Annotated in this window: 55 protein-coding genes (2 of these 55 cut by a window edge); 28 read left to right on the top strand and 27 right to left on the bottom strand. The window is 70.0% G+C overall.

Features of this window, described 5'->3' with window-relative positions; translation table 11 throughout:
* Positions 1–489, bottom strand: the 5' portion of a protein-coding gene (locus tag CCN37_RS04130; protein ID WP_371503590.1) for an NUDIX domain-containing protein. Its footprint begins 42 nt before the window's first position; 489 of the gene's 531 nt are visible here — the first part of the coding sequence; its start codon is at positions 487–489; its stop codon lies off the left edge, out of view.
* Positions 467–1873 carry an amino acid permease gene (locus tag CCN37_RS04125; RefSeq protein WP_086819327.1) on the bottom strand — a complete coding sequence of 469 codons (1407 nt, stop codon included), beginning with the start codon at positions 1871–1873 and terminating at the stop codon, positions 467–469. The genes CCN37_RS04130 and CCN37_RS04125 overlap by 23 nt, the downstream gene beginning before the upstream one ends.
* Before the next feature lie 133 nt (positions 1874–2006).
* Here CCN37_RS04125 and nucS point away from each other — a divergent pair, with 133 nt between their 5' ends.
* The 3 genes from nucS (at position 2007) to CCN37_RS04110 (ending at position 4848) form a co-directional block, all read left to right on the top strand.
* The gene (gene nucS / locus CCN37_RS04120) at positions 2007–2666 is read left to right on the top strand and encodes an endonuclease NucS (RefSeq protein WP_086819275.1); all 660 of its coding nucleotides are present in this window, start codon (positions 2007–2009) and stop codon (positions 2664–2666) included.
* A 208-nt stretch (positions 2667–2874) separates the two neighbouring features.
* Positions 2875–4560, top strand: coding sequence for a sodium:solute symporter family protein (locus tag CCN37_RS04115; RefSeq protein WP_086819274.1), 1686 nt, complete (start codon positions 2875–2877; stop codon positions 4558–4560).
* A 15-nt stretch (positions 4561–4575) separates the two neighbouring features.
* Entirely contained in the window at positions 4576–4848 is a 273-nt protein-coding gene (locus CCN37_RS04110; protein WP_086819273.1) for a hypothetical protein, read from the top strand.
* Here CCN37_RS04110 and CCN37_RS39620 read toward each other — a convergent pair.
* Positions 4845–4988 (bottom strand): hypothetical protein, encoded by a 144-nt coding sequence (locus tag CCN37_RS39620; RefSeq protein ID WP_168200508.1) that lies wholly within the window; start codon positions 4986–4988, stop codon positions 4845–4847. The genes CCN37_RS04110 and CCN37_RS39620 overlap by 4 nt on opposite strands.
* A 168-nt stretch (positions 4989–5156) precedes the next feature.
* On the opposite strand from CCN37_RS39620, the gene CCN37_RS04105 reads away from it, so the two are divergent.
* Positions 5157–6152 (top strand): DUF3558 family protein, encoded by a 996-nt coding sequence (locus CCN37_RS04105; protein WP_143261419.1) that lies wholly within the window; start codon positions 5157–5159, stop codon positions 6150–6152.
* A 99-nt stretch (positions 6153–6251) separates the two neighbouring features.
* Positions 6252–7742 (top strand): aldehyde dehydrogenase family protein, encoded by a 1491-nt coding sequence (locus CCN37_RS04100; RefSeq protein WP_086819271.1) that lies wholly within the window; start codon positions 6252–6254, stop codon positions 7740–7742.
* Between the two features lie 108 nt (positions 7743–7850).
* Here CCN37_RS04100 and CCN37_RS04095 read toward each other — a convergent pair whose 3' ends face one another.
* Together CCN37_RS04095 and CCN37_RS04090 are read right to left on the bottom strand one after the other, a co-directional pair.
* Positions 7851–8759 carry a hypothetical protein gene (locus tag CCN37_RS04095; protein ID WP_246842805.1) on the bottom strand — a complete coding sequence of 303 codons (909 nt, stop codon included), beginning with the start codon at positions 8757–8759 and terminating at the stop codon, positions 7851–7853.
* Positions 8760–8924: 165 nt separating this feature from the next.
* Entirely contained in the window at positions 8925–9935 is a 1011-nt protein-coding gene (locus tag CCN37_RS04090) for an ABC transporter substrate-binding protein (protein ID WP_086819269.1), read from the bottom strand.
* 167 nt (positions 9936–10102) lie between these two features.
* On the opposite strand from CCN37_RS04090, the gene dhaK reads away from it, so the two are divergent.
* The 8 genes from dhaK to CCN37_RS04050 all read left to right on the top strand — a co-directional run bounded on the left by dhaK (position 10103) and on the right by CCN37_RS04050 (position 17709).
* Positions 10103–11095, top strand: a complete 993-nt coding sequence (dhaK, locus tag CCN37_RS04085; protein WP_086819268.1) for a dihydroxyacetone kinase subunit DhaK — start codon at positions 10103–10105, stop codon at positions 11093–11095.
* Entirely contained in the window at positions 11096–11722 is a 627-nt protein-coding gene (dhaL, locus tag CCN37_RS04080) for a dihydroxyacetone kinase subunit DhaL (RefSeq protein ID WP_086819267.1), read from the top strand. It begins immediately after the preceding gene.
* 10 nt (positions 11723–11732) lie between these two features.
* A complete protein-coding gene (gene dhaM / locus CCN37_RS04075; RefSeq protein ID WP_086819266.1) occupies positions 11733–12434 on the top strand; it encodes a dihydroxyacetone kinase phosphoryl donor subunit DhaM in 702 nt (233 codons plus the stop codon).
* 46 nt (positions 12435–12480) lie between these two features.
* Positions 12481–13410 (top strand): hypothetical protein, encoded by a 930-nt coding sequence (locus CCN37_RS04070; RefSeq protein WP_086819265.1) that lies wholly within the window; start codon positions 12481–12483, stop codon positions 13408–13410.
* A gap of 17 nt (positions 13411–13427) precedes the next feature.
* Entirely contained in the window at positions 13428–14513 is a 1086-nt protein-coding gene (locus CCN37_RS04065; RefSeq protein WP_086819264.1) for a DUF3558 family protein, read from the top strand.
* A gap of 132 nt (positions 14514–14645) precedes the next feature.
* Positions 14646–16421, top strand: coding sequence for a 3-hydroxyacyl-CoA dehydrogenase family protein (locus tag CCN37_RS04060; protein WP_256388013.1), 1776 nt, complete (start codon positions 14646–14648; stop codon positions 16419–16421).
* Between the two features lie 40 nt (positions 16422–16461).
* A complete protein-coding gene (locus CCN37_RS04055) occupies positions 16462–16938 on the top strand; it encodes a pyridoxamine 5'-phosphate oxidase family protein (RefSeq protein WP_086819263.1) in 477 nt (158 codons plus the stop codon).
* Positions 16939–16947: 9 nt separating this feature from the next.
* Positions 16948–17709, top strand: a complete 762-nt coding sequence (locus tag CCN37_RS04050) for a hypothetical protein (protein WP_086819262.1) — start codon at positions 16948–16950, stop codon at positions 17707–17709.
* Positions 17710–17717: 8 nt separating this feature from the next.
* On the opposite strand, the gene CCN37_RS04045 is transcribed toward CCN37_RS04050, so the two are convergent.
* From CCN37_RS04045 to CCN37_RS04035, 3 genes are read right to left on the bottom strand one after another with little or no spacing between them, the layout of a single operon-like run.
* Positions 17718–17948 carry a zinc ribbon domain-containing protein gene (locus CCN37_RS04045; protein ID WP_086819261.1) on the bottom strand — a complete coding sequence of 77 codons (231 nt, stop codon included), beginning with the start codon at positions 17946–17948 and terminating at the stop codon, positions 17718–17720.
* Positions 17920–18744: an aminoglycoside N(3)-acetyltransferase gene (locus CCN37_RS04040; protein WP_143261417.1), complete on the bottom strand. Its 825-nt coding sequence runs from the start codon at positions 18742–18744 to the stop codon at positions 17920–17922. Before CCN37_RS04040 ends, CCN37_RS04045 begins: the two co-directional genes overlap by 29 nt.
* Positions 18745–18758: 14 nt before the next feature.
* Entirely contained in the window at positions 18759–19658 is a 900-nt protein-coding gene (locus CCN37_RS04035) for a phosphotransferase (protein WP_086819260.1), read from the bottom strand.
* Between the two features lie 60 nt (positions 19659–19718).
* On the opposite strand from CCN37_RS04035, the gene CCN37_RS04030 reads away from it, so the two are divergent.
* Both CCN37_RS04030 and CCN37_RS04025 read left to right on the top strand, forming a co-directional pair.
* Complete coding sequence (locus CCN37_RS04030) at positions 19719–20225, top strand: helix-turn-helix transcriptional regulator (protein WP_086819259.1); 507 nt, start codon at positions 19719–19721, stop codon at positions 20223–20225.
* Between the two features lie 81 nt (positions 20226–20306).
* The gene (locus CCN37_RS04025) at positions 20307–20864 is read left to right on the top strand and encodes a nucleotidyl transferase AbiEii/AbiGii toxin family protein (RefSeq protein ID WP_086819258.1); all 558 of its coding nucleotides are present in this window, start codon (positions 20307–20309) and stop codon (positions 20862–20864) included.
* Positions 20865–20886: 22 nt separating this feature from the next.
* Here CCN37_RS04025 and CCN37_RS04020 read toward each other — a convergent pair whose 3' ends face one another.
* The 7 genes from CCN37_RS04020 to CCN37_RS03990 all read right to left on the bottom strand — a co-directional run bounded on the left by CCN37_RS04020 (position 20887) and on the right by CCN37_RS03990 (position 28026).
* The gene (locus CCN37_RS04020) at positions 20887–22317 is read right to left on the bottom strand and encodes an aminopeptidase P family protein (protein ID WP_086819257.1); all 1431 of its coding nucleotides are present in this window, start codon (positions 22315–22317) and stop codon (positions 20887–20889) included.
* A gap of 58 nt (positions 22318–22375) precedes the next feature.
* Positions 22376–23368 (bottom strand): proline racemase family protein, encoded by a 993-nt coding sequence (locus tag CCN37_RS04015; protein ID WP_086819256.1) that lies wholly within the window; start codon positions 23366–23368, stop codon positions 22376–22378.
* On the bottom strand, positions 23365–24261 hold the full coding sequence (locus tag CCN37_RS04010; RefSeq protein WP_086819255.1) for a dihydrodipicolinate synthase family protein: 897 nt from the start codon (positions 24259–24261) through the stop codon (positions 23365–23367). The genes CCN37_RS04015 and CCN37_RS04010 overlap by 4 nt, the downstream gene beginning before the upstream one ends.
* On the bottom strand, positions 24242–25561 hold the full coding sequence (locus CCN37_RS04005) for an FAD/NAD(P)-binding oxidoreductase (RefSeq protein ID WP_246842807.1): 1320 nt from the start codon (positions 25559–25561) through the stop codon (positions 24242–24244). Before CCN37_RS04005 ends, CCN37_RS04010 begins: the two co-directional genes overlap by 20 nt.
* A gap of 71 nt (positions 25562–25632) precedes the next feature.
* Complete coding sequence (locus tag CCN37_RS04000; protein WP_246842804.1) at positions 25633–26790, bottom strand: FAD-binding oxidoreductase; 1158 nt, start codon at positions 26788–26790, stop codon at positions 25633–25635.
* A 64-nt stretch (positions 26791–26854) separates the two neighbouring features.
* On the bottom strand, positions 26855–27439 hold the full coding sequence (locus CCN37_RS03995; RefSeq protein WP_086819252.1) for a helix-turn-helix domain-containing protein: 585 nt from the start codon (positions 27437–27439) through the stop codon (positions 26855–26857).
* A gap of 65 nt (positions 27440–27504) precedes the next feature.
* Positions 27505–28026: a hypothetical protein gene (locus CCN37_RS03990; RefSeq protein ID WP_086819251.1), complete on the bottom strand. Its 522-nt coding sequence runs from the start codon at positions 28024–28026 to the stop codon at positions 27505–27507.
* Positions 28027–28135: 109 nt separating this feature from the next.
* Between CCN37_RS03990 and CCN37_RS03985 the strand changes: the two genes are divergently transcribed.
* A complete protein-coding gene (locus CCN37_RS03985) occupies positions 28136–28429 on the top strand; it encodes a hypothetical protein (protein ID WP_086819250.1) in 294 nt (97 codons plus the stop codon).
* A 50-nt stretch (positions 28430–28479) separates the two neighbouring features.
* Positions 28480–29223 (top strand): alpha/beta hydrolase, encoded by a 744-nt coding sequence (locus CCN37_RS03980; protein WP_086819324.1) that lies wholly within the window; start codon positions 28480–28482, stop codon positions 29221–29223.
* Here the strand turns inward: CCN37_RS03980 and CCN37_RS03975 are convergent.
* Both CCN37_RS03975 and CCN37_RS03970 read right to left on the bottom strand, forming a co-directional pair.
* Complete coding sequence (locus CCN37_RS03975) at positions 29202–29705, bottom strand: GNAT family N-acetyltransferase (RefSeq protein ID WP_086819249.1); 504 nt, start codon at positions 29703–29705, stop codon at positions 29202–29204. The two genes, CCN37_RS03980 and CCN37_RS03975, sit on opposite strands and share 22 nt — an antisense overlap.
* A complete protein-coding gene (locus CCN37_RS03970; protein ID WP_246842803.1) occupies positions 29702–30235 on the bottom strand; it encodes an AAA family ATPase in 534 nt (177 codons plus the stop codon). The genes CCN37_RS03975 and CCN37_RS03970 overlap by 4 nt, the downstream gene beginning before the upstream one ends.
* 19 nt (positions 30236–30254) lie before the next feature.
* Here CCN37_RS03970 and CCN37_RS03965 point away from each other — a divergent pair, with 19 nt between their 5' ends.
* Complete coding sequence (locus CCN37_RS03965) at positions 30255–31013, top strand: alpha/beta fold hydrolase (RefSeq protein ID WP_086819247.1); 759 nt, start codon at positions 30255–30257, stop codon at positions 31011–31013.
* A gap of 49 nt (positions 31014–31062) precedes the next feature.
* Here CCN37_RS03965 and CCN37_RS42260 read toward each other — a convergent pair whose 3' ends face one another.
* Together CCN37_RS42260 and ccrA are read right to left on the bottom strand one after the other, a co-directional pair.
* Positions 31063–32829, bottom strand: coding sequence for a hypothetical protein (locus tag CCN37_RS42260; protein WP_086819246.1), 1767 nt, complete (start codon positions 32827–32829; stop codon positions 31063–31065).
* A 111-nt stretch (positions 32830–32940) separates the two neighbouring features.
* Entirely contained in the window at positions 32941–34272 is a 1332-nt protein-coding gene (ccrA, locus tag CCN37_RS03955) for a crotonyl-CoA carboxylase/reductase (RefSeq protein WP_086819245.1), read from the bottom strand.
* A gap of 316 nt (positions 34273–34588) precedes the next feature.
* Between ccrA and CCN37_RS03950 the strand changes: the two genes are divergently transcribed.
* Positions 34589–36943, top strand: coding sequence for a penicillin acylase family protein (locus tag CCN37_RS03950; protein WP_086819244.1), 2355 nt, complete (start codon positions 34589–34591; stop codon positions 36941–36943).
* Between the two features lie 45 nt (positions 36944–36988).
* Here CCN37_RS03950 and mce read toward each other — a convergent pair whose 3' ends face one another.
* Entirely contained in the window at positions 36989–37435 is a 447-nt protein-coding gene (gene mce / locus CCN37_RS03945; RefSeq protein WP_086819243.1) for a methylmalonyl-CoA epimerase, read from the bottom strand.
* A 122-nt stretch (positions 37436–37557) separates the two neighbouring features.
* Here mce and CCN37_RS03940 point away from each other — a divergent pair, with 122 nt between their 5' ends.
* The 3 genes from CCN37_RS03940 to CCN37_RS03930 all read left to right on the top strand — a co-directional run bounded on the left by CCN37_RS03940 (position 37558) and on the right by CCN37_RS03930 (position 41070).
* Complete coding sequence (locus CCN37_RS03940) at positions 37558–38745, top strand: acetyl-CoA C-acetyltransferase (RefSeq protein ID WP_086819242.1); 1188 nt, start codon at positions 37558–37560, stop codon at positions 38743–38745.
* Entirely contained in the window at positions 38746–39705 is a 960-nt protein-coding gene (gene meaB / locus CCN37_RS03935; protein ID WP_086819241.1) for a methylmalonyl Co-A mutase-associated GTPase MeaB, read from the top strand.
* A 93-nt stretch (positions 39706–39798) separates the two neighbouring features.
* Positions 39799–41070 carry a DNRLRE domain-containing protein gene (locus tag CCN37_RS03930; protein WP_086819240.1) on the top strand — a complete coding sequence of 424 codons (1272 nt, stop codon included), beginning with the start codon at positions 39799–39801 and terminating at the stop codon, positions 41068–41070.
* Here CCN37_RS03930 and CCN37_RS03925 read toward each other — a convergent pair.
* From CCN37_RS03925 to CCN37_RS03900, 6 genes are all read right to left on the bottom strand, one after another.
* A complete protein-coding gene (locus CCN37_RS03925; protein WP_143261416.1) occupies positions 41067–41846 on the bottom strand; it encodes a hypothetical protein in 780 nt (259 codons plus the stop codon). The two genes, CCN37_RS03930 and CCN37_RS03925, sit on opposite strands and share 4 nt — an antisense overlap.
* 350 nt (positions 41847–42196) lie before the next feature.
* Positions 42197–43192 carry an ABC transporter substrate-binding protein gene (locus tag CCN37_RS03920; protein WP_086819238.1) on the bottom strand — a complete coding sequence of 332 codons (996 nt, stop codon included), beginning with the start codon at positions 43190–43192 and terminating at the stop codon, positions 42197–42199.
* Between the two features lie 53 nt (positions 43193–43245).
* The gene (locus CCN37_RS03915) at positions 43246–44283 is read right to left on the bottom strand and encodes an ABC transporter permease (RefSeq protein ID WP_086819237.1); all 1038 of its coding nucleotides are present in this window, start codon (positions 44281–44283) and stop codon (positions 43246–43248) included.
* A 37-nt stretch (positions 44284–44320) separates the two neighbouring features.
* Positions 44321–45079 carry an ATP-binding cassette domain-containing protein gene (locus CCN37_RS03910; protein ID WP_086819236.1) on the bottom strand — a complete coding sequence of 253 codons (759 nt, stop codon included), beginning with the start codon at positions 45077–45079 and terminating at the stop codon, positions 44321–44323.
* Positions 45080–45081: 2 nt separating this feature from the next.
* Positions 45082–46110 (bottom strand): class I mannose-6-phosphate isomerase, encoded by a 1029-nt coding sequence (locus CCN37_RS03905; protein WP_086819235.1) that lies wholly within the window; start codon positions 46108–46110, stop codon positions 45082–45084.
* The gene (locus tag CCN37_RS03900; protein WP_086819323.1) at positions 46107–47090 is read right to left on the bottom strand and encodes a LacI family DNA-binding transcriptional regulator; all 984 of its coding nucleotides are present in this window, start codon (positions 47088–47090) and stop codon (positions 46107–46109) included. Before CCN37_RS03900 ends, CCN37_RS03905 begins: the two co-directional genes overlap by 4 nt.
* A 425-nt stretch (positions 47091–47515) precedes the next feature.
* On the opposite strand from CCN37_RS03900, the gene CCN37_RS03895 reads away from it, so the two are divergent.
* The 4 genes from CCN37_RS03895 to CCN37_RS03880 all read left to right on the top strand — a co-directional run bounded on the left by CCN37_RS03895 (position 47516) and on the right by CCN37_RS03880 (position 55225).
* On the top strand, positions 47516–50740 hold the full coding sequence (locus tag CCN37_RS03895) for a GH92 family glycosyl hydrolase (protein WP_168200509.1): 3225 nt from the start codon (positions 47516–47518) through the stop codon (positions 50738–50740).
* Between the two features lie 492 nt (positions 50741–51232).
* Positions 51233–51958 (top strand): helix-turn-helix domain-containing protein, encoded by a 726-nt coding sequence (locus tag CCN37_RS03890; protein ID WP_086819233.1) that lies wholly within the window; start codon positions 51233–51235, stop codon positions 51956–51958.
* Positions 51959–52278: 320 nt separating this feature from the next.
* Entirely contained in the window at positions 52279–54723 is a 2445-nt protein-coding gene (locus CCN37_RS03885) for a GH92 family glycosyl hydrolase (RefSeq protein WP_086819232.1), read from the top strand.
* 190 nt (positions 54724–54913) lie between these two features.
* Entirely contained in the window at positions 54914–55225 is a 312-nt protein-coding gene (locus CCN37_RS03880; protein ID WP_086819231.1) for a DUF3817 domain-containing protein, read from the top strand.
* Here CCN37_RS03880 and CCN37_RS03875 read toward each other — a convergent pair.
* Positions 55222–55725, bottom strand: a complete 504-nt coding sequence (locus tag CCN37_RS03875) for a MarR family winged helix-turn-helix transcriptional regulator (protein ID WP_086819230.1) — start codon at positions 55723–55725, stop codon at positions 55222–55224. The two genes, CCN37_RS03880 and CCN37_RS03875, sit on opposite strands and share 4 nt — an antisense overlap.
* Before the next feature lie 66 nt (positions 55726–55791).
* On the opposite strand from CCN37_RS03875, the gene CCN37_RS03870 reads away from it, so the two are divergent.
* Together CCN37_RS03870 and CCN37_RS03865 are read left to right on the top strand one after the other, a co-directional pair.
* Positions 55792–56094: an MTH1187 family thiamine-binding protein gene (locus CCN37_RS03870; RefSeq protein ID WP_086819229.1), complete on the top strand. Its 303-nt coding sequence runs from the start codon at positions 55792–55794 to the stop codon at positions 56092–56094.
* A 46-nt stretch (positions 56095–56140) separates the two neighbouring features.
* On the top strand, positions 56141–56871 hold the 5' portion of the coding sequence (locus CCN37_RS03865; protein WP_246842802.1) for a hypothetical protein. Its footprint extends 154 nt past the window's final position; only the first 731 of its 885 coding nucleotides appear in the window; its start codon is at positions 56141–56143; the stop codon falls past the right edge of the window.

The raw sequence follows: 56871 nt of genomic DNA, 5'->3' as shown, positions 1-56871 counted from the left end.
CGACTGCGCGTCGGTGATCTCGCCCTTGGCGATCATCGCCTCGAACTCGGTGCGGGTGAACCACGCCGTGCGCATGTCCTGCTCCTCGTGCTCGCGCTCCGGCTCGCCCTGCTCCAGCTCGGTGGCCAGGAAGACACGGCCGCGCTGGCTGGACATGCCCGGCGCCACGTCGAGCAGGCCGAGTTCGGTCATCCGCCCCGCGCGCAGGCCCGTCTCCTCGCGCAGTTCGCGCGCGGCCAGCTCCATCGGCTCGCTGTCCGCGCGCTCCGGAGCGGTGCCCTGCGGGAACTCCCACCGGCGCAGGTTGAGCGCGTAGCGGTACTGCTCGACCAGGTGCAGCCGATCCCCGTCCAGCGGCACGATCAGCGCGTACTGCGGCTTGTCCACCACGCCGTAGATCCCGCGCGAGCCGTCCGCGCGTCGGATGCCGTCCTCGCGCACGGTCATCCACGCGTTGGCGTACACCTCACGACTGTCCAGCTTCTCCACGGTCTCCATGCTGCCAGCCGTTCAGCCGCGACTTGCGCACGCCGTACAGGAAGTACACGCCGAGCCCGACGACCGTCCAGATCGCGAACGCCAGCCAGGTCTGCGGCTTGAGCCCCACCACGAGCAGCACGCACAGGCCGAGCCCGATGATCGGCGTGACCGGCATGAACGGCGCGCGGAAGCTGCGCGGCAGATCGGGCTTGGTCCGCCGCAGCACCAGAACGCCGATGTTGACCAGCGAGAACGCGACCAGGGTTCCGATGCTCGTCGCCTCGGCGAGCTGGCCGAGCGGCACGAACGCGGCCAGCGCCGCCACCAGACCGCCGACCACGAGCGTGTTGGCGGTCGGGACCTTGCGCTTGCCGACCTTGGAGAACATCGCCGGGACCAGGCCGTCGCGCGACATCGACACCAGCACGCGCGTCTGCCCGTAGAGGACGGTCAGCACCACCGAGGCGATCGCGATCACCGCACCGAAGGCCAGCACGACCGAGGGCCAGCCCGCGCCGGTGACCTCGCGCATGACCGCCGAGAGCGACGCCTCCTGGCCGCCGAGCCCGTCAGCGCCGACCGCTCCCACCGCCGTCAGCGCCACCAGCACGTACATCGCGGTCACGATGCCGAGGGAGATCACGATCGCCCTCGGCAGGTCGCGCTGCGGGTTGCGCGCCTCCTCACCCGCCGTGGACGCCGCGTCGAAGCCGATGAAGGAGAAGAACACCGCCGACGCTCCGCCGGTGATGCCCGCGATCCCGGCCGGGGCGAAGGGCGCCATGTTGGCGGAGTTGAACGCCGACACCGTGACCACCACGAAGAAGACCAGCACCAGCAGCTTCAGCGCGGTGGTCACCGTGGTCACCACCGCGCTCTCCCTTGCTCCGCCGATGAGCACGAAAGCGGCCAGCAGCACCACGACCGCGGCCGGGAGATCCATGATCCCGCCCGCCGCGGGGGAGCTGGACAGCGCTTCCGGGATGCGCACACCGATCGTGGAGTGCAGGAACTCGTTGAGGTAGCCGCCCCAGCCGACCGCGACCGCCGCGACGGACACCCCGTACTCCAACAACAAACACCAACCGCACAGCCACGCGACGAACTCGCCCATGGTGGCGTAGGAGTAGGAGTACGCCGAGCCGGAGACCGGGACCGCGCCCGCCAGCTCCGCGTAGGACAGGGCCGAGAACAGCGCCGCGAGCGCGGCCAGTACGAACGAGAGCACCACGGCCGGACCGGCCTGCGGAGCCGCTTCGCCGAGCACCACGAAGATCCCGGTGCCCAGCGTGGCGCCCACCGACAACGCGATCAGCGGGACCAGGCCGAGACTGCGTTTGAGCTGGGTGTTGGCGCCCTCGTCGGTGATCCGTTCGACGGGCTTGGTCCGCATCAGCGACTGCAGCGAGAGCGACACGGGCCGCGACGTTACTCGCCCGTAGCCCCCACCCCCCGACTCCCTCCAAGATCCTGAACCGCCCTCACCCGCGCGCACGCCCGTCGCGGCGGCCCGTAGCCTCTTCGCCGTGCGTCTGGTCATCGCTCGTTGCCAGGTCGACTACGTCGGCCGCCTCACCGCCCACCTGCCCATGGCTCAGCGGCTGCTGCTGATCAAGGCGGACGGCTCCGTCTCGATCCACTCCGACGACCGCGCCTTCAAGCCGCTGAACTGGATGAGCCCGCCGTGCTGGCTCATCGAGGACCCCGGCACCTGGGTGGTGCAGAACAAGGCCGGCGAGAAGCTGGTGATCACCGTCGAGGAGGTGCTGCACGACTCCAAGCACGAGCTGGGCCCCGAGCCCGGCCTGCGCAAGGACGGGGTCGAGGCGCACCTGCAGGAACTGCTCGCCGAGCACGTCACCACCCTGGGCGAGGGCTGGACGCTCGTGCGCCGCGAGTTCCCGACGGCGATCGGCCCGGTCGACCTGATGTGTCGCGACGGCAAGGGCTCCAGCGTCGCCGTGGAGATCAAGCGGCGCGGTGAGATCGATGGCGTCGAGCAGCTGACCCGCTACCTGGAGCTGCTCAACCGCGATCCGCTGCTCGCCCCCGTTCGCGGGATCTTCGCCGCCCAGATCATCAAGCCGCAGGCCCGGGTGCTCGCCGAGGACCGGGGCATCGAGTGCGTCACCCTCGACTACGACGCCCTGCGCGGCATCGAGCCGGACGAGTTCCGCCTCTTCTGAGTCGCTAGCTGAGCTTCGTTCATCTCTTCGGCGGGCTGTGCGCCGCGCCGGGGTCGACTACTGTCCCCGAATTAGTGGTCGGTCGCAACAAATTCGACACGGCGGGCGAAGTTGAGGGTTCATGTGCGTGCCCGCGTGCGGTAGCGTGCGCCCCGTTGCGGTGCTGGTGATTGCTGTTCGAAGGTGTTGACTTGGGAGGTAGGGCGGCGTGATCGAACTCGCCAAGTCGGAGCCACTGCTCAATGCGAGCTGGCTGGACTACACGCTGCTCGGCGTGTACTTCGCGCTGGTGCTCGGCATCGGGTTCATGGCCCGGCGATCGGTGTCCAGCAGTCTGGACTTCCTGCTCTCCGGGCGCTCGCTGCCCGCGTGGGTGACGGGACTGGCCTTCATCTCGGCCAACCTGGGCGCGCTGGAACTGCTCGGCATGACGGCCAACGGGGCGCAGCACGGCATCGCGACCGTGCACTACTACTGGATCGGCGCCATCCCGGCCATGGTCTTCCTCGGCCTGGTGATGATGCCGTTCTACTACGGCTCCAAGGTGCGCAGCGTTCCTGAGTTCCTGCGACGCCGGTTCGGGCCCGGCGCGCACCTGGTGAACGCGCTCAGCTTCGCGGTCGCCCAGGTGCTGATCGCGGGGGTGAACCTGTTCGCGCTGGCGCTGATCATGAACGCGCTGCTCGGCTGGGACATCACGCTCTCCATCGTGATCGCCGCCGTTGTCGTGCTGACCTACACCACCCTGGGTGGCCTGTCCGCAGCGATCTACAACGAGGTGCTCCAGTTCTTCGTGATCGTGGCGGCGCTGCTCCCGCTGACCTTCATCGGCCTGACCAAGGTCGGCGGCTGGCAGGGCCTCGTCGACAAGGTCACCGGGGGGCCCGGTGGCGCCGAGGAGCTCTCCGCGTGGCCCGCCACCGGCCTGACCGGCATCGGTGACGCCACGCTGAGCGTGATCGGCCTGGTGTTCGGCCTCGGCTTCGTGCTCTCCTTCGGCTACTGGACGACGAACTTCGCCGAGGTGCAGCGCGCCATGTCGGCCAAGAGCATGTCCGCGGCCAAGCGCACGCCGATCATCGGCGCTTACCCGAAGGTGCTGATCCCGGCCATCATCGTGATCCCCGGCATGATCGCCGCGGTCGCGGTCCCGGAGATCGCCGCGCTGAAGCAGGGCGCGGGCGCCGAGGGCGTGAAGTACAACGACGCGATCCTGTACCTGATGCGCGACCTGCTGCCCAACGGCTTCCTCGGCATCGCGCTCGCCGGTCTGCTCGCGTCCTTCATGGCCGGTGTCGCGGCCAACGTCAGCTCCTTCAACACGGTCTTCACCTACGACCTGTGGCAGAGCTACGTGCGCAAGGACCGGCCGGACGAGTACTACCTGCGGGTCGGCCGCCTGGCGACCGTCGGCGGCATGATCGTGGCGATCTTCACCGCGTTCATCGCCTCCGGCTACGGCAACATCATGGACTACATCCAGACGCTGTTCTCCTTCTTCAACGCGCCGCTGTTCGCCACGTTCATCCTGGCGATGTTCTGGAAGCGGATGACCCCCGCGGCGGGCTGGATCGGCCTCGTGGCCGGTACGGCGGCGGCGATCACCGTCGACCGGCTGGCGGCGGCCGAGGTGCTGCAGCTGACCGGTCAGGGCCCGGCGTTCATCGGCGCGGGCGCGGCGTTCGTGGTGGACATCCTGGTCAGCGTCGCGGTCTCGCTGGTCACCAAGCCGAAGCCGGACCGGGAGCTGGTGGGGCTGGTCTACAGCCTGACGCCGAAGGAGGACCGCGCGCACTCGGTCACCGGCGAGGACGCTGGTTGGTACCGCTCGCCCGCCGTGCTCGGCGGTGGGGTGCTGGCGCTGACCTTCGTGCTGAGCCTGCTGTTCATCTGAGTCGGAGGAGAAGACATGGCTTCGCAGTCCAAGGCGGGTCTGTTCGACCTCCGCCTGATCATCGCGCTGCTCTTCGGCGTCTACGGGGTGGTGCTGACGATCACCGGCTTCGCCTTCACCACGGCCGAGGAGATCCAGAAGGCCGCCGGGATCAACATCAACCTGTGGGCCGGCCTCGGCATGCTCGTCACGTCGGCGATCTTCGTCGTCTGGGCGCGGACGCGGCCGGTCGTGATGCCCTCGGAGTTCGCCGACGACGCCGATGGCGCCGGCGAACCGGGGCACTAACGACGGTTGGTGCCCCGGGAGGGGTAGACCGGGTTGAACGCCTCGACGGTCCAGTCGTCGATCCAGCGGACCGCGCGGCTGAGACCGGTGCGGACTCGTCCTCGACGGGCCAGCCGGGCGCCCTTGCTGGTGTCTCTCATGTGTTTCACCTCCTGGCGATGTACTGGGTGCTTCCACCCGGTACATCGCCAGGGGCTTCTGGATCGTTTCCGAACCTCTCCGTGACATCGGGCACGCTCTGTATCGAAATGGCGCTGATCATGAGGTTCCCTGCACGCGTGTCCGACGGGGTCGCTACCGTGCACCTCGTGCGCAGCCCAGCCAGAACCGCGTGGACGGCAGTCGCCCTGTCCGGGGCTTTCCTGCTCGCCGGATGCGGGAGCCAGGCCGACCTGGCGAAGGTCAACCACCCGAGGACCGTCGTCCCCGCCAAGGTGGTGCAGAAGCCGCAGCCCAACACGCCGCCGCGGCCGGTCGAACCCGCGTTCGCGCCGGAGCGCCTGCGCGCCGTCGACCCGTGCGCGCTGATGGACACGCAGACGCTGTCCCAGTTCGGCGTCCCGGCCTCCAGCAGGCCGGTCGCGCTCTCCGACTGCGGCAACTACATGAAGGACGGCGCGGGCAAGCGGCTGAGCATCACGCTGCGCCTCGGCCAGAACGTCCTCGTCCCCGACACCGCCAAGACGACCAAGCTGGCCGGGTTGACCACCATCGAGTCCACCTCGACCACCACCTGCTTCGTCAAGTCGGTCGTCCAGGAGGGCTCCGTGGTGCTGGGCATCGTCGCCCAGGTCGACTACGAGGGTGACTCCTGCGACGTGGGCAGGCGGCTCAACGAGTCCGCGATCAACCGCATCCGGACCAACGCGCCGCTGCGCGCCCAGGGCAACAAGGGCTCGCTCACCTCGGTCGACCCGTGCTCGATCTTCTCGACGGTGACCGCGACCGAGGTGCTCGGCGGAACGCCGACGATGACCCCCTACGACCTGTACCGGTGCAACTGGCGGCGGGACAGCTTGTCCTTCGGGTTCGAGTTCTCCGAGAACGCCGACCCCAAGAACAGCAGCACCAACAAGAAGGCCGAGGTCGTGACCATCGAGGGGGTCACCGCCTACCAGCGCAAGGACGAGAGCTTCGGCGCCTCGTGCAAGATCGAGTGGTTGCACAAGGCCACCACCGACGGCAAGGGCGAGGTCGTCACGGTCAGCGTCGACAACAGCAAGAAGGGCACCGACACCGCCGACCTGTGCACCAAGGCCACCACCGTGGCCAAGGCGCTGGTGCCCAAGCTGCCCAAGCCGTAGCGGTCTGTGGGGCCGGTCACACAGGGTCTCCCCTTGGCGCCGAAGTGTTGCGTACTGTTTGGTAACCGAAAGGTTCTCTGAACGGACGGGGAGATCGCGATGAGCCGAGCCGTGTCCCAGCAGGCCGACGAGCAGTGGTTCACCTCCCTGGACCCGCGCACCGCCGAGGTGATCGGCAAGCACCGGGTGCACTCCCCGATCGAGGTCCGCGCCGCCGTCACCCGCGCGCGCACCGCCTCGCTCTGGTGGGGCGGCCTCGACCACGCCGAGCGCAAGCGGCGACTGGACGCGTGGCGCGCGCTCGTTCTGCGCAGGCTCGACGACATCGTGGAGCTGGTCTGCGCCGAGACCGGCAAGCCGCTGGACGACGCGCGCCTGGAACTCGTGCTGGTCGTCGACCACCTGCACTGGGCGGCGCGCAACGCGGAGAAGGTGCTGCGCCGCCGCCGCGTCTCGCCGGGCAAGCTGATGTTCAACCAGGCGGCGACGGTGGAGTACCTGCCGATGGGCGTTGTCGGCGTGATCGGCCCGTGGAACTACCCGGCCTTCACCCCGATGGGGTCGATCGCCTACGCGCTCGCCGCGGGCAACGCCGTGGTCTTCAAGCCCAGCGAGCTGACCCCCGGTGTCGGTGAGTGGCTGGCGTCGACCTTCGCCGAGGTCGTCCCCGAGCACCCCGTGCTGACCGTGGTCACCGGCTTCGGCGCGACCGGCGCCGCGCTCTGCCGCTCCGGCGTGGACAAGGTCGCCTTCACCGGCTCGACCGCCACCGGCAAGCGCGTGATGGCCGCGTGCGCGGAGTCGCTGACCCCCGTGCTGGTGGAGTGCGGCGGCAAGGACCCGCTGATCGTGGACTCCGACGCCGACCTCGAGGCCGCCGCCGAGGCCGCGGTCTGGGGCGCGATGTCCAACGCCGGGCAGACCTGCGTCGGCGTCGAGCGCGTCTACGTCGTCGACTCCGTCGCCGACCGCTTCACCGAGCTGGTCGTGCGCCGCGCCCGCAAGCTCAAGCCCGGCGGCCAGCCCACCGCGCACCTCGGGCCCATCACCATGCCCGAGCAGGTCGGCATCATCCGCTCGCACATCGCCGACGCGCTCGACAAGGGCGGCCGCGCGCTCGTCGGCGGCCTCGACTCCGTGCGCCCGCCGTACGTGGAGCCCGTCGTGCTCGCCGACGTGCCCGAGGACTCCGCCGCGATCACCGAGGAGACCTTCGGGCCCACCCTCACGATCAACCGTGTGTCCACTGTGGACGAAGCCGTCGAGCTCGCCAACGCCACTCGTTATGGCCTCGGCGCGACGGTGTTCTCCCGCTCCCGAGGCCCTGAGCTGGCCCGCCGCCTGCGCTGCGGCATGGTCTCGGTCAACGGCGTCGTCTCCTTCGCCGGTATCGCCTCGCTGCCCTTCGGCGGCGTCGGCGACTCCGGCTTCGGCCGCATCCACGGCGCCGACGGCCTCCGCGAGTTCGCCCGCCCCCAATCCGTCACCCGCCGCCGCTTCTGGGCCCCCTTGCAGCCCAACACCTTCGCCCGCGCCAACGGCACCCTCCGCCGCCTCGTCCGCCTCACCCGCCTCCTCTACCGCCGCTAACCCCCACGCGGGGTTTAGTGCTGAACGGGTCGTTTGGGTACTTGAACGCATTGAACGGGTCGTTCAGTGCGTTGAGCGCACCAAACGACCCGTTCAGGGCGTTGGGGGTCAGCCTGCTCCGGCGGAGCGAGTTGTGGCCGCTTTGTAGGCTTGCCGCAGCTCGGTGACAACTTCCTCCGGCACGGATCGGAGTCGGCTCGGAAGTGTCTGCACCACATGGATTCCGGCCATTGCGTAGCGCGTGTTCCGCCGCAGTGTCCTTGCATAGTCCTGCGGATTGAGGTGGAACTCGTACGAGTCGATCTCCCACGCGAGTGAAGCCTCAGCGCACCACGCGTCAGGCACTCCGATGAGCGCACCACTGGCATCGTGAACGGGCACGTTCCACTGAGCGTTGGGCAGCCCGCTCTGTTCCCAGACCTGCATCGCGTCGATCTCGGCGACGGACCTGGCGCCGAGGCCGATCTCGGCCAGCACGCGGCGCGGAACGGCGGAACCTCGCTGACTCCCTTCCGCGAGTTCGTGTTCGAGGTCGGGCAGGCGGCAACGACTTCGTTGGACGGCTTCCGCCAGCAGAGCGCGCGCGGGATCTGGAGTTCGTAGCCGTCTTGCCGTGTCTAGGACCGCCCGCACCAGAGGCGCGACCGGGAAGCCGCATCTCGTCTGCGGACGTGGTAGACGAATCGTCCTTTCGACAACGACGAATCCGCTGCTGACACGCTTGCGGGACTCGTCAATGAGGAGGTGGACCTTCTCGGTCCTCGATTGTTGGCGGAGTCCGTGCAGCTCGCACGCCGCTTGTCCCGTGACCATGGCGTCGTGGCGCGCGTACAACAGCGCGGCGGCGATCCGCTGCTCGGCGGATGGTCGACCTGGGCTCAACAGGATCACACCGGGGAGCAGCCGCCGCCAAGGACCACCTGCCTGGCAGCGGCCGTAGACCGCTCGCGACGTCATGCCCATCTCGATGAGCGTGGCGGCGCGGATGACACCGCGATTGCTCCGCCGGTAGATCAAGTCGGCATCTGCTGCCCAAGAACCTCGACGCATGAGGTCATCGTCGGCCGAAGACCCGAGCGTTGACGCCAGCAAACCGCATTCTGTGGACAACAGACCGGCTTGTGGACAACTTCCCAACGGCCCGTTTGACGCGTTGAACGCACTGAACGGGTCGTTCAGGGTTCAGCGCGTAAGGAGGGTGGTGAGGTCGGTGAGGACTTCGGCGGCGCCGAGGGAGCCGAGGCCGAGGAACCAGGTCTCGTCGGAGACGGTGCGGACGCGGTTGGCCTTGGCGGCGCCGAGCTGCTTCCAGACGGGGCCGTCGACGATGGTGGACTGCTGCGTCTTGGCGGGGTCGCCGTAGGTGCCGACGAAGATGTAGTCGCCGTCGGCCTTGCCGATCTGCTCGGTGCTGACCTCGACGGCGAGGTCCTCGACCTCCTGGCCGGTGGGGCGGGGCAGGCCGGCGTCGATCAGGATGGTGCCGATGAAGGACTTGGCCGCGTAGAGGCGGATGCGGCCGGGCATGAAGCGGACCATGGAGATGGTGGGGCGCTTGCCGAGCTTCTGCTCCGCGAGCGCGCCGATCTCCTTGGCGCGACGGGTGTGGTCGGCGAGCTGGGCGGTGGCCTCGGCGGTGCGGTCGAGCGCGGCGGCGTTCAGCCGGAAGTTCTCCTTCCAGGTGAAGCCGGGGCGCAGGCTGAACACGGTCGGGGCGATCTCGGCGAGCTTGGGGTAGAGCTGCTCGGCGCGCAGCCGCGAGCCCAGGATGAGGTCGGGGCGCAGCCCCTTGATCGCCTCCAGCTTGAGCGCGTTGATGGTGCCGACGTTGGCCGGATCGCCCGCCTTGGCCGCGAGGTAGCCGGGCATCACGGGGGAGCCCTCGGCGTAGGCGACGCCGACCGGCTTGACGCCGAGCGCGACCACGTTGTCCAGTTCGCCGCCGTCGAGCACGATCACCCGTTCCGGGCGCTTCTGCAGGGTGGTGCTGCCCATGGCGTGCTTGATGGTGCGCGGGAAGACCCCCGGCGCGGCGTCGGTGCCGAACTTGGCGCTCTCCTCGGCCGCCTTGGCGAACTCGGAGCCGCCCTGGGCCACCGCGGGCTGGTCGCCTGCGGGTTTGCCGGTCGCGCAAGCGCCGACGAGGAGGGTGAGCGCCGCGACGGCGGCGATGGCGGAGATCCTGCTGGGCACGACGTACTCCTTCTGCGCGGGGTGACCGCGCCGGTCACACCGGAAGTTAGGGGAGGCTAACCAGAGGTCGTGATCAACACCAGCGGCGCGTGTGCTTTCCCACTGCGCCCGCGGCGGGGTATCAATGCGGGGCGGCTCACATTTCCGGGCGGGCAAGGAGGGCTGCGGTGAAGAAGATCATCAACGATCCGGCGGCGGTGGTCGCCGAAGCGCTGCGCGGGATGGCCGCGGCCCATCCGGACCTGCTCACGATCCGCACCGACCCGGCCGCGATCCTCCGCAAGGACGCCCCGGTCACCGGACGCGTCGCGGTCGTCTCCGGCGGCGGCTCCGGGCACGAGCCGCTGCACGGCGGCTTCGTCGGCCCCGGCATGCTGCACGCCGCCTGCCCAGGGCCGGTGTTCACCTCCCCGACTCCCGACCAGGTGCAGGCCGCGATCGAGGCCGTGCACGGCGGCGCGGGCGTGCTGCTGATCGTGAAGAACTACACCGGCGACGTGCTCAACTTCGAGACCGCGGCCGAGTTCGCCGCCGCCGAGGGCATCGACGTCCGCATGGTGCTGGTCGACGACGACGTCGCGGTGAAGGACTCGCTGTACACGGCGGGCAGGCGCGGCGTCGGCGGCACGGTGCTCGTCGAGAAGATCGTGGGAGCCGCCGCCGAGCGCGGGGCGGACCTGGACACCTGTGAGCGCCTGGCCCAGCGCGTGGTCGCGGGCACCCGCTCGCTGGGCATGGCGCTCACCGCGTGCACCGTGCCGCACGTCGGCGAACCGAGCTTCACCCTCGCTGACGACGAGATGGAGATCGGCATCGGCATCCACGGCGAGCCCGGGCGCGAGCGCCTGCCCGTGGAGCCCGCGGACGGCATCGTGCGCCGGTTGGTCGACGCGATCACCGAGGACCTGGCCTTCAAGCGGGTTCTGCTGTTCACCAACTCGATGGGCGGGACGCCGCAGCTGGAGCTCTACCTGGCGCACGGCATAGCGGAGCGCCTGCTCGCCGAGCGCGGGATCACGGTGGAACGGAGACTGGTCGGGCCCTACGTGACCAGCCTGGAGATGCAGGGGATGAGCCTGACGCTGTGCGGGCTCGACGACGAACTGATCGACTTGTGGGACGCGCCGGTGCACACCGCCGCGCTGCGCTGGGGGTGCTGAATGGGTTGCTCCGTCGAGGACGTCACCGCCGCGGTCCGCGCGGCGGCGGAGAAGGTCATCGCGCACCGCGACGAGCTGGTCGAGCTGGACCGCGTGATCGGCGACGGTGACCACGGCGAGAACCTGCACCGGGGGTTCACCGCCGTGCTGGCCAAGCTCGACGGCGGCGGCTTCGACAGCCCGGCCGCGGTGCTGAAGGTGACCGCGACGACGCTGATCTCCACGGTCGGCGGCGCTGCCGGACCGCTCTACGGCACGGCGTTCCTGCGCTCGGCGACCGCGCTCGGCAATGTGTCCGAAGTGGACGGACGGCAGGTCGTCGCCGCCCTCGAAGCCGCACTCGAAGGTGTGGTGGCAAGAGGAAAGGCCGCGCCCGGCGACAAGACGATGGTCGACGCCCTCACCCCGGCCGTCGCGGCCGCGCGGTCCACTGTGGACGCCGGAGTCGCCGAAGTGCTCATGGCGGCGGCGGACGCGGCGGAGCAGGGGGCGGCGGCGACGGTCCCGCTCGTCGCGCGCAAGGGGCGGGCTTCCTACCTCGGCGAGCGCAGCGCGGGCCACCTCGACCCCGGCGCTCGGTCCACGGCGGTCCTGCTGCGCGCGCTGGCCGAGGCCACCCGACAGTGAGGAGCCGTTGGTGAGAGTCGGCCTGGTCATCGTCTCGCACAGCGCCGCGCTGGCGGCGGGTGTGACGGAGCTGGCCGCCCAGATGGCCCCTGATGTGCGGATCATGCCCGCGGGCGGCACCGAGGACGGGGGACTGGGCACGGACTTCGACCGCGTGTCGGCCGCGTTGGAGCGCGCGGACTCCGGAGCCGGAGTGGTGCTGCTCTACGACCTCGGCAGCGCGCAGATGACCGCTGAGCTGGCCGTCGAGTCGCTGACCACGCCGATCCGCGCCATCGTCGCCGACGCGCCGCTGGTGGAGGGCGCGGTCGCGGCGGCGGTGTGCGCGCAGGGCGGGGCGGACCTCGACGCGGTCGGCTCGGCGGCGGCCATGGCGCACGCTTTCGTGCAGGGCGAGGCCTTCGACGAGGTGGACCTCGACCGGCACGTCTACGGCGGTGGCGACGGCCTGCTGGAGCGGACCTTCGTGCTGCGCAACGAACTCGGCATGCACGCGAGGCCAGCGGCGCTGACCGCCCGCGCCGTCGCCGAACTGGACGCCGAGGTCTCGATCCGGCACGGCGACCAGGAGGTCGACGCGCGCAGTGTGCTGGCGCTGATGGGACTCGGCGCGCGGGGCGGTGACGAACTACTCGTCCGGGCGGTTGGCCGGGACGCGCAGAAGGCCGTCGACGCCCTCGCTGAGCTGCTTGAATCCGGTTTCGGCGAGTAGGAGCGACCAGGTGCGGCTCCCCGGCGGCTGACCTAGTGTCGGCCGCATGGGGTTCGGGGGAATCTGCCTGGTGGGAGCGCTGCTGCTCAGCGGCTGTGCGGCGCCCGACCCGCCCGCTGCCGTCCCCGCCGAGGCGCCGGCGGGGACGGTCGTCGACTGGCACCGCGTCGACCCGTGCGGCTTCGTCGACGCGGCGCTGCCCGGCCGCTACGGCACCCCGCCGGAGCGGATCGAGGCGTTCGACCTCAACACCTGTGAGATCCCGCTCGCGCAGCCCGGCGGCGGCACCGTCCACCTCGGGGTGATGACCGACAACCGGCTCTCCGACGAGCGGGAACTGTCCTCGCTCGGCACGGCGTTCACCCGGCGCGGCTCCCTGCGCGTGGCGAGCCCCGTGCCGCACGAGGACACCTGCGCGGCCAACGTCGTCTTCCCCGACCTCCGCTACGTCCAGGTGAACGCGGTTCCCAGGGACGGAGCCAGGACCGACTCGTGCGCCATCGCGGCCGCACTCGCCGACTCCGTGGTTTTCTCGGTGCTGCAAGGGAAGTACCGGTTCTTCCCGGCCTCGCCGAGTTCGTGGCTGCACATCGACCCGTGCGAGCTGCTGGCCGGAGCTGAGGTCGCCGCGCTCGCGGGCGATGTCGAGCCGAGGCACGGGCCGAACCGGCACAACTGCCGTTGGGGTGCGAGCAAACCCGACTACACGGGGGTCGTGCTGAACATCGGTGTGAGCGCGCAGCGGCTCACCGAAGTCCGCGATGTGGCAGGGCGGCAGACGCAGGTCCGCGCTGAGCCCGCAGAGGGGCCGCTGCCACCGGCTTGTCGCGTCGCCACGCAGCACATCGGCTTCGCGCGGGACAAGGTGGAGACCATCGCGCTCGTCGTCTTCGCGGACCAGCAACCCCGGCAGCTGTGCGCGACGGGCCTGGAGCTGGCGGGAAAAGTGTGGCCGAAGCTGCCCCGCGTCCCTTGAGGGCCTAGCATGCCGCCATGCCTAGCTGGGGGTCTCGTTTCCTCGCCACCGTCGCCGTGGCGTCCATCGCGTTCACGGCCGCGTGCACCTCAGCGGTGCCCGGCGAGCCGGTGGCCTCTCCTGGGGCCGAGGAGAAGGCCAAGAAGGCCAAGAGCAAGATCGACCCGGGCACCGGTCCGATCGCCGGGCTCGGCGCGCTGAACACGCGCAGGGAGGTCGACCCGTGCGCGCTGTTCCCCAGGGACGCGCAGGAGACGCTGGGCAAGAACGTCCTGTACTTCGGTGGCAAGACGAAGATCGACGTGTGCACCTTCGGCATCGAGGTCTGGGCGGGTGATCCGCCCAAGGACCCCAGCCAGAAGGCCCCGAACCTCGGCATCGTCGACATCGCGCTGAACTCCGGCATGGTCTACCTCGACGAGGAGACCGCCTCGAAGGGGGCGAGGGGGCCGCTGACCAAGGAGTCCCGTGACGACTTCGAGGTCTACTCCTCCCAGGAGCCGAGGATCTGCACCCGCCGCGTGCTCTTCAAGGACAAGTCGATGATCGAGGTCGAGGTCACGACGAGGAACAACACGACCCAGGCCGATCCGTGCGAGTCCGCCGAGACCGTGCTCTCCAGCGCGCTGAAGGTGATGCGCGGCGGGCAGATCACGCGTCGCTCGGTGTCCGCCAACTCCCTGGTGAACGTGGACTCCTGCGGCCTGGTCACCCCCGACGTGGTGACCGCGGTGACCGGCGGCACCCCGCCGCGCCACCAGGGGACCAGCATCCGCAACTGCCTGTGGACCGTTGACCCCAAGGCCTCCAATGCCGAAGCTCTCATCGTCGACGTCGGCCTCACCTCGACGCCGGGCGAGATGGTGAAGTCGATTCCGCCGATCGCGGGCAGGCCCGCGGTCACCGTCCAGCTGCCGTTCTCCGCGCCCGGCATGCCCGGCGCCTGCACGGTCGAGATCTCGCACATCCCCTTCGAGACCCAGACCCCCGGCAAGAAGGAGGCGTTCAGCGTCATGGCGCTGACCCCGGCCGGTCCGGAGGCCGCCTGCCAGAAGGCGCGCGCCGGGGCCGAGCTGATCGCCCCGAAGCTGCCCGCCATGTGACTCTCCGCGCTCGCCGTGGCGAAGCTCACGGCGCCCACCTCGTCGAACGTGGCACTATCACGTGAAGTTACCGGCGCGTAGCGTGCTCGCTCCCTGCGTGCTCCGGTTCCCCGACGGCGTGGGAGGTAGCTCGTGGCTCGCATCGACACGGTCGGAGTTGTCGGACTCGGCACCATGGGTGCGGGCATCGCGGAGGTGCTCGCCCGTACTGGGCTCCGGGTCGTCGCGGTGGAGCTGGACGAGGACGCGGTGCTGCGCGGACGGGCGCACCTGGAGCACTCCACGGCGCGCGCGGTGTCGCGGGACAAGCTCTCCAGCGGTGACCAGAGCGAGCTGTTCGGCCGGATTCGCTACACCACAACGCTTTCCGATCTCGCCGATGTCGATCTGGTGATCGAGGCGGTGCCGGAGCGGATGGAGCTGAAGGCAGCGGTCTTCGCCGAGCTGGACCGCGTGTGCCGGCCCGAGGTCGTGCTGGCGTCCAACACCTCCTCGCTGTCGGTCACCGAGCTGTCCGTCGTCACGAAGCGGCCGGGCAAGGTCGTCGGGATGCACTTCTTCAACCCGGCGCCCGTGCTCAAGCTGGTCGAGGTCGTGCGCACAGTGGTCACCGAGCCGGAGGTGATCGCCGACGTTGTCGCGTTCGTCGAAGGCCTCGGCAAGGTGCCGGTGGTGATCGGTGACCGCGCGGGCTTCATCGCCAACGCGCTGCTCTTCGGCTACCTCAACCACGCAGTGCGCATGTTCGAGTCGCGCTACGCCTCGCGCGAGGACATCGACGCGGCGATGCGTTTCGGTTGCGGCTATCCGATGGGACCGTTGCAGCTGCTGGATCTGATGGGCCTGGACACGGCCTACGAGATCCTGGACACGATGTACCACCAGTCGCGGAACCGTTTGCACGCACCGGCTCCCGTGCTCAAGCAGATGATCACCGCTGGCCTGCTCGGGAGGAAGTCCGGCCGCGGTTTCTACACCTACGACGACCTCGACTCGCCGGTCGTGGTGCCCGACGCGCAGACGCCGGGCGACGCCGTGCAGGGCGGTCGAGTGCGTGAGGTGCAGCGGGTCGGCGTCGTCGGCACGGGCACCATGGCGGCGGGCATCGTCGAGGTCTTTGCCAAGGCGGGCAACGATGTCCTGATGCGCGCGCGCAGCGAGGTGAAGGCGAGCGCGGCGCTGGAGACAGTGCGCCGGTCGCTGAACAAGGCCGTGCTGCGCGGAAAGCTCACCGAGGACCAGCGTGACGCCGCGCTCGCGCGCATTCGCACCACGACCAGCTTCGACGACTTCGCCGACTGCGACCTGGTCGTCGAGGCCGTCGCCGAGGAGCTGGAGGTCAAGAAGGCCGTCTTCGGCGCGCTGGACGAGGTGTGCAAGCCGGGCGCGGTGCTCGCGACCACGACCTCCTCGCTGCCGGTGATCGAGTGCGCCGCGGCCACTTCGCGCCCCGCCGACGTGGTCGGGCTGCACTTCTTCAACCCCGCCCAGGTGATGAAGCTGGTCGAGGTGGTGCACACGATCTCGACGTCCCCCGATGTGCTCGCGACGGCGCGCGCGGTGTGCACGAGGCTCGGCAAGCACGCGGTGAGCTGCGGCGACCGCGCGGGCTTCATCGTCAACGCGCTGCTGTTCCCCTACCTCAACGACGCCGTTCGGATGCTGGAGGCGCACTACGCCGACGCCGACGACATCGACGGCGCGATGACCATCGGCTGCGGCCTGCCGATGGGGCCGTTCTCGCTGCTGGACGTGGTGGGTCTGGACGTGGCACTGGCGATCCAGCGCGAGCTCTACCTGGAGTTCCGCGAGGCCGGGTTCTCGCCGGCTCCGCTGCTGGAGCACCTGGTCACGGCCGGGCGGCTGGGGCGTAAGACCGGCAAGGGTTTCCGCGACTACACGGTCTGAGCCCCCGTGACTGTCAGGGGTGTGTTCTAGCTTCTGGGGCATGGCAACTTGGTCGGACGTCGAAGCCTCCGCGTCGCAGTTCGCGCGGCGGGTCAAGGAGAGCTTCGACGCGTACACGAACAAGACGTTGGCGACGCTGCGCCGGGACGGATCACCCAGGATCAGCGGCATCGAGGTCGAGTTCGTCGACGGACAGCTGTGGCTCGGCGCGATGTGGCAGTCCCGCAAAGCGCTTGACCTGCAACGCGATCCGCGCTGCGCGGTGCACAGCGGGACGGGGAACGGCGGCGAGTCCTGGACCGGCGACGCCAAGTTCTCCGGTACCGCGGTGGAGATCACCGACCGGGTGCGCCACAAGGAGATCAGCGACGCGAGTGGGGGCGAGGCACCCCCGGGCCCCTCGCACCTGTTCCTCCTCGACATCGACGAGGTCGTGCACACCAGCGTCGAGGGCAACCGGCTCGTCGTCGAGCTGTGGACGGAAGGGGGTGGACTGCGCCGCATGGAACGCCAGTAGGTTGCCCGCATGGGGTTGGACGCGTTCGTCCTGTGCCGGTGTTGGGCTGAGGGGCGCACCACGCCGCCCCCGGTGCCGCGCGAGCTGGTCGTGGTGCTGGACGAGCACGGACCTGAGCTGGATCTGCTCTACGACGGCAACGAGGAGCTGTTCAGCCGCTTCGACGGCTGGCGGGTTGACTGCTGCGAGCATTCGGACATGGAGTACGCGTCGCAGCGGATCGGCACCTGGTCCGGCGTGCGGCAGTTCCAGTGGGCGCTCGGCGCTGTCGGTGGCTTCCCCGTGCTGCGGTCGATCCTGCCCTCGGGCAACGGCGGCACCGTGGAGCCGGACGTGTCTGCTCGCGCACTGGTCGAACTGGCGGATTTCGCGTCGTGCCAACGGATCGGCGAGCGGGCCGAGCTGTACGACGGTGACACCGGCGCGGTGGTCGCCCGGCAGAACCCGGCGTACGGCGGTTTCTTCTCGATCGGGCCGGGTGGTCGGCTCGGCGTCGATTCCGGCGGCCTGTTCGTGGTCGAGGGCGAGCGGGAGGTCTTCCGCGCGCTCCGGACCCGGCAACGCGTTGACGGCGATGGCGCGTGGCTGACCGATCTGGACCGCGAAGAGCTCGGTGAGACGCGGATCGGCACCGCTGTCGGCGACCGGGCGAGCACGCTGCTCATCCGCGCCAAGGCGTACGCGGCCGCCGACTTCGAGTTCCAGGTGCGCGCGCTCACGACCGTGTTCGAGGCGGCCGTGAAGGTCGGCAACCCGGTGGTGTGGTGCTGAGGCGCGGATCAGCCGCAGCAGCCCCCACCGCAGCAACCCCCGCCGCCACCGCCGCCTGCGGGCGCCGCCGCACTCGCTGACCCGGCACTGGCTGACCCGGCAAAGCCGACCGTGGTCAGCAGCTTCACCGTGTCCTCGTGACCGGCGGGGCACCGCGCGGGATCGGAGGCCGCGCTCATCGGGCGCTTCACCTCAAACGTGCCGGAGCACTCACGACAGCGGAACTCGTACGTTGGCATGCCCCCATTGTGCTGGGTCCCGCTGCCGGGCCGCGAGCAGTTCCGTGAGGCGGGATACCGCGAACTCCCGGAACGGCTTGGCCGGAACGAGCACGCAGGCCGCGTTGCCGACGGTGACGGGGCGTACGTGCGCGTGCTCCTCGAACTCGCGGCCAACCCTGGGGAAGTGCGTGCCGTTGTCGTCGCCGACGTCGACGGTCTCCACCCACACCCGTTCCCCGACGAGGCTCATCGGGAAGCGGCGGGCCTTCAGCCGAGGTTCCGGGGTCAGGGACTCCGCGTGGTGCAGGAAGCTGTTGCGGTCGTGCCCGACGCCGATGAGAAGGATGCGGGCATCGACGTCGTGCAGCCGCGCGAACGGGGAATCGTGCCCGAGGGCGAACCCCAGGGACTGATGGCTCACGATCTCCCGCGCCCGGGCACCGACGGCGGCCACGGACGCCTGGGGATGCGAGCTGCGCACGCTGTCGGAACGCGCGCGCAGCGCTTCGGCGACGGCTCCCATGGTGGTGGGCAGGTCCGGGTGGAACAGCGGAACGGCTGCTCGTCGTCGCAGCAGCTCGTTGTCCGGCGCTCCGCGGTGCTCAGGAGACGGGTCCGTCACGTGCGGCGTGAAGGCCGGTGTGACGATCGTGCCTTCGGGCCCGACCGCGGACAGCAGGCTCTCCACGACCGTGGCGGCGCCGCCGTCGACCTGCCCCAGGCTGGACAGCGACGAGTGCACGATCACTGTCATGGCTGCTGTGACTCCGGCGCGGAGCCAGCCCTCGGTGAGGTCGTCGTGGCGCAGGGCCATGTGGTCTCCGCTTCTCAATTGAGCAGTTCGCGAACCCAGGACAGCACCGCGTCGCCTTGGGCTCGTTGGAAGGCGCGCACGGTCGGCAGGCCCGGAGGTGCTGGCTGCCGCGCCGCGTCGAGGAAGGTCCCCGCGAAGCCCCCGAGGAAGGCGATGACGTCGTCCGGGTCGGCGTCCGCGGTGTGCTGGGCGAGCAGGGCGGACGCGTCGTGGCCGCCGTGCAGGCGCACGTTGATCAACAGGAGTGCGCGGTCCAGCCACTCCGCGCCCCGGCATGCCCACGGCCAGTCGACCACCGTCACCGTGCCGTCTGCTCCGAGCAGGACGTTGTCCGCGCGGATGTCCATGTGCACGAGGGCGTCCCCTCTCGTCGCCGCGAGCCCCCGATCCGCGAGCCTGCACAGGACGTCCAGGTGCCGCGCGACCCACGGGTCCAGGTCAGCGGGCGGATTCTCGGAGAGCCGTCGCCAGCCCGCGAAATCCTCCGCCAGCGACTCCTCAGCGCTGATCAGGTCTGGCATTTGGGCGGCTGTCGACACCGCGCCGAGAACCCGCTCCAGCTCGTCTGGCTGCCACGGCGTGGCCGGATGACGGCCCTCGACGTCCTCCAGCACCAGGGCGACCCAGTCGCCGTCGTCGTAGGACCCGAGCAGGCGCGGGGCGGGAACCTCGGGCGGCAGCGCCGCGGTCACCCGTGCTTCCCTGCGGTGCAGCTGCGGGCTGAAGTCGTTCAGCTCGGTCCCCACGGCTTTGACGAACGCGCGCTTTCCGGCCGCCGTCCGGACACGGTCCGCTGTGCCCGGCGAGAAGCCGCCGCGCTGCGAGACCGCTTCGACGACCGGCCCACCGATGATCTCTTCGACGGCCGCGCGGACGTGCCGCGGCAGCTCTGTCCACCCGATCCGCGTTCCCATGCCCAGATCCTGGCACCTCCGCGCTTGACGTATCCGATCGGATACGTCAGCGTTGGTCGCATGAGCGCGGGCCACATGCTGCTTCGAGTGCGTCAGGAATCGGGGCTCAGCCAGGAGGAGTTCGCTGAACAGGTGGGCACGTCGCGTCCCACGTTGTCCGCGTACGAGAACGACCGGAAGTCTCCGACGGTGGAGACGATGGAGCGGCTCCTCTCCGCTGCCGGCTTCCAGCTCACCGTGGAACCCGCGATCTCCTTCGTGGACCACGTCGTCTCGCGCGGGCGCATCGCCACGGTTCCCACTCGGCTGCCCAGGCTCGATCCCAGGAAGGCGTTCGCGACGGTCCGCCTCCCGCTGCACCTGAACTGGTCCCACCCGGGGAAGATCTCCGACCTCTCGGATCGGGGCGATCGCGGACGCTGCTACGAGTTGGTCCTCCAAGAGGGTGGCGCCGACGACATCCTCGAGTACATCGACGGTGCGCTGCTCATCGACTCGTGGTCCGAGTTGGTCGTGCCCAGGGACATTCGCGCGCTGTGGGAACCGCTCGTCAGGATGGCGCCGTAGCCATGTCGTTCACGCTGACCGAGTTTCAGACAGCCCTCACACGATTAGTTCTTCGAGCTTCCCGCGTCCCGGGGGTTTCTTCTGGCTGGCGGGGCCGCCCTGATCACCCAGGAGCTGATCGCTCGTCCGACAGCGGACCTGGACTTCTTCACAACGCGTGCGTCCAGCGTGAAGGCTGCCTGCGACGCCCTGGAGAGCGCTGTAGCGCAGCAGTGCTGGTCCTCGCGAAGGCTCCGGGAAGGTCCGTCGTTCATCCGCCTGGAGATCGAGGGCACCGAGAGCCTTCTTGTGGATCTGGCCGTCGACTCCGGACCGGACCGGCCAGCTGTGGTCACCGTCATCGGCCCGAGCTTCAATCCGAAGGATCTGGCTGGCCGGAAAGTCATCGCGTTGTTCAACCGCGCGCAGGCACGAGACTTCGCTGATGTGTTCGCGCTCGCGCGGCGCTACGGCAAACCCCTCTTGCTCCAGTTGGCAGCTGAAGCCGACCAGGGGTTCGACGAGCGGGTACTTGCCGAGATGTTCAGGTTTCTCGCTCGCTGGAGGGACGAAGAGCTTCCGGTGCCACCGGGGGAAGTGGTTGCCCTGAGGGAGTTCTTCGCCGACTGGGCGCGGGAGTTGGAGGCCCCGGCCGAGTGACCGGGGCCTCCGCCAGCCACGGTCAGCGGAGTTGGGCGCGCACCCACTGCTCGACCTCGTCGGTGGCGATCGGCAGGGCGTCGGAGAGCACGCGCGAGCCCTCCGGAGTGACGACCAGGTCGTCCTCGATCCGCACGCCGATACCGCGCAGCTCCGGCGGCACGGTGAGGTCGTTGGGGTGGAAGTACAGGCCGGGCTCCACGGTCAGCGCCATGCCGACCTCGAGCGACGCGTCGTGGTAGGTCTCGGCGCGCGCGTTGGCGCAGTCGTGCACGTCGAGGCCGAGGAAGTGGCCGACACCGCACACGATGTAGCGGCGGTGCTGCTGGCCGTCGGGGTCGAGCGCCTGGTCGACGGACACGGGCAGCAGGCCCCAGTCGTGCAGGCCCTCGGCGAGCACGCGCATGGCGGTGCGGTGGAACTCGCGGTAGTCGGCGCCGGGCTTGACCTCGGCCATGGCGGCGACGTGCGACTTGAGCACGAGGTCGTAGACCTGGCGCTGGGCGGAGCTGAACTCGCCGTTGACCGGGAAGGTCCGCGTGACGTCGGCGGTGTAGAGGGTGTTGACCTCCACGCCCGCGTCGAGCAGCAGCAGCGACTCGTCGGGCACGCCGCCGTCGGCGCGCACCCAGTGCAGCACGGGCGCGTGCGGGCCAGCGGCCACGATGGAGGCGTAGCCGACGCCGTTTCCGCTGGTCCTGGCCCTGCGGTCGAAGGTGCCCTGGAGCCAGCGCTCGCCGCCGCCCTTGATCGCGGCCGGCAGCTCACCGGCGACGTCGGCGAAGCCGAGCACGGTGGCGTCGACGGCGGCCTGGAGCTGGCCGATCTCCCAGTCGTCCTTGATCCGGCGGAGCTCGGCGACGGTGCGGCGCAGCGCGGCGGCCTGGACGGGGCCGACGGTGGTCAGCGCGTCGAGCATCGGTTCGACGCCGGTGGCGGCGATGACGCCGGGCAGCCTGCCGCGCAGCGCGACGGGCAGTTCCTCCAGCGGGCGGCAGCGCAGGCCGAGCGCCTCGGACCACTCCTTCATGCCGGGGACCGGGCCGATCCACAGCTCGCCGTCGCGGGCGTTGGCGAAGAAGTCGGGGTCGCCGGGGCCAGCGGGCTCGCGCAGGAACAGCTCGGCGGAGTGGCCGCCGTCGTGCGGGTGCATGACGAGCACGGCGCCCTCGGCGTTGCAGCCGGTCAGCCACGAGAAGTCGCTGTCGGGCCGGAAGTCGAAGTCGGTGTCGTTGGAGCGCACCGGGGCGCGGCCGGAGGCGATGGCGATCCGCAGGCCGGGGAACTCGGCGCTGAGCCGGTCCCGGTGCGCGGCGGCGGCCTCGCGCGCTCCCGGGGTCAGGCGGACGTCGCGGTCGGCCGGGCCCCAGTTGTCGCGCACGAACTCCCTGAAGCCCGAAGCGTCGACAAGACGGCTCGGGTCGCGACGTGCGGGGCGTTCCTCGGCGTTCATGACACCTCCGTGTATCTGCGGTCGCCGGTTCTTCGGCGGCAACCACACCGTAACCGGATCAGAGGACGAATCCTCGGGGGAAGGGGTCGCTGGGTTCCAGCACGTAGGTGGCGCGCGCGGTGATCCACGCCCGCCCGGTGACCGTGGGCACGACGGCCTCCCGTGCGCCCAGCGATGTCGTCGAGGTCAGGCGGCCGGTGAAGCGCGTGCCGATGAAGGACTCGTTGACGAAGTCCTCGCCGAGCCCCAACGAGCCGCGTGCGTGCAGCTGGGCCATTCGGGCGCACGTGCCGGTGCCGCAGGGGGAACGGTCGAACCAACCGGGGTGGATCGCCATGGCGTTGCGGGAGTGGCTGCCGTCGCGGCCGGGCGCGGTGAACTGCACGTGCTTGCAGCCGGAGATCGCCGGATCGGTCGGGTGCACGGGGCGTCGCTGCTCGTTGACAGCGTCCATAATGGACAGCCCGGCGCTCAGGATGTCGTGCTTGTTCTCGTGCGCGAAAGGGATTCCCAGCTGGTCGAGCGGCAGGATCGCGTAGAAGTTGCCGCCGTAGGCCATGTCGTAGCGCACCTCGCCGAGCCCGGGAACCTCCACACGGGCATCCAGCTCGTGCGCGTATGCGGGCACGTTCTCGATCGTCACGTGCTTCGCGCGACCGCCGGAGACCGCGACCGCAGCCACGACCAAGCCCGCCGGGGTGTCCAGGCGGACGTGCGTGACCGGCTCGGTGACCTCGACCAAGCCGCTCTCCACGAGAACCGTTGCCACGCCGATGGTTCCGTGCCCGCACATGGGCAAGCAGCCGGACACTTCGATGTAGAGCACGCCCCAGTCGGCGTCGGGACGCGTCGGAGGTTGCAGGATCGCGCCGCTCATCGCCGCGTGCCCGCGCGGTTCGTTGACGAGCAGCTGGCGGATGTCGTCCATGTGCGCCATGAAGTGCTCGCGCCGCTGAGCCATGGTGTCGCCGGGGATCGGGCCGACGCCGTCGGTGATCACGCGCGTCGGCATGCCCTCGGTGTGCGAGTCGATCGCGGTGAAGGACCTCATGCGACTGCCCGCCGGAGATCGGCTTCGAGGCGTGCGCGGTGGTCCTCGCTCAGCGGACCGCGCGGGGGACGGCAGGGGCCACCGAAGCGACCGACGAAGTCCAAGCCGTACTTGATCGCCTGCACGAACTCCACGCGCGAATCCCAGCGGAACGCCGCGACCATCGGCTCGTACAGCGCCCGCGCTTCATCGAGTTTCCCTTGCTGTGCAAGCGAGAACAGCTCGGCGCATTCGGCGGGGAAGACGTTGGGGAAGCCCGCGAACCAGCCGGTCGCGCCCATCAGCAAGGACTCCAGCACGACGTCGTCCGCGCCAGCGACCACGGCCAGTTCTGGTGCCAGCTCGCGGATCTCCAGCACCCGGCGGACATCGCCGCTGAACTCCTTGACCGCGACGACGTTGTCGATCGCGGCGATCTCCGCGAGCAGCGCGGGCGTGAGGTCGACCTTCGTGTCGATCGGGTTGTTGTAGACCATGACCGGCAGGCCCACGCTCGCGACCTGCTCGAAGTGGTCGAGCACTTCCCCGGCGTTGGCGCGGTACATCGTCGGCGGCAGGCAGAGCACGCCGTCCGCCCCGTCCTCGGCCGCCACTTCGGCCCAGTGCCGAGCCTGGTGAGCGCCGACTCCGTGCACGCCGACGACCACAACTCCTTCCGCCCCAACGGCTTCGACGGCGGTCTTGGCCACCGCTCTGCGCTCGGAGTCGGTCAGCGAGGAGTACTCGCCGAGCGAGCCGTTCGGGCCGACACCGCGACAGCCGTTGTCCACCAACCACCGGCAGTGGTCGGCGTAGCGGTCCAGATCGGGGCGCAGCCCGGCCGGGGCCGATGCGTCCTCGGCGTAGGGCAGCGCGGTCGCGACGATCATGCCGTCAAGCCGTTCCTGGGTCATGCCGGTTCTCCTTGCTGAGTTCGCCGAGTCGGACGGGGGCGGCGATCGGGCGGCGGACGACATCGGGAATGCCGGTCAGCTCAGCGACCGCGCGCCCGCACATCCGCCCCTGGCACCGGCCGAGGCCCACGCGGCTGGTCAGCTTGAGCGTGCGCGAGTCCGCTGCTCCTCGCAGGTCGACGGCTTGGCGCAGCGTGTCGTGGACGACGCGTTCGCAGCGGCAGATGATCGTGTTCGGGGTGAGCCAGCTCCGCCAGCCGGGCCGCACCGGATGGGCCCGCGCCAACGCTTCGGCGAACATCCGTCCTTTGTGGACTCTGCGGAGTGCTGCCCGGGGAACACGTCCCCCAGCGGCGGTGATTCCGGCGATCTCGCCCTCCGCCGCCGCGAGATCCGCCCCGCCGACGCCCGTGATCTCCCCGGCGGCGAGCACGCCCGCGACCGAGGTCCGCTGGGCGCTGTCGACCCGCACGAACCCCTTGTACACAAGGCATCCCGATGCGACGGCGAGGTCGAGCTGAGGCACGAAGCCGAATCCGACGCACACCGCGTCCACCTCGACGCGTTGTTCCGAGCCGGGGACGACGTTCCAGGCTCCGTCGATCTTCGCGGTCGTGACCGAGGTGACGCGATCGATCCCGTGCGCGGCGATGACAGTTCTCTTCGTGCGGTAAGGAATTCTGTGCTTGGCGAGCACGGCGGCGTACCTGGCCAGCTCGGGGATCTTGTGCAGCCCGGTGAGTGCTCCGCGCGCCCAGCGGGTCGGCGAGTTCGCTTCGAGCACGCCGAGCACGCGAGAGCCGACGCTCACCAACGACTCCGCGACGGGCAGGAGGAACGGCCCGGTGCCCGCGATCAGCACGCGTTGGCCGATCGCCTCCCGTCTGCCCTTCGCGAGCGCCTGTGCGGCTCCGGCGGTGTGCACACCGAGGAGATCCCAGCCGGGGAAGGGAATCGCTCGGTCGTAGGCGCCCGTTGCCAAGATCAGATGTGGAGCGTCGAGCACGCTGGCCACGCGGTTGGGCGCGTCGAGCGGGCCGCTGAGCAGGTGCAGCCGCCTGCCGGGCTCGATCGCCCAGACGACGGTGTTCGGCAGGTGCTGGACGCCTGGAACGCCGACGTACGGGCTGTCGATGGCCTGGCGTCCGTACTGGCCGCCGAGCAGGGGAGCGGAGTCGATCAACGTCACGCTGGCACCGTGAGCGACTGCGGCCTTGGCAGCTGCCACGCCGGCGGGACCAGCTCCCACAACGACGATGTCCGTGGCGCGCGGGACGGCGGCGGGCGTGGCGTCGGGAATGTGTTGGCACGCGCGGACATTGAGCGGAGGCTGGACGCATCCGTGGCAGACTCCGATACCGCAGAAGAAGCTCATGGCTGTCTGTCCACTCGGAACGGTGTCGGGTCGACGTGCGGAGCCTGGCCGGTGAACAGCTCAGCGAGGAGCTGGCCGGTGGCCGCCGCGAGTCCGATGCCCGCGCCCTCGTGCCCCGTCGCGTGCCACAGACCGGACAGCCGATGATCTTCGCCGATGATCGGGAGGTGGTCGGGCGCGTAGGGTCGAAAACCGCCGTATGACCGCATGATCTGCACATCGGCGAGGATCGGGAAGAGGCGAACTGCCTTGCGCGCGAGTTCACGGAGCACGTCGACGCGCATGCTGTCGTCGAAGCCGACGCGCTGCCTGCTGGAGCCGATCAGCACCGTACCCGCCTGCGTGGACTCCACGACCGCTGACGTCTGGAGGTCGGCTTCGCCGCTCGTCACCGCGCCCACGTAGTCGGCGTCATACACCTTGTGCCGCACGGTGTTCGGTGGCAGGGGAGCGGTCACGAGCACGACTCCGCGCCGTGGCTGGATGTCGATGGGCGCGCCCACGGCTTGCGAGAACGCGCCGGACCACGGGCCGCATGCGTTGATCACCGCGCTGCACGGAATGATGCCGTGCTTGGTGCGCAAGGCTTTGACGGCTCCAGCGTGGTGTTCGACGCCGATTGCTTCGACATCGCCACGGACCTCGCCGCCTCGCTTGCGGACAGCCGCGAGCAAGGCCATCGTCGCGAGAACTGGTTGCAGCTGCGCGTCTTCGGGGTAGTGGACCGCTGCGGCGATCTCCTTGGTCAGGTGCGGTTCGAGGTCCGCGGCGTCGCTCGCGGTGATCGCGCGCGCGTCGACCCGGGCTCCGCGCTGGGCGGCTGCGAAGTCCGCTAATGGTTGCGCGGCAACGGAAGTGGTGGCCACGACCAAGCCGCCCTTGGGCTCCCACTCGACCTCGGCGACGGGTCCCAGTTCCTCGTGCAGCTCCGCCAAGAGCGTCGGCCACCGGCGCCGGGATGCCTGCGCGAGCACGAGTTCCGGGCCGGGCTCCTTGTCGGAGACCAGCACGTTGCCCTCACCGGAAGCGGTGGTTCCCGAGGCCGGGGCGCCGCGATCGAGCACGAGCACCGAAACCCCGCACGCGGTCAGCGCCTCGGCACACGCGGCGCCGATCACGCCGGCACCGACGATCACCACGTCCGGATGTGTCACGGAGCCTCCGCGCATCGTTCATTTCAGTGAACGAAGCGAGCGTAGGCAGCTCACGCGGCGAGGGTCAACAGTGCGCGCCGAACTGCACCGGTCCAGCTGCCGCCGGGTACTCCAGCAGGAGCACGGACGTCACCGGCCCGTCGACAGCTTCGTAGACGTGCGGCTGCTGGGCGGAGAAGCACACGTAGTCGCCGGGGCCGAGCGTGTACGGCGCGTCCGCCGGGCCGACGCGGAGAAAGCCCGACGTCACAACGGTGTGCTCGCGTCCAGGGTGCCCGTTCGAGCGCTGCGTGTGCCCCGGCCGCACGCGCTGGTCGTACAGCTCGAACACTGTCTCCGAGACGTCCACGCGGCGCAGCATGCGGAGGTCGACCGCGTCCCCGCTCAGCACGTCGAGCCCGGCCGAGCGGATCAGCACGACGTCCTGCGCGACGCGCTCGGTCAGCAACGAGGACACCGGGACGTCGAGAGCGTTCGACAAACTGAACACCGTCTCGATCGTGGGGTTGCCGGTGCCGGACTCCAACTGCGAGAGCGTGCCCTTGGCGATCTCGGAGCGCCGCGCCAGCTCGGACAGCGACAGGCCGCGTTGCTCCCGCAGCGCGCGCAGGTTCGCCGCGAGCACCTGCCCCGCTTGTTCCCGAACCACGCAGCCTCCTCACCCCGGCAAACGCCAGACGTTACGGACCAAACGCGGCATTGGCGAGTGGTGGGTCAGAACGTGGAGCGGATCTTGTAGTCGCCGTGCGTGGTGGTGAAGAAGGGCACGGTGCTGGTGCACCGCAGGGTGCTCTGCTCGAAGCCGCCGGTTGCCCAGCTCCAGCCGATGCGATCGCCGCGCCTGCCCTGGTCGGCGACGGACAGGCCGATGCGCTTGCCGATGATCGTGCTCCCCGGCGGCAGACCGGGCAGCGCCTCGCGCTCCACGATCCCGGTCATCACGGCCTGGCCGTGCGCGGCGATGAGGCAGTCGACCTTGCCGGAGAACTCGGCGTGCGCCGTGCCGTCGGGCTTGGTGTGCACGACGTGGAACGTGCCGCCACCGCCACCGGCGGGGCCCTTCGCGTCCACGGTGAAGCGCACCGGGTCCCCGCCGAGCGGGCCGAAGGACTTGGGCAGCTTGCCGCCCGCCGAGCCGACCAGGCTGCCCTCCGGCTCGGCCGGTGCCGCCGATGCGGCGCTCGCGGTCACCACGGATGCCAGCATGATGGTGAGTGCGCCTGCGACGAGCTTCATGGGTGCTCCCCCTCGTGTTGTCGGTAGCACCAACCCTGCTCGCCAGCACGCGGCCGCGGCTCCCACCAGCGAATGATCTCGATCCCCCGTGAGAGCTAGGGTCTTCGCCGTGCCCCGCCACAACCGTCGCGACAAAGGCCCCGACCGAGGACTCGGGGGCGGTGTCGGCTGGGCGCGCACGGAGAGCGGACCGGACGGGGACTGGCAGGTGCGCACCGTGGCGGGCTCACAGGCGACGAAGCACTACCGCTGCCCGGGCTGCGATCACGAGATCGTTCCGGGAACGCCGCACGTCGTGGCCTGGCCCGCCGACGAGCACGGGTCGAGCGCGGACCGCCGCCACTGGCACCAGGGCTGCTGGTCGGCACGGTCTCGGCGGGGGCCGACGCGTCGCTGGTCGTGATGCTCGTCGCGCTCGCGCGAAGCCGCGCGGGTGGCAAAATCGAGGCTGTCATGACTACTGAGATCCGGGCGAACACCGTCCTCCCCGCGCGCCGCGAGCCGGTCACCCTGCACACCGCCGACGGGCTGAACCTGATCGGCGAGCTGTCCCTGCCGGAGGGCGAGCCGAAGGCGACGCTCGTGCTGCTGCACCCGCTGCCCACGCACGGCGGGATGATGGACTCGCACCTCTACCGCAAGGCCGCGTGGCGGTTGCCCGCGCTGGCCGACGTGGCGGTGCTGCGCTTCAACACGCGCGGCACGGCGAGCGAGGCCGGGCGCAGCGACGGCGAGTTCGACAACGGCGACGGCGAGCGCTTCGACGTGGCCGCCGCGCTGGAGTACGCGGAGTTCCACGACCTGCCGAACGTGTGGCTGGTCGGCTGGTCCTTCGGCACGGACCTGGCGCTGGTGCACGGCTGCGACCCGCTGGTGCGCGGGCTGTTCCTGATCTCCCCGCCGCTGCGCTGGAGCGGGCCGGAGCACCTGAAGACCTGGGCGGACTCGGGCAAGCCGGTGTTCTGCCTGGTGCCGGAGCACGACGACAACCTCCAGCCCGACGAGGCCCGCGAGCGCTTCTCGGTGATCCCGCAGGCGAAGGTGATCCCGGTCGCGGGCGGCAAGCACCTGCTGGTCGGCTACGCCGAGGAAGCGCTGGACCAGCTCGTCGCCGCGGTCCTGCCGGACGTGCCGACGCCGCTACCGCGCACCTGGGACGGGCCGTCGACCACGCATCAGGTCACGATCGTCTCCTGAGCGGCGTAGACCACCGCCGGAGCGCCTTCCAGGACGGTCTCGCACAGCTGCACGAAGCCGATCTTCTCGGCGACCCGGATGGCGGGCGCGTTGTCGAACTTGGTGAAGATCAGCACGGGTTCGGGGCGGTGGTCCCGCGCCCAGTCGACGACGGCGCGCGCCATCTCCGGGGCGAAGCCCTTGCCCCACGCCGAGGGGCGGAAGCGGTAGTACAGGTTGAGCACCGGCTCGCCGTCGAAGACGTGGGTGCGCAGACCGCCGAAGCCGATCACGTGCCCGGAGTGCTCGGTGATCGCGCAGTAGCCGAAACCGTGCTCGACCCAGTGCGCCAGCCACGACTTGAGGTCCTGGGTGGCGCGCGCCTCGTCGGCGGGCCCGAGCGGGTTGAAGCGGTTGGTCTCCGGATCGGCGTGGATCTCCACCACCGCCGCCAGGTCCTCGGCGGTCGGGCGGCGCAGCACGAGGCGATCAGTGGTGATCACGCGATCAGGCTCTCCGCCTGGCGGGCCAGGATCTCCGCGACGGTCTCCTCCGGCGTCTGCTCCGAGGTGTCCAGCCACAGGCCCAGGCGCGGCGTCTGCTCGTGCAGGATCTTGTTCAGCGCCGTGACCGCCCACGTGTCGTAGCCGGTCTTGTTCCGAGCCGCCTCGCGCGCGTGCACGGCCTCGGGCGTCGGCGCGAGCACGACCAAGTGCACCGGCCGTCCGCGCAGCACGTCCAGGTAGTCCTTCAGCACGTCGCCGATGATCACGTCCTCCGCCACCGTGGCGAAGCCCGCGTCCTGGAACGACATCGCCAGCGTCGCGGCCTGGCGGTAGCGCAGGAGCAGTTGGCCCATCGCGTCCTCGGACGGCTCCGGGCTCATGTCGACGCGGCCCGAACGCACCATCTCGCGGACGAGGTCGCCCTCCACGAACGCGCTCCGGGGGAACGAGTCAGCGAGCAGGCGGCCGATGGTGGTCTTGCCGCTCGCGGAGATCCCGGTCAGCACGAACAGTGGAGTGTCGGTCACGCGGGCAGGATAGGCAGGCATGAGCTCCGACGACACCGAGAATCGCCCCGCCCTGGTGCTGCTGCACGCGTTTCCGCTGGACTCGCGCATGTGGGACGCGGTCCGCTCGCCACTGGAAGCACACTTCACGGTGATCACCCCCGACCAGCGCGGGCTCGGCGCGCGGCCGCTGGGCGCCGCTCCCGTGCCGAGCCTGGACGTGGTCGCCGCGGACGTGGTCGCCCAGCTGGAATCGCTCGGGCTGGAGCGCGTGGTCCTCGGCGGGATCTCGATGGGCGGCTACGTGGCGATGTCCGTCCTGCGCCAAGCTCCTGAGCTGGTCGAGAAGCTGGTCCTGGTCGACACGAAGGCGGTCGCCGACACCTCGCAGCAGCGCGCGGGGCGCCTCGCGATGGCCGAGCGCGTCGAGGCCGAGGGCACCGCCTGGGTCGCGGACGCGGTGCTCGACGGGTTGCTCGGCGCGAGCACGCACGCTTCGCGGCCAGCCGCGGTGAGCGCTGCGCGTGCGTTGGTCGACGCGCAGTCGGCGGAGGGGATCGCTTGGGCTCAGCGGGCGATGGCGGCTCGGCCGGATTCCACGGAAACGTTGCGCGGGGTGGGCGTCCCGGCGTTGGTCGTGGTGGGGGAGCAGGACAAGCTCGCCCCGCCCGGTGCCGCCGAGGAGATGGTCGACGCGCTGCCGGAAGCCGAACTCGCGGTGCTGCCCGCGTGCGGTCACCTGCCACCGCTCGAACGCCCGGCGGAGTTCGCGGGCGTCCTGATCGACTGGCTCTCCTGAAACACGACGGTGCCGGGCGCGTGATCGCGCCCGGCACCGGGGACTTCGTTCAGCGCTGGCGCTGAGGCGGCTTGCCCGAGGACTTCTGCTGCTTCGGGGGCTGCTGCTTCGGGGGCTGCTGCCTCGGCGGCTGCTGTTGCTGCTGCTGTGGCTGCTGCGGTTTGTGTTGCTGCTGCTGGTTCTGCAGCACCTGGGTCTGCTGCTGCGGCGGGCGCTGCTGCTGCGGCTGCTGCTGCGGCTGCTGTTGCTGGCCGCCCATCCGGTTGGTGGGTGCCTCCATCGCGGGCATCGGCCGCTTGAACTGCTGCGTCGGCTGGTCCAGCGGCGGCGCTGAGCCGGACGGCTTGGCCGAGGACGGCGGCACGCCCTGCGCGGGCTTCGGCGGCTGGGGCTGCTGTTGCTTCGGACCACCCTGCGGACCTGCCGGGGGCGGCGGCCCCTGCTGCGGACCCTTGCCCTGGGGCGGCTGCTGGGCGGGCTGCTGCGGCGGCAGGGCGGGCTTGTTCAGCACGTCCTGCTCGTCCTCGGCCTGCTCCAGGATCGGCTTGGCGTCGGCGAAGGCGGTGTGCACCGAGTCCAGCTCGCCGCCGACCCCGGTGAGCACCGAGCTGAGTTCGGTCTCGCCCTTGCCGGTGGCCGTCGCCAGCTCCGTGTCGAGGTCGGTGCGCATGGTCTCCAGCTTCGAGACCAGCTCCGTGCGCGCGGCCTCCAGCTGCGTCTTGAGCTGGGCGCGGGCCTTCTCCAGCCGCGACTTCAGCTCCGAGCGCAGCGAGTCCAGCCTGGACTCCATCTCCTTGAGCTGACCGGCGACCTTGACCCGAAGCTCGCGCAGCTCCTGCACGCGCTTGGTCGCGTACTCCACGCGGCGGGTCGACTCCTCGGTGGCCTCGCGGACCAGGCGCTGGGCCTCGGCTGTGGCCTCGCGGACGCGGCGCGCGGACTCCTCGGTGGCCTCGCGGATGCGCTTGGCGGCGTCGTCGACGGCCTCGGTGCGGCGGCGCTTGGCCTCCTCGGTCGCCTCGAAGAGCCTGCGGCTGCTCTCGTCGGTGGCCTCGCGGACCAGGCGCTGGGCCTCCGCCGTGGCCTCGGCGACGCGCCGCTTGCTGTCCTCGGTGGCGTCCAGGACCCGCTTGTTCGCCTCCTCGGTCGCCTCGCGGACCCTGCGGTCGGCCTCGGCCTTGCTGGCCGCCTCGGTCTCGGCGAGCGCGTGCATGGCCTCGGCGCGGCGCGAGGCCATGGCGATCTCGAAGTCCTCCTCGACCTGCTTGCGCTTGGTCAGCGAGGCCGCGTCGGCCTCCTGCCGGGCGCGCTCGGCCTCGTCGGTGATCCGCTTGGCCTCGCCGCGGGCGGTGTCGAGCACGTTCTGGTGCTCGGCCTCCATCTCCGCGCGCCGGTTGTCCAGCTCGGCGATCAGCTGCTCGTAGCGCAGGCGCAGCGCGGCGGCGTCCTTCTCCGCCTTGGCCTTGATCTCCCGGCCCTCGCCCTCGGCGCGCGCGCGTGTCTCGCTCGCCTCGTCCTGGGCGAGCCGGAGCATGCGCTGCAACCGCTCGCTGAGGCCCTCCAGGGTTGTCGGCGGCTTGGACAGCCGGTCGACCTGCCCCTTGAGGTCTTCGATCTCCGAACGCGCCTTTTCCAGCTGGCGCGCGAGATCTGCCGCCTGGGAGACGGCGGCGTCGCGGTCAGCCGCGAGGATGCGCAGGTCCGAGTCGAGCCGTTCGAGGTGCTCCTCCACCTGGGCGCGGTTGTAGCCCCCGCGCTTCACGATGTCGAAGCCTGACCCCAGCGGCACCAGCTCGCGGTCTTCGGCAAGGCCCATGGCATCACGCTACCCGTACTCGGGAGAAAACTTCAGACCCCACGGGCAGGCGCCCGGCGAAATGTCCGACTGTCCACTGTGCTCAGTCGGGGACGGGTCGCCGGAAAGCGTTCACACGCCCCGAAAACGGTTGATCGACTCGACGTGGGTGGCCCGCAGCTCGTGGTCGCGCACGCCCAGCCCCTCCTCGGGGGACAGGCACAGCACGCCGACCTTGCCCTGGTGGGCGTTGCGGTGGACGTCGTGCGCGGCCTGCCCGGTGTCCTCCAGCGAGTAGACCTTGGACAGCGTCGGGTGGATGGCGCCCTTGGCGATCAAACGATTGGCCTCCCACGCCTCGCGGTAGTTCGCGAAGTGCGAGCCGACGATGCGCTTGAGGTGCATCCACAGGTAGCGGTTGTCGTAGCTGTGGTTGAAGCCCGAGGTCGAGGCGCAGGTCACGATGGTGCCGCCGCGCTTGGCGACGTAGACGCTGGCGCCGAAGGTCTCGCGGCCGGGGTGCTCGAAGACGATGTCGGGGTCCTCGCCGCCGGTCAGCTCGCGGATCTTGGCGCCGAGGCGCTTCCACTCGCGCTGGTCCTGCTCGTGCTCGTCCTTCCAGAACGTGTAGCCCTCGGCGGCGCGGTCGATGACCAGCTCGGCGCCCATCCTGCGGCAGATCTCGGCCTTCTCCGGGCTGGAGACCACGCACACCGGGGTGGCGCCGCCGTTGAGCGCGAACTGCGTGGCGTAGGAGCCGAGGCCGCCGGAGGCTCCCCAGATCAGCACGACGTCGCCCTGCTTCATGTCGGCGCCGTTGCGCGAGACGAGCTGGCGGTAGGCGGTGGAGTTGACCAGCCCGGGGCTGGCCGCCTCCTCCCAGCTGAGGTGCTTCGGCTTGGGCATCAGCTGGTTGGCCTTGACCAGCGCCAGCTCGGCCAGCCCGCCGAAGTTGGTCTCGAAGCCCCAGATCCGCTGCTCCGGGTCCAGCATCGTGTCGCTGTGCCCGTCGGGGTGCTCCAGCTCGACGTTGAGGCAGTGCGCGACCACCTCGTCACCGGGCTTCCAGGCGTTCACCCCGGGGCCGGTGCGCAGCACGACACCGGCCAGGTCGGAGCCGACCACGTGGTAGGGCAGGTCGTGCCGGGCGTTGAGCTCCGACGTGCGGCCGTAGCGTTCCAGGAAACCGAACGTGGACAGCGGCTCGAAGATCGATGTCCAGACGGTGTTGTAGTTGATCGCGCTGGCCATCACCGCCACCAGAGCCTCGCCCGGGCCCAGCTCCGGCGTCGGCACCTCGTCGACGTGCAGCGAGCGACGCGGGTCTTTCTCGCTGTTCGGCAGTCCGGCGAACATGTCCTGCTCGCTCTTGCGCACCGTCACACCGCGATAGGAGTCCGGCACCGGGAGGGACGCCAGCGCGTCGAGCTCGTCGGCCAGGATCGCGTCGAGGATCTTCTGCACGGCAGACCTCCTGTGATCGAGTGCACATCAGCGGCGTTCATAGCCGCAGGTTGGCCGGAGGTTACTGGCCGGTAATCGATCCAGCGGCACGGCTGTGAGGCACCGCACTCCGGATTCCCTCGATCGCTGGGCGGCCAATCGCCCGGTTCGACCGCTCGGCCGAACGGCGCAAGCCGCCCTCGCGGTTCTGGTCGCGGTCCGTTCGGCCGAACCGAGCCCGCGTGCCAAAACGTGAGGTTCGAATACCTTTTGCGGCCTTCTGGGGCGGGCCGTCCCGAGGCTATGAAGTCCGTGCGTCCTGCCGAGGGGGTCTGTCATGCGGGCTTTGTTCCTGGCTGCTGCGGTGCTTGTCTCCGCCGTCGCGGTTCCTGCCGCCGTTCCTGCGCAAGCGGCCACAACGACGACCTACGCGGTGCGGGGGCTCGACCTGCCCGTGCGCATGGTCGTCGACAAGTGGGGTGTGCCGCACATCTACGCGCAGAACTCCGACGACCTGTTCCTCGCACAGGGGTTCAACGCCGCGCGCGACCGTCTCTTCCAGATGGACCTGTGGCGCAAACGTGGGCTCGGGCAGCTCGCGGAGTCGTTTGGACCCGCGTGGGTCGAACAGGACCGTGCGTCGCGGATGCTCTTATATCGCGGTGACATGGAGCGCGAGTGGGCTTCCTACGGTCCACACGCGAAGCAGACCATCACGAAGTTCGTGAACGGCATCAACGCCTACGTCGACTGGGTAGCCCAGAATCCGCAGGCGCTGCCCGAGGAGTTCCGCAAGCTCGCTTATAAGCCCGCGCGGTGGGCTCCAGAGGACGTAGTACGCATTCGCAGCCACGGTCTCGTTCGCAACCTCTACAGCGAGATCATGCGCGCGATGACCGCGTGCGTGGCGGGGCTCGATGCGGACCGCGTGCGCGTGAAGCTGCAACCGACGTGGACCACGAAGGTCCCTGAAGGCCTGGATGCTTGCGCAGTCACGGAAAACGCGGGTGAGGTGATCAACACCTACTACCTCGGCACGCAGCCGGTGTCCTTCACGGGCCAGAAGCTCGAACTGTCCGCCTCGGAGCAGCAGGAGGGCAGCAACAACTGGGTGGTCGGCGCGAAGAAGTCGGCGACTGGGCGCCCTGTGCTGGCCAACGACCCGCACCGAGTGCTGCCCGCGCCGTCCGGGCGCTACATCCAGCACCTGTCCGCGCCTGGGCTCGACGTGATCGGTGCCGGTGAACCGGTCCTTCCCGGCGTGTCCATCGGCCACAACGGCACGGCGGCCTTCGGGCTGACAATCTTCTCGATCGACCAGGAAGACCTCTACGTCGAGCAGCTGGACCCGGCGAACCACGGCCGCTACCGCTTCAAGGACGCGTGGGAGCCGGTGCGCACGGTCAAGGAGAAGATCGCGGTCAAGGGCGAAGCGGCCCGCGACATCGACCTGACCTTCACCCGGCACGGCGTCGTGATGCACACCGACCAGGCGCGGCACCAGGCGTACGCGCTGCGCAGCGTGTGGTTCGAGCCCGGGACCTCGCCGTACCTCGGCAGCCTGAAGTACATGGGCGTCAAGAACCTCGCCCAGTTCCGCGAGGTCATGCGCACCTGGGGTGGCCCGCCGGAGAACCAGGTCTACGCCGACACAAAGGGCGACATCGCGTGGCTGCCCGGCGGTATGGCACCGAAGCGCCCCGCCTTCGACGGCCTGCTGCCCGTGCCCGGCGACGGCCGCTACGAGTGGGAGGGCTACTACGACGGCGAGCAGCTCCCGCGCTCGGTGAACCCGGCGAAGGGCTTCCTGGCGACGGCCAACGAGGAGAACCTGCCGGAGAACTACCCCGCAGACCGCAAGCTCGGCTACGAGTGGGCCGATCCGTTCCGTGCGCAGCGCATCCACGAAGTGCTCGCGGGCAAGGAGAAGCTGACGATCGCGGACTCGGAGCGCTTGCAGAACGACCAGCTCTCCGTCGTCGCACGCCGCGTCACCGCCGCCCTTAAAGACCTCACGACGACAGACCCTGTCGCGGCGAAGGCGTTGCAGTCGCTGCGCGGGTGGAACCACGTGCTGGACGCGAAGTCCGGGACCGCCGCGCTCTACGAGGTGTGGCGCGTGAAGCACCTCGGAGCCGCCGTGATCGCCGCGACCGCACCCGCGCTCGCGCAGCTCGGCCAGGCACCGGACCCCGAGGTCGTGCTCGACGTGATCGAGCACCCGGGGCGGTGGTTAGGCCAGGATGCAAAGGCCAAGCGCGACAAGCTCGTCGTGGACACGCTCGCCGCGGCGTGGCGCGACGTGGAGAAGCGCCTCGGTGCCGATCCCGCCGCGTGGCAGTGGGGGACGCTGCACCAGACGCTCTTCCAGCACCCGCTCTCCGGGCAGCTGCCCGGCACCGACGTCGGGCCGTTCCCACGCGGTGGCTCGGCGGACACCCCCGACGCCGCCTCGTACGGCGCCGACTTCAAGCAGACCGGGGGCGCGTCGTTCCGCATGGTGCTCGACGTGGGCAACTGGGACGGCTCACGCGCGATCAACGCGCCCGGCCAGTCCGGCGACCCCGCGAGCAAGCACTACCGCGATCTCGCCCCGTTGTGGCACAAGGGCGAGTACTTCCCGCTGCTGTACTCGCGCGGGGCCGTCGAACGCAACGCCAGCAAGGTGGTCCTGCTGCTCCCGCACCGCTGAGTCGCACCACATCAAGGAGCCAAAACGTGAAATGGGCCGGGTGGATCAGTGCCCTTCGGCGGGTTGGACCAGCTCGATGAGCACGCCGCCGCCGTCCTTGGGGTGGACGAAGTTGACCCGGCTGTCGGAGGTGCCGCGCCGGGGCGTGTCGTAGACCAGCCGCACGCCCTTGGCCTTGAGCGCGGCGCACGCGGCGTCGATGTCGGTGACCCGGTAGGCGAGCTGCTGGAGCCCGGGGCCGCGCTTGTCGAGGAACTTCGCGATCGTGGAGTCCGCGTTCAACGGGGCCAGCAGCTGCACGGCCGTGCCGACGCCGGTGTCGCCGGGCGCGCGCATCATCGCCTCGCGCACGCCCTGCTCCTCGTTGGTCTCCTCGTGCGCCATCTCCAGGCCGAAGGTGTCGCGGTAGAAGGCGACGGCGGCGTCGAGGTCCGGGACGGCGACACCGACGTGGTCGATGGCCGTGACGAAGGACTGCAGCTCCGAATGCATGCTGGGAGGGTAGGTCTCAACGGGTGGCAGCGCCTGTGCCCCGCCTCACAAACTTCTGCATCGAGTACCGGCGGTATGGTCCGCTCGAGGGAAGTTCCCGCACCGTCGCTGGAGGTTCTACCGTGTCTGGTTCCGTGATCGTCGCGGGCGCCCGCACCCCCATGGGCAGGCTCCTGGGGTCGCTCAAGGACTTCTCCGGAGCACAGCTCGGCGGCGTCGCCATCAAGGCCGCTCTGGAGCGCGCTGGCGTCGCGCCCGAGCAGGTGCAGTACGTGATCATGGGCCAGGTGCTCACCGCGGGCGCCGGCCAGATCCCCGCCCGCCAGGCCGCGGTCGCCGGTGGCATCCCGATGAACGTGCCCGCGCTGACCATCAACAAGGTCTGCCTCTCCGGCATCGACGCGATCGCCCTCGCGGACCAGCTGATCCGCGCCGGTGAGTTCGACGTCGTCGTCGCCGGCGGCCAGGAGTCGATGACCCAGGCGCCGCACCTGCTGCCGAAGTCGCGCTCCGGCTACAAGTTCGGCGACGTGACGATGACCGACCACATGTCGCTCGACGGCCTGTTCTGCGCCTTCGACCAGGTGGCGATGGGTGCCTCCACCGAGAAGCACAACGCGCGCTACAACCTGACCCGCGCCGAGCAGGACGAGTTCTCCGCGCGCTCGCACCAGCGCGCCGCCGCCGCTGCCGAGAAGGGGATCTTCGCCGAGGAGATCGCCCCGGTGTCGGTGCCGCAGCGCAAGGGCGACCCGGTCCTCGTCAGCTCCGACGAGGGCGTGCGCGGCGACACCACCGTCGAGACGCTGGCCAAGCTGCGCCCGGCCTTCGCCGCTGACGGCACGATCACCGCTGGCTCGGCCTCGCAGATCTCCGACGGTGCCGCCGCGGTCGTGGTGATGAGCAAGGCCAAGGCCGAGGAGCTGGGCCTGAGCTGGATCGCCGAGATCGGCGCGCACGGCGTGGTCGCCGGGCCGGACGCGAGCCTGCACGAGCAGCCGTCCAACGCGATCAAGGCGGCCTGCGCCAAGGAGGGCATCGACCCGGCCGAGCTGGACCTCGTCGAGATCAACGAGGCCTTCGCCGCGGTCGGCGTGGTCTCCGCGCGCGAGCTGGGCCTGGCCGAGGACAAGGTCAACGTCAACGGCGGCGCCATCGCGCTCGGCCACCCGATCGGCATGTCCGGCGCGCGCATCCTGCTGCACCTCGCACTGGAGCTGAAGCGCCGGGGCGGTGGCGTCGGTGCCGCCGCGCTCTGCGGTGGTGGCGGCCAGGGCGACGCGCTGATCGTCCGCGTTCCCAAGGCGTAAATGCCCCGCTCGGTCGACGTCCGCGACCTGGTCTCGCGTGCTCGCGAAGGCCAGGCGCGGGCTGTCGCGCGGCTGATCTCCTTGGTGGAGGACGACAGTCCGCACCTGCGGGAGGTCGCCGCCGCGCTCACCCCGCACACCGGGCGGGCGCGCGTCGTCGGCCTGACCGGCTCGCCCGGTGTCGGCAAGTCGACCACGACCTCCGCGCTCATCGGCGAGCTGCGCAAACGCGGGCAACGCGTCGGCGTCCTGGCCATCGACCCGTCCTCCCCGTTCTCCGGCGGCGCGCTGCTGGGTGATCGGGTGCGCATGCAGGACCACGCGCTCGACCCGGACGTGTTCATCCGGTCGATGGCCACGCGCGGTCACCTCGGCGGCCTGTCCTGGGCGACTCCGCAGGCGCTGCGCGTGCTCGACGCGGCGGGCTGCGACGTCGTGCTGATCGAGACCGTCGGCGTCGGGCAGTCCGAGATCGACGTGGTCGCGTTGGCGGACACCACGATCGTGCTGCTCGCGCCGGGCATGGGCGACGGCATCCAGGCCGCCAAGGCGGGCATCCTGGAGATCGGTGACGTGTTCGTGGTGAACAAGGCCGACCGCGACGGCGCCGACCGCACCGTTCGCGAGCTGAAGCACATGATCTCGTTGGGGCGCAGGGAGATCCAGGGCGCGATGTGGCGTCAGCCGATCCTCAAGACCGTCGCCGCGCGCGCCGAGGGCATCGGCGCGGTGGTCGCCGCCATCGACTCGCACCACGAGTGGATGACCGCGCACGGCGAGCTGGAGCAGCGTCGTCGCAAGCGCGCGGAGAGCGAGATCGAGGCGATCGCCGTGGCCGCGCTGCGCTCGCGCTTCGGCGACGTGCGCGGCGGAACCGCGTTGGCCCAGCTGGCGAAGCGCGTGGTGGCCGCCGAGCTCGACCCGTTCGCTGCCGCCGAGGAGCTGCTGGCCTCACTCTGAGGCGTCGGGTTACGCCACATCGGGTACTAGCCCTTGACGCGCGTCCGTCGTTAGGTTTTGGGAGCTCAGGTTTCCCACTCGGACGGATTCTGCATGATTGTGTTGCGGGGCAAGGGTTTTCTGGCGATCGCGACCGTTGCGCTGGTGTGGTCGTTCACACCGGTCGCGGTTGCCGACACCGGCGCCGCGGAGCGGACGGCGCTGCTGGAGGCACAGCGGTCGGGGCACCCGGTCGAGCTGACCGAGTCGCTGGAAGCCCACTCCCGCACCGTCGCCGAACCCGGCGGCACCCTCACCACCTCCCGGTCCGTGCACCCCGAGCGCGTGCGCACGCCCGGCGGCTGGGTCCCGGTCGACACCGCGCTGCGCTTCGCGGAGAACCGGGTGGTCCCGGGCGCGACGACGACCGAGGTCCAGCTCTCCGGTGGCGGCGACCAACCGCTGCTGCGGCTCACCGACGCGGGGCCCAGCGACGTGGGACACAGCGCCGCCGTGCGCTGGCCCGGCCCGCTGCCGAAGCCGGAACTGGACGGCAACGCCGCCCGCTACCGGCAGGCCGCGCCCGGCGTCGACGTGATCGCCCGCGTCAGCGCCGACGGCGTGCGGCTGACGGTCGAGTCCGCGTCGGCGGGACCGCTGCGCTTCGCGCTGGACACCGCGGGCGTGACGGTTCGGGACCGGGACGGCGCGTTGGAGTTCGTGGACGGCGCGGGGCAAGCGCTGTTCGCGGCCGCGACGCCGTGGGTGGGGGTGCCCCGGGGCGGCGATGCCGCGCGGAAGCCAGGGCGCTTCGCCGTCCTCGCGCCCGGCTCCGTCGAGGTCCGGCTCCCGGAGGGGATGTCGGGCCCGGTCGCGGCGGAGCTGGCCTTCACCGGGGCCAAGCCCAACTGGACGATGGTCGACTCGGGCTTCGCGAAGGTCTCGTACTGGAACTCCACCGAGTCGGCCAAGGCGGGCACCTACGACGCGGGCGAGCACCGGCTGAGGTCGTTCTTCGTCTTCGACACCAGGGGCCTGGGCGGGCGGGAGATCACCTCCGCCTCCGTCACCGGCATGGAGAACTGGGCGTGGTCGTGCTCGCCGAGGCCCGTCGAACTGTGGCGCACCGGCCCCGTCGACAAGACCACGACCTGGGAGAAGCAGCCGGAGTGGCTGGCCAAGCTGTCGACGCTGTCGGTGGCGAAGGGCTACAACTCCACGTGCCCCTCCGGCCCCGTGACCTTCGACGTGACTCCGCTGGTCAAGGACGCCGCCGTGCGGGGGCTGGCCTCGGTCACCGTCGGCCTGCGTGCCACCGATGAGGCCGACAACCTGCACTGGAAGCGCTTCGAGAACAATCCCGTGCTGAGCGTGCGGCTGCGCTAGGACAGCTCCAGCGAGGTCTCGGCCTCGTGCTCGGCCGGGCGCGGCGGCGGAGGAGTCGGCAGCTCGTCGTGGTGCTCGCCGAGCAGGCGGATCACCTCGGCGGGCGAGGCGTCCGGGAACACCGTCTGCAACGCCACCACCGCGTGCACCCGCTCGCGGCGCCACGGATCGGACAGCTGCGTGCTCAGCCGGAGGGTCTCGCGGATCAGTTCGGTGCGGCGGACGTTCACGCAGAGCTTCTCGAACTGATCGGCCGCCTCGCGCGCGGCGAGCGCGGAGATCACGTACAGCAGCCCGGCGAAGACCGCGGGGACGGCGCCGGCCAACGCCGTCACCAGGCCGGAGTTCGAGTTCTCGTCGATCGCCAGGAACAACCCCAGGAACACCAGCACCAGGCCGACCGCGCCCGCCGCCGTCGAGGCCCAGAAGCTGGTGCGGGCCCTGGTCAGCGCCGCGTGCTGGCGTTGCAGGTGCTCGTCCACCTGCTTGGCGGTCACCTCGGCCTTGTCCGCGAGCAGGCCCAGCCAGCCCTGGTCGGTGTTCGGGTCCTCGGCCAGCTCTCGTTGCTTGCGCTTGGCCTTCTGCTTCAGGTCCTGCGCCTGGGCGGTCATCCGCATGCCGTCGAGCAGCGACCGCTCCCCGCCGTCCAGCGCGGACCGGCGCACCCGCCACACCGCGTAGCCGATGATCGCCACGGCCACGGCGGCCGTCGCCGTACCCAGAATGGCGACTAAGTCACCCGTTGCGTCATCAGCCGCCGCCAGCAGTCGGTGCACGCAGGCGAGCGTAGTAAGCCGTTCGGTGCTCGTGATCGCCTTTTCGGTGGAAAGACCATCACTCGTTAGCGAGTCGCAGCCTGCCGCCCCGTCACCCCTCGGCGCCGCCCGCCCGCGTCGCGTCCCAGCGCTTGCGTACCCAATGCGGCATGTGTTTCGCGAGACGTGACCAAAGCCGCATTGGGTCCGTCAGTCCGCGCTGAAGGGGTTGAGGGCGACTCCGGCGGCTCAGCCACGTGCGGGACGTGCCGGGCCGGGAGGGGGCGGCACTGCGGAAAGGGACCGGCCCCGGCGGTCGTCGACCACGCTGTGGTGACGACCGGCCGGGGCCGGGTCGAAGCTGCCCTGGGTCAGCAGGACTGCTTGTAGAAGTACTGGGACTTCGACTGCATGTCGTCCTTGGTGAGCGCGACGAGGTCGGTGGCGATGTCGCGGGTCACGGGCTTGCCCTCGATCGCGGCGATGGCCTGCTGGACGCCCTTGGTGCCGATGGACGCGGGGTCCTGCGCGATGAGCGCCTGCACGCCGCCGTTGCGCAGGTCGTCGACCTGCTTGGGGCTGGCGTCGAAGCCGACGAGCTTCACCGCGCCCTGCTTGTTCGCGTTGCGCAGCGAGGTCGCCGCGCCCTCACCGGTGTTGAGGTTGGTGGCGAACACGCCGACCAGGTCGGGGTTGGCCGACAAGGTGGCGGAGACGCGCTGCGCCGCGACAGAGGGCTCGTTGTCGGTGTACTGCTGGCCGAGGTACTTGAGGTTCGGGTACTTCTTGATCTCTGCCTCGAAGCCCTTCGCCCTGGCGTCGGTGGTGGAGGTGCCCGCCTTGGTGTTGAGCACCAGCACCGAACCCGTTCCGGAGCCGACGAGCTTGGCCAGCGTCTGCGCGGCGAGCTGGCCGCCCTGCTCGTTGTTGGAGGAGATCGAGGACTGCGCGACGGACTTGTCCTCCAGCGCCGTGTCCACCTCGACGACCTTGATGCCCGCGCCGGTGAGCTGCTTCATCGGCGCGGCCAGTGCCTTGGTGTCGGTCGGCGCGATGAGCACGCCGGAGGGCTTGGTGGAGAGCACACCGGTGACGATCGGCGACTGCAGGCTCGCCTCGAACTTGTCCGGCTCCTGCGTGTTCAGCTCGTAGCCGGACTTCTTCGCCTCGGCCTCGGCGCCGCAGCGCATCGAGATGTAGAAGGGCTCGGCCTTCACACCGGTGATCAGCGTGAGCTTCTTGTTGTTCGGCGCGGGCTGGGAACCGCCCCCACCGGACTCACCGATCTTGCCCCCGCCGCACGCGGCGAGCACCAGGGTCGCGGCGACGGCGGCGCCGATACGGACCACGTTCTTGTTCAGCGGCATTGAAAGTCCCACCTTCTCGCACTGTTTGTGCTGATGCCAGGTTGTGCTGCTACCTACCTGCTGTTGCGCGCTCTTCTGCGCACCTGGTCGAGCCAGACCGCCGCGACGAGCACGATGCTGACCGCGATCGGCTGCCAGTACGGCTGCACGCCGATCACCACGAAGCCCTTGGTGAGCACGGCCGGGATGAACACGCCGATCACCGAGCCGAGCACGGTGCCGACCCCGCCGAAGAGGCTGGTCCCGCCGATCACCACGGCGGCGATGGCGTTGAGGTTGTCGGTGGAGTGACCGGAGATCGTGGTCGTGCCGAAGTAGGCGAGCGACATGAACCCGGCGAGCCCGGCGAGCGCCCCGACGTAGGCGTAGGTCGCGACCAGGTGCCCGGTCACGTTGATGCCGACGCGCCGCGAGGCCTCCTCGCTGGAGCCGATCGCGTAGTTGTTGCGGCCGAACCTGGTGGTGCGCAACAGCCACGCCCCGTGCAGTGCCACCACGACGGCCAGGATCACCATGTGCGGCACCCCGGCGGTCTGGCCGAAGCCCAGCCAGTCGCGCAGCTGGGCGGGCACGGTCCGCACGTCCGAGCCGCCGGTGAGCAGCTGGGCCGCGCCGAGCGCCGCGCCGAAGGAGCCGAGGGTGACGATCAGCGGCGGGATCTTGGCCTTGGCGATCAGCAACCCGTTCAGCAGACCCCACACCGCGCCGGAGACCACGGTGGCCAGCAGACCGACCGCGATCACGCCGCCGCCCGCGTTGGTGGCGTCGCCGCCGGGGCTCATCGCCTCCATCACCTGCGCGCCGACGACGCCCGCGAAGACCAGCACCGAGCCGACCGACAGGTCGATCCCGGAGGTGATGATCACGAACGTCATGCCGACGGCGAGCACCAGCAGCACCGCGGCTTCGATCAGCAGCGTCTGGAAGGTGAACAGGGTCAGGAAGGCGTCCGGGCGCATGATGCTGAACACCGCGTAGAGCACCACCAGGACCAGTCCGGTCCACAGGGTGTTCGCGGAGAACAGCCGCTTGCCGAGGCTCTGCTGCTCGGTGTTGACGGTGGACTCGTAGTCCAAAGTGCCTGTGCTCATGGCGCCTCCCCGGAGAAAAGTGCGTCGGCGGAACTCATCAGGCCGCCTCCTCCTGCGTCAGGGCGCCGGTCATCGCGCCGACCAGGTTCTCCAGGCTCATGTCGGCGCCGGTCAGCCGCGCGACGCGCTTGCCGAGGCGCAGCACCTCGACGCGGTCGGCGACGGCCTGCACCTCGGGCATGTTGTGCGTGATCAGCACGACCGCGATCCCGTTGTCCCGCACGCGTTTGATGACTTCGAGCACGCGCTCGCGCTGCACGACGCCCAGTGCCGCGGTCGGCTCGTCCATGAAGACGACCTTGCTCGCCCACGCGACCGCGCGGGCCACCGCGACGCTCTGCCGCTGCCCGCCGGAGAGCGAGCCGATCGGCACGTCCAGGCTCTGCAACGTCACGCCGAAGGCGGTGAAGCGCTCGGCGGCCTGCTTGCGCATCTCGGCCTTGTCCAGCATGCCCAGCGCGCCGAGCACGCCCTTGCGCTTGATCTCCCTGCCCAGGAACAGGTTTGCCGCCGGGTCGAGGTCCGGGGCGACCGCGAGGTCCTGGAACACGGTCTCGATGCCCAACCGGCGCGCGGTGGTCGGCGTGTCGAAGCTGACCCGCTTGCCGTCGAGCAGGATCTCGCCCGAGGTCGGCTGCTCCGCCCCGACGAGGCACTTGACCAGCGTGGACTTCCCGGCGCCGTTGTCGCCGATCAGCGCGACGACCTCGCCGGCGTCGATGGAGAACGACGCGCCGCGCAGCGCCTCCACCGACCCGTAGCTCTTGGTGATGTTGCGTGCGTCCAGCAGTGGCATGGCTAGTTCGCCTCCACGTGTTCCGGGGCGGGCGGGCGGCAGCGCACCACGACGAGCCCACCGTCCACTTGGGACGATCCAGCCGAGTGTGGCACGACGAGCGTGTCCCCGCGCCGCACCGCGACCGTGCCGCCGTGCTCGGTGCGCAGGGTTCCGTTGCCCTCCAAGGCGACCAGCACGGAGAAGCCGGGGTCGAGGTCCACCGCGGAGTCCGCGTGGATGCGATCGGCCCGGAAGAACGCCGCGGCCTGCTCGGTGAACAGCGGAACGACGGGGGAGCGCTGGTCGGCCGTGCGCAGCACCAGGTCCTCGACGCGCGTGCCCCAGCCGTCGCGGTCGACGCACGTCAGCGCGGTCTCCCAGCCGATGGCCAGGTGCGCGCTCGGGTCACCGGGCTCGGCGAAACCCGTCCACTCCAACAGGACCGAGAAGTCGGTGGGCTGCTGGAGCTCGACGATGAACACGCCCTCGCCGATCGCGTGCGGCAGCCCGGCGGGCACGAACACCGTGTCGCCCGGCTTCACCGGGATCGGGTTCAGCGCGGCGAGCATCGCGTCGGAGTCCTGTGCGGACACCCAGTTCTCGACAGTCGACGCGTCCACGTCGTCGCGGAAACCGGCGTACACGGTGGGATTCGGGCCGCTGGTCCCGACGATCACCCACGCCTCGGTCTTGCCGTGGCGGCAGCCGAGGTGGCTGCGGGCGAAGGAGTTCGAGGGGTGCACGTGCACCGGCAGCCGCTGCCCCGCGTCGAGCAGCTTCACCAGCAGCGCGGTGTCACCGCCGAGCACCTTCGCGTGCTCGTCCCCGACCCAGGAGGCGGGATCGGAGCTGACCGCGTCGAGCAGCAGCGTGCCGTCCGGCAGGGAGCTGAGCCCGGCGCGGGGCTGGGCGAAGAGCGTGGTGATCGAGGCGACCCAGTCCTCCGGGCCCCACTCGGCCGCGTCCTCCGCGCCCCGCAGCTCGGCGATCGCGGCGCCGCCCCGGTAGAACCGGTCCGGCTGGTTGGCCGCGAGCGTCACAGGCTTCACGGGTGTACCTCCCCTGATCCTCTAGCCACCAGCCGGGTCGGCAAGACGACCCGGCGCGGTGGCGAACTGTCCCCTTCGAGCCTGGCGAACAGCAGTTCGGCAGCTGCCCGCCCGAGCATCGACGCGTCGTGCTGCACCACCGAGATCGGCGGGTTCAGCAGGTCGGCCAGCTCGAAGTCGTCGAAGCCGACCAGCGCGGGACGCGCGGGGCGGCCGTAGAGCGCGCGCAACATGTGCACGGTGATCCGGTTGTTGCCGCTGACGACGGCGGTCGCGGGCTCGGGACCGCCGAGCGCGCGCTCCAGCAGCTCCGCGACCCCGGCTTCGGTGTGCGGACCCATGAACACCAGGTCCTCGCCGTAGCGCACCCCGGAGCGAGCGCAGCCCTCGCGGAACCCGCGCAGGCGCTCGCTCGCGGTGAAGATGTCCGGAGCGTCACCGAAGAAGGCGATCCGCTGATGTCCTTGCGCCGCAAGGTGTTTGACCGCATCTGCCGTGCCGCCGATGTTGTCGACGAGCACGGTGTCCGCGACGACGTCGCCAGCGGGGCGGTCGACGAAGACCACCGGCATCCCGGCCTGCATCTCCGGGACGAGGTAGCCGTGCTGCATGCCCGCGGGGACGACGATCAGCCCGTCCACCCTGCGCGCGCAGAACTCCAGCGCCAGCTCGCGTTCGCGGCCCGGGTCCTCGTCGGAGGACCCCGTCAGCACCTGGCGGCCCTGGGTGCGCGCGACCTCTTCGACGGCGCGCGTGAGCACCGAGTAGAAGGGGTTGCCGACGTCTTCGAGGATCACGCCGAGCGTGCCCGTCGACGAGCCGCGGCGCAGGTTGCGCGCGGACAGGTTGCGTCGGAAACCGAGCCGCTCGATGGCGGCCAGGACGCGCTCGGCGGTGGCCGGGTGCACGCCCGCCTCGTCGTTGACCACGCGCGAGACCGTTTTGATGCTGACGCCCGCCAGACGCGCGACATCGCTCATCGTCGCGCGTCGCACGCGGCGGGACCCGGAACCAGACAACGTTGTCATCGGGGCGAATGGAACATGTCGTTTCAGCGGCTTGTCAACACCCTTCGCGGAACTCGACACGACAGGACAAACGTCCTGACGGCGTCTTGATCGGTGCGGTCGACAACGCGAATGACCTTGCGCTGTTACGACATTCGGCCCATTTCCGTGACCGCGCCGAGACAGACCGCCCGGACGGCTCTTGACGCGAACCACACACCGTCCGAAGGGTGTTGACAGCGGAGCCTGCCGGTCGGTGAAGAACCGACAAGGTTGTCAGGCCCGCAGCTTCTGGCAACGATGCCGAACCCAGGAGGCGAACGGCCTTGAAAAGGAGTTCCCCCGTCGCTCGGCGCCACTGGCGCGTCGCGGCGGCCCTGACGACCGCGTTAGCCGTGGTGCTCGCTCCGCTCACGACGACGACAGCAGCGACAGCAGAACCCGCCCAGGAGGACCTGGCCCGCTGGGTCAACCCGTTCGTCGGCACCAAGCCCGGCGGACCCGACCACGGCACGGGCGGCGGTGCCGGCAACACCTTCCCCGGCGCCGACGTGCCCTTCGGCATGGTCCAGTGGAGCCCGGACACCGTGAAGCACCAGCACGGCGGCTACTTCTACGAGGACAACCGGATCAAGGGCTTCAGCCTCACCCACCTCTCCGGCGCGGGCTGCTCGACCTACCAGGACATCCCCTTCATGCCGTTCGTCGGCGAGGTCACCACCTCGCCCGCGGTCGACCCCGACCGCTACACCGCCGGGTTCTCGCACGCGAACGAGAAGGCCACGCCCGGCTACTACGGCGTCCAGTTGGACTCCGGCGCCAAGGTCGACCTGACGGTGACCCAGCGCAGCGGCGCGGGCCGGTTCACCTTCCCCGCCAACCGCCCGGCGGCACTGCTGGTCAACACCTCCGGCTCGATCATGGGCGCCGATGACGCCGAGATCTCCCTCGGCGCCGACGAGATGAGCGGCTGGGCGACCAGCGGCCGGTTCTGCGGCGCCAAGTCGAACAAGTACCGGGTGTACTTCCACGCCGAGTTCGACCGGCCGTTCGCCTCCGTCGGCACCTGGAAGGACGGCGCCGTCACACCCGGCCGCACCGTCGAGCGCGGCGGCTCCAAGCCGAAGATCGCCGCCAAGCTCACCGATTCGCCTGTGGCGCAGGAACAACACCGCGGTGAGGACACCACCGTGTCCGGGCCGGGCTCCGGCGGCTTCGTCACCTTCGCCGACGACGGCAAGCCGGTGAACGTCAAGCTCGGACTGTCCTTCGTCTCGGTGGACGGCGCCAAGGGCAACCTCGCGGCGGAGAACGGCAATCGCTCGTTCGAGCAGGTCTCCGACGCCGCGCGCGCCGCGTGGAACGAGCGGCTGAACACGATCAGGGTGAAGGGAGGGACCGACGCGGAGCGCACGACCTTCTACTCCTCCCTGTACCACGTTTTCTTGCAGCCCAACGTCTTCTCCGACGCCGACGGTCGCTATCCCGGCTTCGACGGGCGCGTCCACCGGGTCGAGCCGGGGCGGGCGATCTACACCAACCTCTCCGGCTGGGACGTCTACCGCTCGGAGATCCAGCTGCTGGCGATGCTCGCGCCGAAGGAGGCATCCGACATCACCAGGTCGATGATCGCTTTCGCCGAGCAGGGCGGTTCGTGGGACCGCTGGACGGTCGCCAACAGCTACACGGGCGTGATGAACGGCGACCCGTACCACATCATGGTCGCGAGCGCGTACGCCTTTGGTGCCAAGGACTTCGACGCCCGCAAGGCACTGTTGCTGATGCTGCGCGGAGCGACGCAGCCGACGCAGGGCTATGTGGAGCGACCGGGCCTTGAGGACTACCAGCGGCTCGGTTACATCGCCAACGGCGCCAAGGGCGTGTGGGGGCCGCCCGCGACTACGCTGGAGTACACGAGCGCGGACTTCGCGATCGCCGACCTGGCACGCAGGCTGGGCGACAGCACGGTCTACACGCAGTTCATGCGGCGCGCGCAGTACTGGCAGAACGTCTTCAACCCGGCGTCGAGCTACATCCAGAACCGCAACGCCGACGGGTCCTTCGTCGAGCCGTTCAACCCCGCGAGCCCCGACGGCTGGGTCGAGGGCAACGCCGCGCAGTACACGTGGATGGTGCCGTACAACGCGCGCGGTCTCTTCGACGCCATGGGCGGCAACGGCGAGGTGGAGAAGCGGTTGGACTTCTTCTTCAAGAAGCTCAACGCGGGGCCGAAGGAGCCGCACGCGTTCCTCGGCAACGAGCCGATCATGCACTCGCTGTGGTTCTACAACTTCGCGGGCGTGCCTCACAAGACGCAGGAGGTCACGCGACGCGCGGTCAACGACCTGTTCGGCCCCAAGGAGAACGGGCTGATGGGCAACGACGACCTCGGACAGATGTCGTCGTGGTACGTCTTCGCCGCGATGGGCATGTACCCGGTCATTCCCGGGCGTGCGGAGCTGGTGCTGAACAGTCCGTTGTTCGAAGAGGTCGTGGTCTCGCGGCCCACGGGCCAGAAGCTCGTCATCAAGGCACCCGGTGCTGGCGCGAAGGTCCCGTACGTCACCGGCGTGAAGTACAACGGTGTCGCGACCGACCAGACGTGGCTCCCTGAGTCCTTCGTGGAGCGTGGCGGCACCGTGGAGTTCGGGCTGTCCGCGACTCCGCAGGGCTCGTGGGGCACTGCGGCGGCTTCGGCACCTCCGTCGTTCCGCGACGGCGAAACCGGCCAGCGCGGCTACCTCGACCCCGCGCGCGTCGTTGTGGCCGCGGGCGCCAAGGGGGAGACGCGCATCGGTGCGCAGGACTTCTCCGGCAAGGGCGCGAAGGTGCGCTTCGGCACCGGTTCGCCGCCGGTCGGGCTGAGCATCAGTCCGGCGTCGAGTGAGCTGACCGTGCCCGCGAGCGGGAAGAGCGATCTGCTCACCACGGTCACGGTCGCCCCCGGCACGGCTGAGGGCACGTATCGCATCCCGGTGACTTTCACAGCTCCGGACGGCACAGTGCTGTCGAACTCGGCGCTGACGGTGCTTGTGGCTCAGCCGGGCAGTCTGCGCGCCGCGTTCAACAACGTGGGCACCTCGTTGGACAGCGCGCAGGCCGTGGGCAACCTGGACGGCTTCGGCTACAGCCTCTCCAGGGACGCGCTCGCGGCCGGAGGGATCGAGGGCGGTCGTCCGGTGACAGTGGACGGCGTCACGCACTACTGGCCCGCGACGGCGCCAGGAGAGCTGGACAACGTCTTCGCCACTGGGCAGACGGTGAACGTCGATGCCCCCGCAGGAGCTACAAAGCTGTCGTTCCTCGGCACTGCCTCCAACGGCAAAGCAGTCGGCCCGATCACTGTGAACTACACAGATGGCACGTCCGTCGCCGGTGAGCTCGGCTTCACCGACTGGGCGCGCGGTGGCTCCGGATCGGACCCGCTGGAGTACGGCAACCGCATCGTGCTGCGCATGCCCTACCGCAACAGCACGAGCGGGACCTCGCACCAGATCGGCGTCCACCTGTACGGCACGGCGCCGATCGCCCTCGACCCGGCCAAGCGCGTTCGCAGCGTGACGCTGCCGTCCGCGCTGACAGGCAAGGGCGCGCTGCACGTGTTCAGCATCGCGACGGGCTGATCCACAGCGGCCCGGGCGCGGTGGTCCGCCACCGCCGCGCTTGGGCCGTTCGGCCTATTGGCTTGCAAATGGTCTAAACCTATACGCTTTTGTCCGCCATAAGCTCGGAAACGTGTCCGGAATCGATTACAGGCGGCGGTGTCGTCTGTGTGATGTTGCGCGACCGGCTTACAACTCGCGGAGGGGACTACCGCTAACGCGGGTTCGTGTACTAGGTTCGTTTTCAGAACAAGCGCTTCGTAAATCTGTAAGCGCGAGTTCCCCACAGGCTCCCGTTGCACGCTGTGCACTGCGGGAACAGGCTGCGGGTCGGGCCGGTCAAGAATGGCGGCGGGATCGGCCCGACCCGCACCTCATTGCCTTCGGCGCCCCGGGTGGGCGCCTTTTTTGTGCGTGTGCAACTTTCACCGTGAATTGGGGAACCCCACTCGCGCGTGCGCGATCTGGTGAATCATTAACGGAAGTGTCGGTCAGCCGCGTTACCGTGGTCGCGTGTCGTCGGACTATCGCGAGTGGGCGCCGTCGCCGGAGCTCGCCGAGCACGTCCGGTGCCTGTGGGGCAGCCGGGTCGTCGGCGCGCGCCACCGCCAGCGCGTGATCCCCGACGGGTGTGTCGACCTGCTCTGGACGGACGGCGGGCTGCGCGTGGTCGGCCCGGACACGCAGTGGCGTGACGTGGACGCGTCCAACGGCAGCCGGACGGTGGCCGTGCGTCTGCGGCCCGGGGCGGCGAGGTTGTTGCTCGGCGACGTCGCGCCGCACGAACTCCAGGACACGACGACGGACCTGGCACAGCTGTGGGGGTCGAGCGCTGAGCGCCTGCTCGACGAAGCTTCGACCGGCTCGGTCGGTCCGGCACTGGAGCGGGCACTGCGCGAGCGGCTCCCGCGCTTCGGCGAGGTCGATCCGCTGGTCCACGCGCTCGTGGCGGAGTTCGACGCGGGGGCGGCTTCGCTGGCAGAGCTGGACCTCGGCATCACCGACCGGCAGCTGCGGCGGCGCGTGGTCGCGGCGGTGGGCTACGGCCCGAAAACGCTGCACCGGGTGCTTCGGCTGCAACGGACGCTGCGCATGGAAACCACGGGTGGGCTGGCCGGGCTGGCCGTCGCGGCGGGATTCGCCGACCAGGCCCACCTCTCGCGCGAGGTGCGCGCCCTGACCGGACGCACACCGAGCGCCTATTTGCCTCTGGAGAACAGGAACGCGAGCGTGGCGTAGAACAGCACGATCACCAGGCCCGTGCCCACCACGCGGTTGCGCCGGTTCGTCCGGCGCCGCTCCTTCACAACCGACATCGGATCTCCCCTGTTGAAGCGCGTTGCGAGCACTACCAACAGTAGGGATCGCGTGACCGCGCCGGGCGTCTGGGGCCTCGTGACGCCACGATCGGACCAGTCGCGCGCGGGTGGTAATGCGGGAGTGAAATTGTCCTGTGATCTGTCCTCTCGGCGCTGTTGACCGCTTTGTGGGGCCGACTTAGCGTGAGCGTGAATGTGACAACGTTGTCAGGTTGGTCGTCAGCTCGGGGAGGCTGTCGCATGTCCGCGCTCCGATTCTCTCGTCCAGGTCGAGCACTGGCCGCGTTCGCCGCGGCAGTCGCGCTGACCTCGTCCGTTGTCCCGGTCGCGAGTGCCGCGCCGGTCGCTGCTCTCGTCTCCGACCCGGTTTCACTCGTGAACACGTTCATCGGCTCCAAGGACGACGGGAACACCTTTCCCGGCGCCTCCATGCCATTCGGCAAGACGCAGATCAGTCCGATCGGCTCGCATTACTCCGGATGGCGCTACGACGACCCCAAGATCCACGGCTTCGGGCACCTCTTCCTCTCGGGCGCGGGCTGCTGGGAGCAGGGCGGCGTGCTGTCCGTGCTGCCGACCACCGGCTCCGTCGGGCCTGGCCCGCAGAACGCGTTCGACACGACCGTGCCCGCGACCTTCGACCACCACCGCTACGGCGCGCAGTACACGCACGCGGGCGAAGTGGGCACTGCCGGCTACTACAAGACCAGGCTCACCAGCTACGGCGGCATCGACGCCGAGACGACCGCGTCCACGCGCACCGGTGCGGAGCGCTACACCTTCACCGATCCCAGTAGTGCCAACGTGTTCGTGAACCTGGGCCAGGCCAACGACAAGCACAACGTCACGTCCAGCTCCGTGAAGGTCGTCGGTGACCGCACGCTCGAAGGCTCCATCGAGACGCTGAGCTTCTGCGGTGGCCGGAGGTACACGACGTGGTTCACCACGACGTTCGACCAGCCGTTCTCCGCGTTCGGCACGTGGAGCCCGCAAGGCGGTCAGCCCGGCAGCCGTGAGTCCTCCGGCGGCGTGGGGCTCCGTGGCGCGTGGCTCAACTTCGGTGCCCTTAAAGACAAGTCCGTCACCGCGACCACCGCTGTGTCTCATGTGGACATTGAGGGCGCGCGGAAGAACCTCGCGGCCGAAGGGCTCCGTCGTGACGGTGCGCCCCTGGGCTTCGACGAGCTGCGTGCGCGTGCAGAGCGGGCGTGGCGCGCCGAGCTGTCTCGCGTGCGAATCGGTGGCGGTAGCCGTGACGACCTCGTGGTCTTCTACACCGCGCTCTACCACGTGCTGTTGCAACCGCTGACCGGCAACGACCACGACGGTCGCTATCGCGGCTTCGACGACAAGATTCACACCGCGCGCGGTTGGACCTACTACGAGTACTACTCGCTGTGGGACACCTATAGGACGCAGAACCAGCTCGTAGCCATGTTCTGGCCGTCGCGCGCGAAGGACATCGCGCAGTCGTTGCTCGCCGTGCACCAACAGGGCGGCTGGCTGCCTCGGTGGGCCTACGCGAGCTTCGAGACGAACACCATGACCGGTGACCCCGTGACGCCGTACATGGTCGATCTGTGGCGGTTCGGCGCTTATAAGGGCAAGGAGCGCGAGGCGCTGGCCGCGTTGCTCCAGAACGCGAACGGTGTCCCGCCCGCCGCATCACAGTTCCAGGGGCGCGCGGGCAACCCGAACTACCTCGCGAACGGCTTCGTCGAGTACGACAAGCAGAAGCCCAAGAAGGGCATGGACATCGACCAGCACCACGGTGGCTCCGCGACCATGGAGTACGCGCTGGCTGACTGTTCGCTGTCCATCATGGCCGGAGCTCTCGGTGCGTCCACCGAAGCCGCGGCGCTCCGACAGCGCGGTCAGTCCTGGCGAAACGTTTGGGACTCCACGGTCACCGATCGCGGCTTCACCGGCTTCCCGCGTCCGAAGGTGCTCGGCGGCGCGTGGCACAGCGACCCCGGCAAGCCGTACACGCCCACTTCCGACCACGGCTTCCACGAGGGCACCGCGTGGCAGTACCAGTGGCTCGTGCAGCAGGACGTCAGCGGTGCCCTCAAAGCCATGGGCGGCAAGGAAGAGACCGGCAAGCGGCTCGACGCCTTCTTCGCCTACGACAAGCTCCTCGCCAATCACACCGAGGCCGTGCGCAAGGAGTGGGTCGTCGGGCCCTACGCGTATTACAACCAGTTCCGCTACAACCCCAACAACGAGCCCGACCTGCACGCGCCGTGGATGTACACGCTCATCGGCCAGCCGTGGAAGACCTCGACCGTCACGCGCGCCGCGCAGACACTGTTCACCAACGCGCCCAACGGGGTCACCGGCAACGACGACCTCGGCACCATGTCCGCGTGGTACGTGTTCAGCGCGCTCGGCATGTACCCGGCCGTCAACGGCACCGGCCAGCTCGTGCTGAGCAAGCCCCGGTTCCCCCTCGCCAGCATCCAGCTGGAGAACGGCAGACCGTTGGTGATCGCCGCACCTGGCGTCGACTCGGCGAAGAACCAGTTCATCGGCTCCGCACGGCTCGGCGCCCGCCAGCACGACAAGGTGTGGGTCGACTGGGACCAGCTCTCGCGCGGCCAGGTCCTCACCTACTCGCTCGCCGAGCGCGAGTCCACGTGGGGCACCACCCCCGCAGCCCTGCCAACCTCCCCCTGCTCCTCCTGACCGCTCGCGAATGCCGCGTTTGGTCCGTTGAACGTGCTGAACGAGTCATTGAGGTGGTTGAACGCACTGAATGACTCGTTCAGCACGTAAGCGGAGGTGGCGGGTCCTAGGACGGTCCCGGGCGGTCGGTGATCCGGGGCACGCTCCACACTGGTCTGGTCGATTCGTCCAGATCCCCAGGGAGCGCCCCGTGCTGTCCACTCCGGCAGGCAGGTTCCGGCTCATCGCGATCGCTGAGGCGTGCTCGTGGGTGGGGCTGCTCATCGGCATGCTCTTCGAGCACGTGCTGGAGGTGACCGACCTCGGCGTGAAGATCTTCGGCCCGGTGCACGGCGGGCTCTTCGTGATCTACGTGCTCGTGGCGTTCCTCGTGCGCAAGCCGCTCGGCTGGGACAACCGCACCCTGGTGTGGGCGCTGATCGCCTCGATCCCGCCCGCCGCGACGGTGTGGTTCGAGCGCTGGGCCGCGCGCACCGGCCGCATGGAGCCGGTCACCGTCTAGGACTCGAAGTCGCCGGTGGCCTTGCGCACCTTGGACAACAGCTCGGTCAGCTGCTCGGTTTGCCGCGAGGTGAGCCCGGCGAGGCCGAAGTTGGCGTCCGTGACCGCCTCGGTCGCGGCCTTCATCCGGGTCCGGCCGTCGTCGGTGATCGCCACCAGGGTGGTGCGCCGGTCGGTGGGGTGCGGCGCGCGCACCACCAGCCCGTCGGCCTCCAGCCGGTCGACGATGTTGGTCACGCTGGTCGGGTGCAGCTGCAACCGCTCGCCCATGACCCGCATCGGCAGACTGCCCTGGCGGGAGAAGGTCAGCAGCACCAGCGCCTCGTAGCGGGCGAAGGTGAGCCGGTGCGGGCGCAGCGCTCCGTCCACAGCGGACTGAACGATCTGCTGGACGCGCATCACACTGGTGACCGCGGCCATCGTCTCGGCCGGTCCTACGCGCTCGGCCCACAGTTCGGCGGCGCGCTCGATGGGATCGAACGGCAAGGATCGGCCTGTCATGGAAAGCCACGCTAGCAGCGCTGTACTGGTCAGTAGCGGATTGTTCGGTCAAAGGAGGAGGTCGACGTGCTCGTGTCCTTCAGCGTGAGCCCGCTCGGTGGGGAGTCCGACGGCGTCAGCGCGGCGGTCGCCGACGCGGTGCGGGTGGTGCGCGAATCGGGTCTGCCCAACGAGACCAGCTCGATGTTCACCACCGTCGAGGGCGAGAGCTGGGACGAGGTGATGGCCGTGGTGCGCCGCGCCGTCGAGGCGGTGCAGCGGCATGCCCCCAGGGTGAGCCTGGTGCTCAAGGCCGACATCCGACCGGGCTACACCGGGCAGCTCACCGCCAAGGTGGAGCGCGTTGAGGAGCACCTCCGCGACGTGTGACCGGAGCCACTGCCCGCGTCGTCCCGGTGGGTGGGATGGTCGGGGTGTGCTGAGCATCGGAACCGTTGAGGAGCGCCGTGCCGCGGCGCGCAGGCTGTGGTCGCTGTTCGAGAACTACCACGTCCTCACCTACTTCACCCCGGAGTCGCGCGCGGCGGCGGACGGCCTCGGCTGCAAGGGCGGCTGGATGGGCTACTTCGCCCAGCGCGCGGCGCCCTTCGGCGAGGCGAGCCCGGAGCTGGTGACCGCCACGTTCTACAGCTTCCCGCCGACGATGGTGCACCGGGCGCTGCCCGACGCGTGGGCGCTCGCCGCCCCGGAGACCTTCCTGGCGACGCGGCTGGCCGGGGTGGACGGCGCGCTGCGACGCCTGCTCGGCGAGGACCTGTTGTCCGGGCCGGTGATCGCGGAGCTGGCCGAGCTGGGCCGCGCCGCCGCGAGCGCCGCCCCGATCACCGGCCGCCCGCTCGCCGCGGCGAACGCGGCGCTGCCGTGGCCGGAACCGCCGCACCTCGCGCTGTGGCACGCGACCACGATCCTGCGCGAGTCCAGGGGAGACGGGCACATCGCCACCCTGGTCGCCGCCGGACTCGACCCGTGCGAGGCGCTGGTGGTCTACGCGGCCGACCACGAGGTGACCGGCGAGGCCATGCGCGGGTTCCGGCGCTGGACCGAGCAGGAGTGGCAGGAGGCGGTGGACCGGCTCACCGAGCGCGGCCTCGTCGACGGCGGCGAGCTCACCGCCGCTGGGCGCCAGGTGCGCGCGTGGTGCGAGGA

The organism is Allokutzneria sp. NRRL B-24872, assembly GCF_002155965.1.
GTDB lineage: Bacteria > Actinomycetota > Actinomycetes > Mycobacteriales > Pseudonocardiaceae > Allokutzneria.
Note: the sequence above shows the minus strand (reverse complement) of the source record. Positions and strands in the feature narration are given on the sequence as shown.

Coding starts and splice junctions, on each gene's coding strand:
- CCN37_RS04125 (WP_086819327.1), bottom strand. CDS start 1,873: ATGCGGACCAAGCCCGTCGAACGGATCACCGACGAGGGCGCCAACACC.
- CCN37_RS04110 (WP_086819273.1), top strand. CDS start 4,576: ATGGCTTCGCAGTCCAAGGCGGGTCTGTTCGACCTCCGCCTGATCATC.
- CCN37_RS39620 (WP_168200508.1), bottom strand. CDS start 4,988: ATGAGAGACACCAGCAAGGGCGCCCGGCTGGCCCGTCGAGGACGAGTC.
- CCN37_RS04100 (WP_086819271.1), top strand. CDS start 6,252: ATGAGCCGAGCCGTGTCCCAGCAGGCCGACGAGCAGTGGTTCACCTCC.
- dhaL (WP_086819267.1), top strand. CDS start 11,096: ATGGGTTGCTCCGTCGAGGACGTCACCGCCGCGGTCCGCGCGGCGGCG.
- CCN37_RS04070 (WP_086819265.1), top strand. CDS start 12,481: ATGGGGTTCGGGGGAATCTGCCTGGTGGGAGCGCTGCTGCTCAGCGGC.
- CCN37_RS04065 (WP_086819264.1), top strand. CDS start 13,428: ATGCCTAGCTGGGGGTCTCGTTTCCTCGCCACCGTCGCCGTGGCGTCC.
- CCN37_RS04055 (WP_086819263.1), top strand. CDS start 16,462: ATGGCAACTTGGTCGGACGTCGAAGCCTCCGCGTCGCAGTTCGCGCGG.
- CCN37_RS04050 (WP_086819262.1), top strand. CDS start 16,948: ATGGGGTTGGACGCGTTCGTCCTGTGCCGGTGTTGGGCTGAGGGGCGC.
- CCN37_RS04045 (WP_086819261.1), bottom strand. CDS start 17,948: ATGCCAACGTACGAGTTCCGCTGTCGTGAGTGCTCCGGCACGTTTGAG.
- CCN37_RS04040 (WP_143261417.1), bottom strand. CDS start 18,744: ATGGCCCTGCGCCACGACGACCTCACCGAGGGCTGGCTCCGCGCCGGA.
- CCN37_RS04035 (WP_086819260.1), bottom strand. CDS start 19,658: ATGGGAACGCGGATCGGGTGGACAGAGCTGCCGCGGCACGTCCGCGCG.
- CCN37_RS04030 (WP_086819259.1), top strand. CDS start 19,719: ATGAGCGCGGGCCACATGCTGCTTCGAGTGCGTCAGGAATCGGGGCTC.
- CCN37_RS04020 (WP_086819257.1), bottom strand. CDS start 22,317: ATGAACGCCGAGGAACGCCCCGCACGTCGCGACCCGAGCCGTCTTGTC.
- CCN37_RS04015 (WP_086819256.1), bottom strand. CDS start 23,368: ATGAGGTCCTTCACCGCGATCGACTCGCACACCGAGGGCATGCCGACG.
- CCN37_RS04010 (WP_086819255.1), bottom strand. CDS start 24,261: ATGACCCAGGAACGGCTTGACGGCATGATCGTCGCGACCGCGCTGCCC.
- CCN37_RS03990 (WP_086819251.1), bottom strand. CDS start 28,026: ATGAAGCTCGTCGCAGGCGCACTCACCATCATGCTGGCATCCGTGGTG.
- CCN37_RS03980 (WP_086819324.1), top strand. CDS start 28,480: ATGACTACTGAGATCCGGGCGAACACCGTCCTCCCCGCGCGCCGCGAG.
- CCN37_RS03965 (WP_086819247.1), top strand. CDS start 30,255: ATGAGCTCCGACGACACCGAGAATCGCCCCGCCCTGGTGCTGCTGCAC.
- CCN37_RS42260 (WP_086819246.1), bottom strand. CDS start 32,829: ATGGGCCTTGCCGAAGACCGCGAGCTGGTGCCGCTGGGGTCAGGCTTC.
- CCN37_RS03950 (WP_086819244.1), top strand. CDS start 34,589: ATGCGGGCTTTGTTCCTGGCTGCTGCGGTGCTTGTCTCCGCCGTCGCG.
- mce (WP_086819243.1), bottom strand. CDS start 37,435: ATGCATTCGGAGCTGCAGTCCTTCGTCACGGCCATCGACCACGTCGGT.
- meaB (WP_086819241.1), top strand. CDS start 38,746: ATGCCCCGCTCGGTCGACGTCCGCGACCTGGTCTCGCGTGCTCGCGAA.
- CCN37_RS03930 (WP_086819240.1), top strand. CDS start 39,799: ATGATTGTGTTGCGGGGCAAGGGTTTTCTGGCGATCGCGACCGTTGCG.
- CCN37_RS03920 (WP_086819238.1), bottom strand. CDS start 43,192: ATGCCGCTGAACAAGAACGTGGTCCGTATCGGCGCCGCCGTCGCCGCG.
- CCN37_RS03915 (WP_086819237.1), bottom strand. CDS start 44,283: ATGAGCACAGGCACTTTGGACTACGAGTCCACCGTCAACACCGAGCAG.
- CCN37_RS03910 (WP_086819236.1), bottom strand. CDS start 45,079: ATGCCACTGCTGGACGCACGCAACATCACCAAGAGCTACGGGTCGGTG.
- CCN37_RS03900 (WP_086819323.1), bottom strand. CDS start 47,090: ATGAGCGATGTCGCGCGTCTGGCGGGCGTCAGCATCAAAACGGTCTCG.
- CCN37_RS03885 (WP_086819232.1), top strand. CDS start 52,279: ATGTCCGCGCTCCGATTCTCTCGTCCAGGTCGAGCACTGGCCGCGTTC.
- CCN37_RS03875 (WP_086819230.1), bottom strand. CDS start 55,725: ATGACAGGCCGATCCTTGCCGTTCGATCCCATCGAGCGCGCCGCCGAA.